40 protein-coding genes, 5 tRNA genes and 3 rRNA genes (2 of these 48 only partly in view) are annotated in these 57,671 nt (G+C 62.7%); 19 read left to right on the forward strand and 29 right to left on the reverse strand.

The annotated features are described in order from the left end of the window. The 6 genes from AC5WNI_RS15520 to prfB form a co-directional block, all read right to left on the reverse strand. On the reverse strand, nucleotides 1-230 hold the start of the coding sequence (locus tag AC5WNI_RS15520) for a GNAT family N-acetyltransferase (protein WP_175089701.1). 289 nt of this gene lie to the left of the window's left edge; the window shows 230 of its 519 coding nt (coding positions 1-230); it begins with the start codon at nucleotides 228-230; its stop codon lies beyond the left edge, outside the window. Then, on the reverse strand, nucleotides 227-1,195 hold the full coding sequence (locus tag AC5WNI_RS15525; RefSeq protein ID WP_175089702.1) for a hypothetical protein: 969 nt from the start codon (nucleotides 1,193-1,195) through the stop codon (nucleotides 227-229). The genes AC5WNI_RS15520 and AC5WNI_RS15525 overlap by 4 nt, the downstream gene beginning before the upstream one ends. Nucleotides 1,196-1,197: 2 nt before the next feature. Further along, on the reverse strand, nucleotides 1,198-1,509 hold the full coding sequence (locus AC5WNI_RS15530) for a BolA family protein (RefSeq protein ID WP_175089703.1): 312 nt from the start codon (nucleotides 1,507-1,509) through the stop codon (nucleotides 1,198-1,200). 229 nt (nucleotides 1,510-1,738) lie between these two features. Next, nucleotides 1,739-2,122, reverse strand: a complete 384-nt coding sequence (locus tag AC5WNI_RS15535) for a hypothetical protein (RefSeq protein ID WP_043336300.1) — start codon at nucleotides 2,120-2,122, stop codon at nucleotides 1,739-1,741. 367 nt (nucleotides 2,123-2,489) lie between these two features. Then, complete coding sequence (lysS, locus tag AC5WNI_RS15540) at nucleotides 2,490-4,028, reverse strand: lysine--tRNA ligase (RefSeq protein ID WP_175089704.1); 1,539 nt, start codon at nucleotides 4,026-4,028, stop codon at nucleotides 2,490-2,492. 164 nt (nucleotides 4,029-4,192) lie between these two features. Beyond that, nucleotides 4,193-5,291, reverse strand: a protein-coding gene (gene prfB / locus AC5WNI_RS15545) for a peptide chain release factor 2 (RefSeq protein ID WP_175089705.1) whose coding sequence is annotated in 2 segments (ribosomal slippage) — nucleotides 4,193-5,215 and nucleotides 5,217-5,291 — 1,098 coding nt in all. Because the reading frame shifts where the segments join, the coding sequence is not laid out codon by codon here. A gap of 419 nt (nucleotides 5,292-5,710) precedes the next feature. Here prfB and AC5WNI_RS15550 point away from each other — a divergent pair. The 6 genes from AC5WNI_RS15550 (at nucleotide 5,711) to AC5WNI_RS15575 (ending at nucleotide 14,201) form a co-directional block, all read left to right on the forward strand. After that, the gene (locus AC5WNI_RS15550) at nucleotides 5,711-7,336 is read left to right on the forward strand and encodes a peptide ABC transporter substrate-binding protein (protein ID WP_175089706.1); all 1,626 of its coding nucleotides are present in this window, start codon (nucleotides 5,711-5,713) and stop codon (nucleotides 7,334-7,336) included. A 150-nt stretch (nucleotides 7,337-7,486) separates the two neighbouring features. Beyond that, nucleotides 7,487-9,133, forward strand: a complete 1,647-nt coding sequence (locus tag AC5WNI_RS15555; RefSeq protein ID WP_254627088.1) for a peptide ABC transporter substrate-binding protein — start codon at nucleotides 7,487-7,489, stop codon at nucleotides 9,131-9,133. Between the two features lie 59 nt (nucleotides 9,134-9,192). Next, nucleotides 9,193-10,119 carry an oligopeptide ABC transporter permease OppB gene (gene oppB / locus AC5WNI_RS15560; protein WP_043337152.1) on the forward strand — a complete coding sequence of 309 codons (927 nt, stop codon included), beginning with the start codon at nucleotides 9,193-9,195 and terminating at the stop codon, nucleotides 10,117-10,119. 14 nt (nucleotides 10,120-10,133) lie between these two features. After that, nucleotides 10,134-11,057: an ABC transporter permease gene (locus AC5WNI_RS15565; RefSeq protein ID WP_175089707.1), complete on the forward strand. Its 924-nt coding sequence runs from the start codon at nucleotides 10,134-10,136 to the stop codon at nucleotides 11,055-11,057. Between the two features lie 147 nt (nucleotides 11,058-11,204). After that, nucleotides 11,205-12,800, forward strand: a complete 1,596-nt coding sequence (locus AC5WNI_RS15570) for an ABC transporter ATP-binding protein (RefSeq protein ID WP_487886291.1) — start codon at nucleotides 11,205-11,207, stop codon at nucleotides 12,798-12,800. Between the two features lie 318 nt (nucleotides 12,801-13,118). Beyond that, nucleotides 13,119-14,201 carry a porin gene (locus AC5WNI_RS15575; protein WP_175089709.1) on the forward strand — a complete coding sequence of 361 codons (1,083 nt, stop codon included), beginning with the start codon at nucleotides 13,119-13,121 and terminating at the stop codon, nucleotides 14,199-14,201. Nucleotides 14,202-14,370: 169 nt separating this feature from the next. Here AC5WNI_RS15575 and AC5WNI_RS15580 read toward each other — a convergent pair whose 3' ends face one another. Next, nucleotides 14,371-15,624, reverse strand: a complete 1,254-nt coding sequence (locus tag AC5WNI_RS15580) for an OmpP1/FadL family transporter (RefSeq protein WP_254627089.1) — start codon at nucleotides 15,622-15,624, stop codon at nucleotides 14,371-14,373. 443 nt (nucleotides 15,625-16,067) lie between these two features. Here AC5WNI_RS15580 and AC5WNI_RS15585 point away from each other — a divergent pair, with 443 nt between their 5' ends. Both AC5WNI_RS15585 and AC5WNI_RS15590 read left to right on the forward strand, forming a co-directional pair. After that, nucleotides 16,068-16,523 carry a MerR family DNA-binding protein gene (locus tag AC5WNI_RS15585; RefSeq protein ID WP_175089711.1) on the forward strand — a complete coding sequence of 152 codons (456 nt, stop codon included), beginning with the start codon at nucleotides 16,068-16,070 and terminating at the stop codon, nucleotides 16,521-16,523. Nucleotides 16,524-16,780: 257 nt separating this feature from the next. Further along, nucleotides 16,781-19,330, forward strand: coding sequence for a heavy metal translocating P-type ATPase (locus tag AC5WNI_RS15590; RefSeq protein WP_439648328.1), 2,550 nt, complete (start codon nucleotides 16,781-16,783; stop codon nucleotides 19,328-19,330). A 645-nt stretch (nucleotides 19,331-19,975) separates the two neighbouring features. Here AC5WNI_RS15590 and rrf read toward each other — a convergent pair. From rrf to ffh, 15 genes are all read right to left on the reverse strand, one after another. Continuing rightward, nucleotides 19,976-20,091, reverse strand: a 5S ribosomal RNA gene (rrf, locus tag AC5WNI_RS15595). 138 nt (nucleotides 20,092-20,229) lie between these two features. Beyond that, nucleotides 20,230-23,117, reverse strand: a 23S ribosomal RNA gene (locus AC5WNI_RS15600). A 231-nt stretch (nucleotides 23,118-23,348) separates the two neighbouring features. Beyond that, nucleotides 23,349-23,424 (reverse strand) — tRNA-Ala (locus tag AC5WNI_RS15605). 40 nt (nucleotides 23,425-23,464) lie between these two features. Beyond that, nucleotides 23,465-23,541: transfer RNA gene (locus AC5WNI_RS15610), tRNA-Ile, on the reverse strand. Between the two features lie 76 nt (nucleotides 23,542-23,617). Then, nucleotides 23,618-25,158: ribosomal RNA gene (locus tag AC5WNI_RS15615) — 16S ribosomal RNA — on the reverse strand. Together the 16S, 23S and 5S rRNA genes with 2 tRNA genes alongside form the textbook arrangement of a ribosomal RNA operon. Before the next feature lie 481 nt (nucleotides 25,159-25,639). Next, nucleotides 25,640-27,424 (reverse strand): single-stranded-DNA-specific exonuclease RecJ, encoded by a 1,785-nt coding sequence (locus tag AC5WNI_RS15620; protein WP_438940933.1) that lies wholly within the window; start codon nucleotides 27,422-27,424, stop codon nucleotides 25,640-25,642. Nucleotides 27,425-27,604: 180 nt separating this feature from the next. Beyond that, nucleotides 27,605-28,996 (reverse strand): threonine synthase, encoded by a 1,392-nt coding sequence (gene thrC / locus AC5WNI_RS15625; protein ID WP_175090718.1) that lies wholly within the window; start codon nucleotides 28,994-28,996, stop codon nucleotides 27,605-27,607. Between the two features lie 115 nt (nucleotides 28,997-29,111). Continuing rightward, the gene (locus AC5WNI_RS15630) at nucleotides 29,112-30,428 is read right to left on the reverse strand and encodes a homoserine dehydrogenase (protein ID WP_175090719.1); all 1,317 of its coding nucleotides are present in this window, start codon (nucleotides 30,426-30,428) and stop codon (nucleotides 29,112-29,114) included. Nucleotides 30,429-30,618: 190 nt separating this feature from the next. Next, the gene (locus tag AC5WNI_RS15635) at nucleotides 30,619-31,389 is read right to left on the reverse strand and encodes a DsbC family protein (protein ID WP_495928558.1); all 771 of its coding nucleotides are present in this window, start codon (nucleotides 31,387-31,389) and stop codon (nucleotides 30,619-30,621) included. A gap of 39 nt (nucleotides 31,390-31,428) precedes the next feature. After that, nucleotides 31,429-32,334, reverse strand: coding sequence for a site-specific tyrosine recombinase XerD (gene xerD, locus AC5WNI_RS15640; RefSeq protein ID WP_175090737.1), 906 nt, complete (start codon nucleotides 32,332-32,334; stop codon nucleotides 31,429-31,431). 267 nt (nucleotides 32,335-32,601) lie between these two features. Beyond that, complete coding sequence (rplS, locus tag AC5WNI_RS15645) at nucleotides 32,602-32,958, reverse strand: 50S ribosomal protein L19 (RefSeq protein WP_175090721.1); 357 nt, start codon at nucleotides 32,956-32,958, stop codon at nucleotides 32,602-32,604. Nucleotides 32,959-33,154: 196 nt separating this feature from the next. After that, complete coding sequence (gene trmD / locus AC5WNI_RS15650) at nucleotides 33,155-33,907, reverse strand: tRNA (guanosine(37)-N1)-methyltransferase TrmD (RefSeq protein WP_175090722.1); 753 nt, start codon at nucleotides 33,905-33,907, stop codon at nucleotides 33,155-33,157. A 25-nt stretch (nucleotides 33,908-33,932) separates the two neighbouring features. Continuing rightward, complete coding sequence (gene rimM / locus AC5WNI_RS15655) at nucleotides 33,933-34,499, reverse strand: ribosome maturation factor RimM (RefSeq protein ID WP_175090723.1); 567 nt, start codon at nucleotides 34,497-34,499, stop codon at nucleotides 33,933-33,935. 7 nt (nucleotides 34,500-34,506) lie between these two features. Beyond that, nucleotides 34,507-34,758 carry a 30S ribosomal protein S16 gene (gene rpsP / locus AC5WNI_RS15660; RefSeq protein ID WP_175090724.1) on the reverse strand — a complete coding sequence of 84 codons (252 nt, stop codon included), beginning with the start codon at nucleotides 34,756-34,758 and terminating at the stop codon, nucleotides 34,507-34,509. A gap of 223 nt (nucleotides 34,759-34,981) precedes the next feature. Next, a complete protein-coding gene (gene ffh / locus AC5WNI_RS15665) occupies nucleotides 34,982-36,400 on the reverse strand; it encodes a signal recognition particle protein (protein WP_495928559.1) in 1,419 nt (472 codons plus the stop codon). Between the two features lie 384 nt (nucleotides 36,401-36,784). Between ffh and AC5WNI_RS15670 the strand changes: the two genes are divergently transcribed. The 3 genes from AC5WNI_RS15670 (at nucleotide 36,785) to AC5WNI_RS15680 (ending at nucleotide 40,464) form a co-directional block, all read left to right on the forward strand. After that, entirely contained in the window at nucleotides 36,785-37,582 is a 798-nt protein-coding gene (locus tag AC5WNI_RS15670; RefSeq protein ID WP_175090726.1) for a cytochrome C assembly family protein, read from the forward strand. A 99-nt stretch (nucleotides 37,583-37,681) separates the two neighbouring features. Further along, the gene (locus tag AC5WNI_RS15675) at nucleotides 37,682-38,959 is read left to right on the forward strand and encodes an HlyC/CorC family transporter (protein WP_175090727.1); all 1,278 of its coding nucleotides are present in this window, start codon (nucleotides 37,682-37,684) and stop codon (nucleotides 38,957-38,959) included. A 248-nt stretch (nucleotides 38,960-39,207) separates the two neighbouring features. Then, nucleotides 39,208-40,464, forward strand: coding sequence for a multidrug effflux MFS transporter (locus tag AC5WNI_RS15680; RefSeq protein WP_175090728.1), 1,257 nt, complete (start codon nucleotides 39,208-39,210; stop codon nucleotides 40,462-40,464). Nucleotides 40,465-40,607: 143 nt separating this feature from the next. Here AC5WNI_RS15680 and AC5WNI_RS15685 read toward each other — a convergent pair whose 3' ends face one another. Together AC5WNI_RS15685 and AC5WNI_RS15690 are read right to left on the reverse strand one after the other, a co-directional pair. Then, the gene (locus AC5WNI_RS15685) at nucleotides 40,608-42,500 is read right to left on the reverse strand and encodes an MFS transporter (RefSeq protein ID WP_175090729.1); all 1,893 of its coding nucleotides are present in this window, start codon (nucleotides 42,498-42,500) and stop codon (nucleotides 40,608-40,610) included. Then, nucleotides 42,497-43,141: a TetR/AcrR family transcriptional regulator gene (locus AC5WNI_RS15690; protein ID WP_043336466.1), complete on the reverse strand. Its 645-nt coding sequence runs from the start codon at nucleotides 43,139-43,141 to the stop codon at nucleotides 42,497-42,499. The genes AC5WNI_RS15685 and AC5WNI_RS15690 overlap by 4 nt, the downstream gene beginning before the upstream one ends. Before the next feature lie 295 nt (nucleotides 43,142-43,436). Between AC5WNI_RS15690 and AC5WNI_RS15695 the strand changes: the two genes are divergently transcribed. Continuing rightward, nucleotides 43,437-44,147, forward strand: a complete 711-nt coding sequence (locus AC5WNI_RS15695; RefSeq protein ID WP_282627968.1) for an SOS response-associated peptidase — start codon at nucleotides 43,437-43,439, stop codon at nucleotides 44,145-44,147. Nucleotides 44,148-44,287: 140 nt separating this feature from the next. Then, nucleotides 44,288-47,272 carry an insulinase family protein gene (locus tag AC5WNI_RS15700; protein ID WP_175090731.1) on the forward strand — a complete coding sequence of 995 codons (2,985 nt, stop codon included), beginning with the start codon at nucleotides 44,288-44,290 and terminating at the stop codon, nucleotides 47,270-47,272. A gap of 164 nt (nucleotides 47,273-47,436) precedes the next feature. Here AC5WNI_RS15700 and sbcB read toward each other — a convergent pair whose 3' ends face one another. The 4 genes from sbcB to minC all read right to left on the reverse strand — a co-directional run bounded on the left by sbcB (nucleotide 47,437) and on the right by minC (nucleotide 50,995). Continuing rightward, entirely contained in the window at nucleotides 47,437-48,912 is a 1,476-nt protein-coding gene (gene sbcB / locus AC5WNI_RS15705; RefSeq protein WP_175090732.1) for an exodeoxyribonuclease I, read from the reverse strand. 166 nt (nucleotides 48,913-49,078) lie between these two features. Next, the gene (gene minE, locus AC5WNI_RS15710) at nucleotides 49,079-49,339 is read right to left on the reverse strand and encodes a cell division topological specificity factor MinE (protein ID WP_043336475.1); all 261 of its coding nucleotides are present in this window, start codon (nucleotides 49,337-49,339) and stop codon (nucleotides 49,079-49,081) included. Then, on the reverse strand, nucleotides 49,336-50,154 hold the full coding sequence (gene minD, locus AC5WNI_RS15715) for a septum site-determining protein MinD (protein WP_175090733.1): 819 nt from the start codon (nucleotides 50,152-50,154) through the stop codon (nucleotides 49,336-49,338). Before minD ends, minE begins: the two co-directional genes overlap by 4 nt. Nucleotides 50,155-50,236: 82 nt before the next feature. Continuing rightward, a complete protein-coding gene (gene minC / locus AC5WNI_RS15720; RefSeq protein ID WP_175090734.1) occupies nucleotides 50,237-50,995 on the reverse strand; it encodes a septum site-determining protein MinC in 759 nt (252 codons plus the stop codon). Between the two features lie 525 nt (nucleotides 50,996-51,520). Between minC and AC5WNI_RS15725 the strand changes: the two genes are divergently transcribed. Then, a complete protein-coding gene (locus AC5WNI_RS15725) occupies nucleotides 51,521-54,373 on the forward strand; it encodes a DUF349 domain-containing protein (protein ID WP_175090735.1) in 2,853 nt (950 codons plus the stop codon). A gap of 166 nt (nucleotides 54,374-54,539) precedes the next feature. Here AC5WNI_RS15725 and phbB read toward each other — a convergent pair whose 3' ends face one another. After that, nucleotides 54,540-55,286, reverse strand: a complete 747-nt coding sequence (gene phbB / locus AC5WNI_RS15730; protein ID WP_043336510.1) for an acetoacetyl-CoA reductase — start codon at nucleotides 55,284-55,286, stop codon at nucleotides 54,540-54,542. A 370-nt stretch (nucleotides 55,287-55,656) separates the two neighbouring features. Here phbB and AC5WNI_RS15735 point away from each other — a divergent pair. The 5 genes from AC5WNI_RS15735 to AC5WNI_RS15755 form a co-directional block, all read left to right on the forward strand. Next, nucleotides 55,657-55,733: transfer RNA gene (locus AC5WNI_RS15735), tRNA-Met, on the forward strand. A gap of 53 nt (nucleotides 55,734-55,786) precedes the next feature. Then, nucleotides 55,787-55,863: transfer RNA gene (locus tag AC5WNI_RS15740), tRNA-Met, on the forward strand. A 43-nt stretch (nucleotides 55,864-55,906) separates the two neighbouring features. After that, nucleotides 55,907-55,983 (forward strand) — tRNA-Met (locus AC5WNI_RS15745). A gap of 157 nt (nucleotides 55,984-56,140) precedes the next feature. Beyond that, nucleotides 56,141-56,620: an EVE domain-containing protein gene (locus AC5WNI_RS15750; RefSeq protein ID WP_175090752.1), complete on the forward strand. Its 480-nt coding sequence runs from the start codon at nucleotides 56,141-56,143 to the stop codon at nucleotides 56,618-56,620. Between the two features lie 134 nt (nucleotides 56,621-56,754). Beyond that, nucleotides 56,755-57,671, forward strand: the 5' portion of a protein-coding gene (locus AC5WNI_RS15755; protein WP_175090753.1) for a tetratricopeptide repeat protein. Its footprint extends 49 nt past the window's final position; only the first 917 of its 966 coding nucleotides appear in the window; its start codon is at nucleotides 56,755-56,757; the stop codon falls past the right edge of the window.

A 57,671-nucleotide genomic window follows, 5' to 3' on the forward strand; every position in this document is an offset into this window, starting at 1 on the left:
AACACCACGAAGCCGATCAACTCTGCAGTCGGCGTCTCACCGTCCGACGGCTCACAGGCCTGCCACCAGGCGCCCAGCACACAGCGCGCGTCATCGTTGAGCACATCGATCAGCTGTGACTGGCTCAGGCCGTGTGCCTGGCTGGCCTCGATGGCCTCCAGCGCCGTCAGGGTCGCTTGATCATCGGCCAGCTCACGCAGCTCGAGGCACCGAGAAACTGGCCCGCTCATGAGGCGTCCGTCTGCGGCGATGCCGACTGCCACTCGCGTCCCCAGCGGATCAACAGCGGCCACAGTTTGCGCTTGGCCTCACTGGAGCGCGCCAGCGCCGACAACGCAGGCCCCTGCCAGACCGGCAGGTTCAGCAGGCTGGTAGTCGCCTCGCCGCGCTCGGAGGTAGAGATACCGAGCACCTCGTGCAGCGTCTGGCTTGCCTCATCATTGCCGAAGATCAACAGCCGCTCCGGCTGCCAACCACGACGCGCCGGGCCACTCAGGAAGGCTTGCAATCCTTCGCGGGCTTCCTCGAGTGGCGCACTGGCCTTGAGATGGGGCAGCAGCGGCCAGCGGAAGTGGCTGAAGGTGAGCCCTGATGCCGTCTCGATACCGGCAGCGCGCCACAACGCCTTGAGCAAGGCCTCCCCTTCCAGGTGCGGTGCCTCGTCGCCGGGCAGCATGATCAACCAGCGTCCTTCCAGCGCCGCCAGCTGAACGCTGAAGCGCAGTGGCGGCTTGTCTGCCGCTGGCGGTGTCACTGCCTCATCTACTGCCGGCGCCTCGGCCGAGACCTGCGTCGGCGGCGTGCCCCACGAGGCGGTGCTGCTGGTCTCGGCAGCGCCGGACGTCGGCGAGGCCGCAGCGGGGGCTTCGACCGCCGCCGGCGCCATGCCCAGCAAGGCGCGTGCACTCGAGGCCGGAGAAGGCCCTGGCGGGCGTGGCACAGCGCTGCCGGCCATGCCGCCAGCCTGAGCGGAGGAGCCATGGCTGGCATCCGCCGTCTGGTGGGCAGCAGGCGGACGCGGCGCCTCATCGATCAGCGCGTGCAGGCGCGCCTGGGGCGCGACCGCCTCCGCCGCTTGCGGTTCGGGCCAGTCACACGCCTGGGTGGGCAAGGCATTGGGCAGCTGATAGCGACCGACCCAGGCGGTCAGTCCCATCGCGTCCAGATATTGCAGGCGTTGCGGTTCAGGGGTCATGGTCAGTGCTTGCCGCCGCCCAGACAGTTGGGGGAGTTTGGAATCTCGCCGCCGCGTGCCGCCCACTCCTGCGCGGTGTACAGGTGCAGTGCCAGTGCATGTACCGGGCCATCCAGCTCTTCGCTGAGCAAGGCATACAGCTGCTGGTGACGCTTGACCCGCGACAGGCCGCTGAAGCGATCGCTGACCAGGGTCACCTTGAAGTGGGTCTCGGAGTTGGCCGGCACGCTATGCATATGGCTCTCGTTGACGACTTCGACCATCAACGGGTCAAGCGTCGCGAGCTTGGTGTCTATCTGGGTCTGGATGCTCATGCGCAATCTCCTTGAAGGGGGGAAGCCGCACGACGGGCATGCGGAAAATTGAGGGTGACGATGCGATCGCCACAACGCAAATGGCCTCGGGCATTTTGCCCGAGGCCATTGTAGCGTCTGTCGCCATCACTGACAGTCATTGCTGACGGCGCTTGCTGACAGCTCTTGCGAAAAGTGCGGCGACGGCGCCCATCACGCGCCTGACGATCTGCACGAGCATGACAGAGGGTCAGTCCAGATCGGCCAGCAGCTCGTCATCGACTTCGCTGACTTCCAGCGGTGCCTCGTCGTCCAGGTCAACCGCCAGATAGCTGTGCTCGACGGTCAGGAAGCGCTCGAAGAGTGCCTTGTCCATCGGCTCCGGCCAATGGCGGGTGTCTTCTTCCCAGGCGCGCAGCTCGCTCTCCAGCACGTCCAGCCAGCGCTCGGAGACGAAGCCGTCCAGCGCCTCACGCGTGTCCATCTCGGGAATCAGGTAGACGGTGCTCTCCTGATTGACATCCTCCAGCGCCAGATCCTCACCTCCCTCGCCTTCGGATTCCAGCGAGTTGATCCAGTCGACAAACGCCTGGGTCGGCTTGACGCTCAGGGCGGAACGGTTAAGCAGCTTCATTCTGCACTCTCCAGGACATTCAGGGACAATTCCGAGACAGGACACACCGTGGATGGCAGCGCCGCTCAGAAAGCAGGCACGCGATGCGGGTGAGCCTCGAGGCGTCCAGCGCGTCACCCTGGCAGTGCCAGGGCGCCAGCAGACTGGACGCCGACCATTATGGCCGCTCGCGGGCAACAAAGCCAAGCGCCACCTTGCCTCATCGGCACCGATCATGCCCCGCGGGGCACTCGTCGTCCGTCATTCGTGTGAGCCAGAGACCACAACGCCCCCGATCAGGGATCGGAGGCGTTGTGGGTGCCACCAGCGTGGCCCATCACGATGGCGCATCACGCCGACACATCATGAGGGGCTGGCGGCCTGCTGCTCAGCCCTGCTGCGGACGCATGGCCGGGAACAGCAGCACGTCGCGGATGGAGGCGCTGTCGGTCAGCAGCATCACCAGACGGTCGATGCCGATGCCTTCACCGGCGGTCGGCGGCATGCCGTATTCCAGCGCGCGCACGTAGTCGGCGTCATAGAACATGGCTTCGTCATCACCGGCGTCCTTCTCGGCCACCTGGGCCTGGAAGCGTTCGGCCTGGTCTTCGGCGTCGTTGAGCTCCGAGAAGCCATTGGCGATCTCGCGGCCACCGACGAAGAACTCGAAGCGATCGGTCACGTGCGGGTTGGCATCGTTGCGGCGCGCCAGCGGGCTGACTTCGGCCGGATATTCGGTGATGAAGGTCGGCTGGTCGAGACGGTGCTCGGCGACGGCTTCGAAGATCTCGGTCTCGAGCTTGCCCAGCCCCCAGATCGGCTTGACCTGGATACCGAGACGCTCCGCCGTGGCGCGGGCGGCGTCGTAATCTGCCAGGTCAGCTTCGGTGATGCCATCGCCGTACTTGATGATCGACTCGCGCATGGTCATCTGGATGAACGGCTGGCTCAGGTCGTACTCGCTGCCCTGACAGGTGATCTGCGTGGTGCCGAGCACTTCCTGGGCGGCAGTGCGGATCATGTCTTCGGTGAGCGCGATCAGGTCACGGTAGTCCGCGTAGGCCCAGTAGAACTCGAGCATGGTGAACTCGGGGTTGTGACGCGTCGACAGCCCTTCGTTGCGGAAGTTGCGGTTGATCTCGAACACGCGCTCGAAGCCACCCACCACCAGACGCTTGAGGTACAGCTCCGGCGCGATGCGCAGGTACATTTCCATGTCCAGCGCATTGTGGTGCGTGATGAACGGACGTGCGGTCGCGCCACCCGGGATCTGCTGCAGCATCGGCGTCTCGACTTCCATGAAGCCGCGATCGCTGAGGAAGCGACGGATGGAGGCGACGATGCCGGCACGCAGCGCGAAGGTACGGCGTGACTGCTCGTTCATGATCAGGTCGACATAACGCTGGCGGTAGCGCATTTCCTGATCGGACAGACCGTGGAACTTGTCCGGCAGCGGACGCAGGTTCTTGGTCATCAGCTGGGCGCTTTCGATCATGACGTACAGATCGCCCTTGCCAGATTTGTGCACCGGGCCACTGGCACCGACGATGTCACCGATATCCCAGCTCTTGATGTCCTCGAGCAGCGCTTCCGGCAGGCCCTTCTTGTCGACGTAGAGCTGAATCTGGCCGGAGACTTCCTGCAGCACGATGAAGGGGCCACGTTTGCGCATGATACGCCCGGCGACGGCGGCCTTGCGGTCCAGCGTCTCCAGCTCGGCCTTGTCCTTCTCGCCCAGCTCTTCCATCAGGTCAGCGGCGAGGCTGTCACGACGGAAATCATTCGGGAAGGCACTCTTGCCTTCGGCGGCGGCCTGCTCGCGGCGGGCGTTCAGCTTGGCGCGACGTTCGGCGATCAGACGGTTCTCTTCCTGAGCCTGTTCGGCGGCCTGCTGCTCATCAATGGCGGGGGTCTGCTCTGTCGACATGGAGGGGCCTGTCTCGTGTCAAAGGGTCATGGCCTGGGCCACGACAGATCATGATCAGCCTGACGGTAGTGACCATCAGTGCTGACCGCGATACGGGGATTCGTGGCCTCCGCCGGCGATACCGACGGAGGCGAATAGGCACTGGGCCGCGAGGGTACTCGCGCTCAGAGCCCCATCTTGAGGCTGGCGACGATGAAGTCATCGAGGTCGCCGTCGAGCACCTTGTCACAGTTGCTCGACTGGACGCTGGTCCGCAGGTCCTTGATGCGCTGGTCATCGAGGACGTAGGAGCGGATCTGGCTGCCCCAGCCGATATCGGACTTGGAGTCCTCGAGTTCCTGCTTGGCGGCGTTGCGCTTCTGCATCTCGGCTTCGTAGATACGCGCCTTCAGCATCTTCATGGCGCGGTCACGGTTGGAATGCTGGCTACGCTCGGTCTGGCAGGCCGCCACGATGCCTGTCGGCACGTGGGTGATACGTACCGCGGAGTCGGTGGTGTTGACGTGCTGACCACCGGCGCCGGAGGAGCGGTAGGTATCGGTGCGCAGGTCGGCCGGGTTGATGTCGATCTCGATGTTGTCATCGATTTCCGGCGACACGAACACGGACGCGAACGAGGTGTGACGACGGCCGCCGGAGTCGAAGGGACTCTTGCGGACCAGACGGTGCACGCCAAGCTCGGTGCGCAGCCAACCGAAGGCGTAATCACCCTCGACGTGGATGGTCGCGGACTTGATGCCGGCGACTTCACCGGCGCTCGCCTCGACGATCTCGGTCTTGAAACCGTGATGCTCGGCCCAGCGCAGGTACATGCGCAGCAACATGTTGCCCCAATCCTGCGCTTCGGTACCGCCGGAGCCTGCCTGGATGTCGAGGTAGGCGTTGTTGGCGTCCATCTCACCCGAGAACATGCGGCGGAACTCGAGCTTCTCGAGACTGGCCTTGAGCTGGTCCAGCTCGCGGACGACTTCGTCCACGGTGCCTTCGTCCTCTTCCTCGACCGCCATTTCCAGCAGATCGGAGCAGTCGGACAGACCGTTGCTCATGTCGTCGAGGGTCTTGACGATCAGCTCCAGCGACGCACGCTCCTTGCCGAGCTTCTGCGCGTAGTCCGGGTCATTCCAGACATCCGGATTCTCGAGCTCGCGAGTGACTTCCTCTAGCCGATCCTGCTTTTCGGCATAGTCAAAGGTACCCCCTCAGGACTTCTGCCCTTTCGGACAGGTCCTTGATGAGGTTGGTGATCGGATTGATCTCTTGCATGGTCGTCCTGTCTTGAGGCGATGATGCGTGAATGGGTGCGCGGCGATCCTGTCGCAAGCGACGGGCTCCGCTACATGCCACCCGGAGGTGCATGTGCAGATCGACAGCGCGCAAAGCCCGATATTGTAGCCATTTCCCGGCGTGCCGACCATGCCCGGTTCATCATCCGTGGCCAGCTGGCCAGCGACGGTTCTCGGCTGCCAGACATGCCGCCCATCAGCGGGCAGGCGACGAATACGACCAAAGTCATTCAAACGTCCGTCAGCCTCGAATGGCCCGATTTTCCGCGCCTTGCATGACGTTTATCGAATGCATGCATAAGCCATCCATTTTTTAACATGGACAGCGGGCAGGAAAAGATTCGATGGTAGAAGGCGACACTGGTGTCACCCCTAACAACAATAGCGAGCCTCCCTATCATGGCACGACTGCACTCCCCCTCTCACACCCCCGCACTGCCCAGACGCTTCGCGCTCAAACGCCTGGCAGGTTCTCTGCTGCTGGCCGGGGGCATCGTCGCCTCCCAGGGCATCATGGCCGACACGCTCAAGCTGGCGATCATGGGCGAACCGGCCTCGCTGGACCCGCAGCAGATTTCCGGCACCTGGGAAAATGACGTGGTGGGCGACCTCTTCGAGGGGCTGGTCACTGAAGCCGCCGATGGCGAGCGCATCCCCGGTGCGGCCGAGTCATGGCAGATTTCCGACGATGGCAAGACCTACACCTTCACGCTGCGCCAGGACGGCAAGTGGTCAGACGGTGAGCCGGTGACCGCCGAGGACTTCGTGTACGCGCTCAAGCGCATCATGACGCCGGAAAATGCCTCGGATTACGCCTACATCCTGTATCCGATCAAGAATGCCAAGGCCATCAACAGCGGCGAGGCCGAGCCGGACACCCTCGGCGTGCGTGCCGTGGATGATCACACCCTCGAGATCACCCTCGAGCGTCCGACGCCCTACTTCCTGGATCAGCTGTCGCACTACACCGCCTACCCGCTGCCGAAACATGTGGTGGAGAAGTACGGCAAGGACTGGACCGACCCCGGCAAGATGGTTTCCAACGGTGCCTTCGAGCTGAGCGAGTGGCAGCCGCAGACCCGCATCGTCGCGCTCAAGAATCCTGAGTTCCACGATGCCAATGAGGTCGCGCTGGATGAGGTGATCTACTACCCCATCGAGGAGCGCAACAGCGCCCTGAAGCGCTTCCGCGCCGGCGAGATCGACATCGCGCGCGAATTCCCGACCCAGCAATACGGCTGGCTGAAGGACAACCTGCCGGACGCCACCCACGTCGCGCCCTACCTGGGCATCTACTACTACGTGCTCAACTCGCGCGATGGCCATGCCACGGCAGACCCGCGCGTGCGTGAGGCGCTCAACCTCTCCATCCGCCGCAACGTCATCACCGACAAGATCCTCGGCACCGGCGAAGTGCCGGCCTACAGCTTCGTGCCCACCGGCGTGAACCATTACGACATCCAGGAAATGGCCTTCAAGGACATGTCGATGGATGAGCGCATGCAGAAGGCCAGGTCCCTGATGGAAGACGCCGGCTATGGCCCGGACAACCCGCTGGAGCTGACCTTGCGCTACAACACCAGCGAAGACCACAAGAAGGTGGCCATCGCCGCCGCCGCGATGTGGAAGCCGCTGGGCGTGAAGGTCAATCTGCTGAACGCCGAAGTCGCGGTGCACTACGAGGACATGCGCCAGGGCAAGTTCGATGTCGGCCGCGCCGGCTGGATCGGCGACTACAACGACGCCCAGAACTTCCTCAACCTGCTGGAAAGCGGCGTGCCCAACAACTACGGCGCCTATTCCAACAGTGCGCTGGATGACGACATGCAAGAGGCTGCCAATACGCTCGACATGGAGGATCGCGAGGCACTGATGCAGGACGCCGAGCGCAAGGCGCTGGATGACTACGCAGTGCTGCCGATCTACTACTACGTGTCGCGCAATCTGGTGAACCCCAAGCTCAACGGCTGGCAGGACAACATCGAGGATACCCACCGCTCGCGCTGGGTCTCGTTCTCCGAGTGAGGCAAGCCCTGTGAGCCTCTGACCTGGCTCGCGGTTCTCTAGATCGTCATGGGTCCACGCTCGTGTCCGGCAGGGCAGGAGCGTGGCATCTGCCAAGGATGGCACCAGAAGATGACGTCGCGCCCCACGGGCGTGACAAGGAGTTCATGCATGTCCCCCACCTCACCGATGCAATGCGCGGCAAGCCTCAGCGCAGGCCTGCTGCTGTCCGTTCTTTCTCTCTCCATCGGCGCTTCCGGCAGCGCCATGGCCGCACAATCCACAAGCCCTGCAAGCCAAGGCGAACAGATCCTGCGTATCGCCAATGGCGCCGAGCCGGCGTCGCTGGACCCGCAGCAGACCAGCGGCACCTGGGAGACACGCATCACGCGTGATCTGTTCGAGCCGCTGATCGCCTACTCCGCCGACGGCGAGCTGATTCCCGGGCTGGCAGAGCGCTGGGAGTCGTCCGCCGATGGGCTGAGCTGGACCTTTCATCTGCGCGAGGGGCTCGAGTGGTCAGACGGCACGCCGTTGACCGCCCAGGATGCCGTCTTCGCGCTGCGCCGCCTGCTGACACCCGCCACCGCGGCCCACAACGCCACGCTCTACTACCCGATCGTCAATGCTCGCGCGGTGAATACCGGCGCGCTGGCACCGGAGCAACTCGGCGTGACCGCGCCCGATGCGCAGACGCTCACCATCACGCTCAGTCATCCCTCGGCGACGCTGGCGCAGACGCTGGCGATGAGCGAAGCCGCCCCGCTGCCACGCCATGTGATCGCGGCCAAGGGCGCTGACTGGACGCGGCCGGCCAACATGGTCACCTCGGGTGCCTTCGTGCTCAACGAATGGGCGCCACAGTCGCATATCACACTGTCACCCAATGCTCGCTATCACGCGGCAGACACGGTCGCGCTCGATGAGGTGGTCTACCTGCCCATCGAGGAGAGTCATGCCGCGCTCAATCGCTTTCGCGCCGGCGAAGTCGAGATCGCCTACGGCGTGCCCGCCAGCCACTACGCCTGGATTCAGGACAATCTGGCCGCTGCCCTGCACACCTACCCGATCCTCGGCGAGTACTTCTATGTCTTCAATCTGCGCGAGGGCTCACCCGTGGCCGACCAGCGCATTCGTCGCGCGCTGAATCTGGCCACGCGCCGTGAGGTGATTACCGAGCGCATTCTCGGCATGGGCCAGATTCCCTCCTGGCACTTCGTGCCGAAGGCATTGAGTGAACATCAGGGCGCGCGCTTCGACTTCGCTGACTGGTTGATGGACCGGAGGATGGCGAAGGCGCGTGAGCTGATGGCCGACGCGGGCTACGGCCCGGAAACCCCGCTTGAGCTGACCCTGCGCTACAACACCCTGGAAGACCACAAGAAGATCGCCGTGGCCCTCGGGGCGATGTGGAAACCGCTGGGCGTGAAGGTGACGCTGACCAACACCGAGGCCGCGGTGCATTACCGCGATCTGGCGCTGGGCGATTTCGAAGTCGGGCGTTACGGCATGATCGCCACCATCGCCGATGCATACGACTTCCTGAACTCCTTCAGCAGCGACAACACCTCCAACGCGCCCGGGCTCAGCTCGCCGACCTACGATGCGCTGATCGAGACGGCGGCGCGTGAAGGAGACACTGGCACCCGCCAGCGCCAGCTCCATGACGCCGAGCAGTATCTGCTCGACCACGATGTGGTGCTGCCGCTCTACGACTATGTCACCTCCAGTCTTGTCGACCCCGCCATCAGCGGCTGGGCGCCCAATGCGCTGGACGTGCACCCGAGTCGCTATCTGCAGATCGATACCTCGCGCTGACAGACGACAGTCACCAATAACAACGACACACCCGGGCAGCGGCTCGGACGGAGCACTGGATGCTGAGCTACACCCTCAAACGGTTGCTGCAGGCGATTCCCACCCTGCTGATCGTGATCACCCTATCGTTCTTCCTGATGCGGGTCGCTCCGGGCGGCCCCTTCGATGGCGAGCGCCGTCTCCCCCCGGAAATCGAGCAGAACCTGCGCGCGGCCTATCACCTGGATGAGCCATTGCCGATGCAGTATCTGCGCTATCTGGGTGATCTGGTGCAGGGCGATCTCGGCCCGTCCTTCAAGTACAAGGACTTCGATGTCAGCGAGCTGATCAGCCAGGGCTTCCCGGCCAGCCTGGAACTGGGCATGTGGGCGATTCTGGCCGCGCTGCTGATCGGGGTGCCGCTGGGGGTGATCGCGGCCATCCGGCGCAACTCGACGGCAGATTATGTGGTGATGAGTACTGCGCTGGCGGGGATCGCGGTGCCCAACTTCGTGATCGCCCCGCTGCTGGCGCTGGTGTTCGGCGTGCTGCTTGGCTGGCTGCCGGCCGGCGGCTGGAACGGCGGCGCCTGGCAGAACCTGCTGCTGCCGGTGGTGGCGCTCTCCATCCAGCAGATCGCCTACATCGCCCGCATGATGCGCGCCAGCATGATCGAGGTGCTCGGCAGCCACTACATCCGCACCGCCCGCGCCAAGGGCCTGAGCGAGTGGAAGGTGATTCTGCGCCATGCATTGCGACCGGCGATGCTGCCGGTGGTCTCGTACCTCGGCCCGGCCATCGCCGGCATCATCACCGGCTCGGTGGTGATCGAGCAGATCTTCGGCATTCCCGGCATCGGGCGCTATTTCGTGCAGGGTGCGCTCAATCGTGACTACACCCTGGTGATGGGCACGGTGGTCTTCTATGGCGCCTTGATCCTGCTGCTCAACCTGATCGTCGATCTGCTCTACAGCATGCTCGACCCGCAGATCCGCTACGACGACTGACCCGAGGCCCTGACATGTCACAGACAACTCCCGCCCCCCACGGCACCGGCGGTGCCAGTGCCTTCGACGGCCAGCCCCCTGCCGCGCCGGCAGGCGACAGCCTGACCCGCGACGCCTGGCGTCGCCTCAAGCAGAATCGCGCCGCCATGTGCAGCCTGGTGGTGATGGCCATCATCGTGCTGGCCTGCCTGATCGGCCCGTGGCTGACGCCCTTCGAACTCGATGAAGTCGACTGGAACGCCATCGGCACCGGCCCGGACCTGGCCTCCGGCCACGTCTTCGGCACCGACGTCAACGGCCGCGACCTGCTGACCCGCACCCTGCATGGCGGCCAGATCTCGCTGTCGGTGGCGCTGGTCGCCACCTTCGTCAGTCTGGTGATCGGCGTGCTCTACGGCGCCGTCTCCGGCTACTTCGGCGGACGCACCGACAACCTGATGATGCGCTTCGTCGACATCATGTATTCGCTGCCATTCATGTTCCTGGTGATCCTGCTGATGGTGGTGTTCGGTCGCAACATCTTCCTGATCTACGCCGCCATCGGTGCGGTGGAGTGGCTGGACATGTCGCGTATCGTGCGCGGCCAGGTGCTGGCGCTCAAGAAGCGCGAATTCGTCGAGGCGGCGCATGCGCTGGGGGTGCGCGACCTGCAGGTGGTCACCCGCCACCTGATCCCCAATGCGCTGGGCCCGGTGATCGTCTACGTCACGCTGACGGTGCCCAAGGTAATCCTGCTGGAAAGCTTCCTGTCGTTCCTCGGTCTCGGCGTGCAGGAACCGCTGACCTCGTGGGGCGTGTTGATCTCCGAAGGCAAGGACATGATGGAGACCGCGCCCTGGATGCTGCTGGTGCCCTCGGCCTTCCTCGCCGCGACCCTGTTCTGCCTCAACTTCCTCGGCGATGGGCTGCGTGATGCCCTCGACCCCAAGACTCGCTGAACCGGAGCGCTGATCATGACTTCTTCACCCTCTACCTCCGGCACCTCCTCCAGCCTGCCGCCAGCACGCAACGCCGCCGACCAGGCGCGCGCCGACACCCTGACTCGCCTGGGCCTGGCCGCCGAGGCGCCGGGCACGCCGCCGCTGATGGAGGTCGATGATCTCAAGGTCGACTTCCAGCTGCCGGACGGCGCGGTACCCGCCGTCAAGGGCGTCAGCTTCACCCTCAACAAGGGCGAGACGCTGGCGCTGGTCGGCGAGTCCGGCTCCGGCAAGTCGGTCACGTCCACCGCCATCCTGCGCCTGCTGCCGGAACTCGCCGAGATAAAGGGCGCCATCCGCCTGCGCGGCGAAGACCTGCTGAGTGCCTCGACGCGGCGTATGCGCGAGCTGCGCGGCAACCGCATCGCCACCGTCTTCCAGGAGCCGATGACCTCGCTCAATCCGCTGCACCGCATCGGACGCCAGATCATCGAGGTACTGGCGCTGCATCGTGACCTCAAGGGTCGCGCGGCTCGCCACAAGGCGCTGGAACTGCTTGAGCAGGTCGGCATTCCGGAGCCGGCGCGACGTATCGACAGCTATCCCCACGAGCTGTCCGGTGGCCAGCGTCAGCGCGTGATGATCGCCATCGCGCTGGCCTGCGAGCCGGACCTGCTGATCGCCGATGAACCGACTACCGCACTGGATGTCACGGTGCAGGCGCAGATCCTGCGGCTGCTCAAGTCGCTGCAGCAGCGCTACGGCATGGCGATCCTGTTCATCACCCACGACCTGAGCATCGTGCGCCACTTCGCGGACCGCGTCTGCGTGATGCGTCACGGCGAGCTGTTGGAAACCGGCGCCACCCACGACGTCTTCGAGCGCCCGCAGCACGCCTACACCCGCATGTTGATCGATGCCGAACCGGCCGGCGAGAAGGCCCCGGTGGCCGCGGATGCACCAGTGCTGCTGTCGGCGCGCGATGTGCGTGTCAGCTTCACCATCAAGCGTCCGCTGCTCGGCCCCAAGGTCGCCTTCGAGGCGGTGCGCGGCATCGATCTCGAGGTGCGACGCGGGCAGACCATCGGCATCGTCGGCGAGTCCGGCTCCGGCAAGTCGACGCTGGGTCGTGCCCTGCTGCGCCTGCTCAAGAGCCAGGGCAACATCGACTTCGATGGTGTGGACATCGCCGCGCTGGACAAGCCCGGCATGCGGCCGCTGCGCTCGCGCATGCAGGTCGTCTTCCAGGACCCCTTCGGCTCCCTGTCGCCGCGCCTGACCGTGGGCGAGATCATCAGCGAAGGCCTGCGTGTGCATCATCCCGAGCTCAATCGCGCCCAACGCGATGCGCGGGTCTGCGAAGCCCTGAGCGAGGTCAGCCTCGACCCCGGCATGCGCAATCGCTATCCGCATGAGTTCTCCGGCGGTCAGCGCCAACGCATCGCCATCGCGCGCGCCCTGGTGCTCAAGCCGGAATTCCTGCTGCTGGACGAGCCGACCTCGGCGCTGGACCGCTCGGTACAGGTCACGGTGATCGACCTGCTGCGCGACCTGCAGGCGCGTCATGGCCTGACCTATCTGTTCATCAGCCATGACCTGGCGGTCGTGCGTGCGTTGTCAGACCACCTCATCGTGATGAAGGAAGGCGAGGTAGTGGAAAGCGGCAGTACCCACGCCATCTTCGAGGCGCCCCGGGAGCGTTATACGCGTGAATTGATGCAGGCCGCCTTCGCCCCGGACCTGGGCCAGGCGCACCACTGACACCCTGAAAAGACGACATGCCTGATGGGCGCTGCGGCGCCCATCAAGACCCCACTTTGCCTGGGAAAAGGCGCAGGGCCTCATTACTGCCTGCCTGAAGGGTGGCGATGAGCGCCCGGCCTCGCCCCGGGCAAGGGCAGCCGGGTGCTTGCACCCGACCGAGGCCGGAGCAGGACGCTCCGGCATGACCCACGCCGATGGAAAGACATGCACAGGATGACGATGCAACCTACAACAACAGCCAGCATCCCCCTTCACACTCACTCACGACTGCGTCACGCGATTGGCGCAGCCCTGCTCGGCACGGGACTGCTGAGCATGAGCCCCATGGCCCAGGCCATCGAGGTCTACAAGACGGATACCGACCGCGTCGAGTTCAGTGGCCGCCTGGCGGCGTTTGCGGTGATCCAGGATGGCGCACACGACGAGATCTACAACGGCGGCTCACGGGTGCGCCTGATCCACGAGCATCAGTTCGAGCAGGGCTGGAGCTCCATCATCCGCGCCGAATGGGGCTTCGATCCCTGGTTCAAGGACGGCACCGATGCTCACTACAAGCGCATGCTCTACGCCGGAGCGGCCCACGAGAAATGGGGCAGCTTCACGGTCGGCAAGCAGTATGGCCCCTGGTACGACATGGTGGCCGTCAACACCGACTGGTTCTGGATCAATGGTGGCGAGGCGTCAGGGACATTCGAAGGCCGCAGCGGTGATGGTGGCCTGCATGGCACGGGGCGGCCGGACAACTCGCTGTACTGGAAGAAAGGCTTCGACGACGTCACTGTCGGCCTGCTCTACCAGCTCGGCCATGACGGCCAGCACAGCAACGAGACCTCACTCTTCGAGGATGGCGTCTTCACCACCGAGACCGAGTACTCGGGGTATGAGCGTGACTACAGCTATGAAGCCGCGCTCAACTGGCACCCGAACGAGGACTTCACGGTAGGCGGGGTCTTCCACCATACGGAGATGAGCGACTACGAGAGCGGCAACAGCGAGAACGGCGATATCGATGCCTGGCTGCTCGGTGGTCACTGGTCGCCGGGCAACTGGTACATCGCCCTCGTCGGCGGGGAATATCGCAATCACATCGCCGGCAGCACCCTGGACTCCTCGGAAAGCTTCGTCGACAAGGCGCGCGGCGCGGAATTCGTGGTCAACTACAAGTTCAAGGAGGTCATCTGGGGTGATGACAGTGTCGAGCTCTATGGCGGCCTGAACCACCTGGAAGACGCCGACAGCGAAGCACGCTACGCCTATCAGATTCTGGGCGCAGCCTGGCGGGTCAAGGACCTGACGCTGGCCACCGAGTATCGCTTCGACAACAGCCGCCAGTCAGACGGAAGCGAGTACAGCGCCGACCGCGACCAGTTGATGTTCCTGGCGCGTTACGACTTCTGATCGTCATGTCAGGCGCTGGTGACGGTTCGCCAATGCTCGCGCTGAGGCGATAGTTCCGCCCTTGCCTGATGAACCCGGCAGGACGACAAGAAAACGCCCGGTCATATGACCGGGCGTTCTTTGTATCGATTGTCCCGAAATCAGCTCAGCGTTTCAGCCGCTTACGTACTCAGAAGCGATAGGTCGCGCCGAGACCGAAGCCATGCGCTTCATTCTCATAATCGGCTTCATAGGTACCACGGTTGGGCTCGCTCAGGCTGACGGTGGCCGTCTCTTCCCACAGGTAGGTGTAGGCCATGTCGATGGTCAGCTCCGGCATCGGCGTCCAGCCGGCCCCCAGCGAGAAGATGGTGCGATCCCCGGACGGGATACGCGCGCTGCGATGCTCATCCACGGTCGGGCTGTCATCGAAGGCCATGCCGGTGCGCAGCACCCACTGCGGATTGAGCTGATAGCTCAGACCCACCGCGTACTGCCAGCTGTCCTCGTAGCCCTGCTCCTCGACGATGTCGCTCATGTTGTCGACTTCCACCGCGATCTCGTCAAAGCGGCTCCAGTGCACCCAGGTCACGCCTGCCATCAGCGTCCAGCGATCATCCAGCTTGTGCGTCACGGAGAAGTCGATGCTTTCCGGCAGGGTCACATCCAGCGACGCATCCTGCTCGGTATTAACGAAGCCCGTGCCAGTGAAGACATTGTTGTACTTGGCCTCGCCTTCCAGGCTGTAATCCACCTTGGAGCGATAGGACAGACCGAGGCGGGTACTTTCCACCGGCTGGAAGATGACCCCGACGTTGTAGCCCCAGGCGGCATCGTCGCCCTTGATCTTGACCTTGCCATCGCCTGCGCCGACATCGAGAGTATTCGACGTCAGCTCACCCTTGATGCTGTTGTAGGTCACACCGGCACCGATGGCCCACTTGTCATTGATGCGGTAGGAGATGGTCGGCTGGGCGGTGACCACCTCGACTTCACTGTAATTGGCGAAATAACGGCCGCGGAAATCAGAACCATAATCGGTGATCACGCCAAAGGGTGCGTAGACCCCGAAGCCCAGTGCTACCCGATCATTCATCGGCTGCACGTAATAGAAGGAAGGCACTGCCGCCCCCGGCACCATGTCGCCGTCATCTCCGCCAGAGACTGGCCGACCGAGTGCATCATTCGCGCTGGCGACATCAATATCGGTATTGACGTCAAGATAGGTCACACCGCCGGTGATCTGGGCACGATCCAGGAAGGACATGCCGGCGGGGTTGCCGAACACGGTGGAGGCATCATTGGCATTCGAGGCGCGCCCGGCGAAGGAGGTGCCCTGGGTACTGACACTCTGCTCGTTCAGCTGGAAGGCCCCCGCGTGAACGCCACCGGCATAAGCCGTGGCTACCGTTGCCAGAGCGACCCCGAGGGTGAGTTTGTTCATCTTGTTTTTCATTATGGATGGCGTCCCATTGCAGGTGGCTGGAGAGCCGCATGTTGTTGTTATCATTCGTTGATGCATAGCTCTGTCATCTACGTTTTGGGCGAGTCGTGCGTTCAAGTCAAGGGCGAACGTTTGTTTGAATAGGGAGATTTCTAGTATTCAGGGAACTTTCATTCATGTCTGCACTGTCACGTGCTGCTAAGCCCATGACCTGACGACGATTTCGTGCCTTGTCGCCAGCGTTTAAAACACGACAGCCCCCTCTTCTCCCCCCTCTAGCCTATTGGTCGAACATCAGATTTTTCGTATGTATCGGCTCGCTTGACCTATGTGCAACACATAAGTCTTACACTGATGATCAGTCACGGAACATTGGCTGCCGACAGACCTACAGGGCAGCCGAATGCTCTCTCCGCCACTCTCGATCACCAGGAGATGATGCAATGAAAGTCGCCGAACTGGCCCGCGCGGGGGGCGTCACCGCCGAAACCGTTCGCCATTACACGCGCCAGGGGCTGATCACGGCCCGACGTGATCCCGTCAACAACTATCAGCGCTTTGATGAGCAGGCGCTGGTACGACTCAAATTCATCAGTCAGGCACGCCAGCTGGGCTTCAGCCTTGCCGACATCAAACAGATTCTCGAGCAGGCGGATCAGCACGACTCGCCGTGCCCACTGGTTCGTGACCTGCTGCGGCAGCACCTGCCGAAAGTGCGCGAGCGAATTCGTGAGCTGGAAGCCCTGGCAGGGCGCATGGAGCATGCGCTGGATTGCTGGCAGGACCTGCCGGATGGCGTGCCGGACGGCAACAGCGTGTGCTGTCTGATCGAAGGCTTTCCGCAGGACATGCCCGACACCGCTTCCACTTCTCAACATCGCGACGGGGGGCAGTCATGATGACCCCGTCACTTCCCGAGACGCGACTTATGCAGGCACCAGGCATCCATTGTCAGGGCTGTGTCAGCAGGATTCGTCGTGCCTTGCAGGCGCAGGACCCGCAGGCCGAGTTGCTCGGCGCGCCTGACGCGGAGCTGTTGCTGATGCACAGCCAGCTATCATCCACGGCACTGCAGGAAGTCGCGGAAGACTGCGGCTACCCCCTCAAGGAGAAAGCCCTGCCGGAACGCGCCCATCATGATCTGTCGGTGTACGGCATGCACTGCCAGAAGTGCGTCGCCAGATTGCGCGAGGCCATCCAGCACTGGGATGACACCGCGCAAGTCAGTGGCACGCCGAAAGAAGACACTCTCGACGTGGTCGCCTGTCTGCCGCGCGGGCTGCTCGAGAGCATCATTCTCGAGACGGGCTATTCGCTTGAGGCCCCCGCCGAGGTGGATGAAGCTCAAGTCGCGCCGGCTGCTGATACCCCGGCCGTTGCAAACAAGGCAGCGACTGCGAGCCAGCCAGCCGATAGCGCAAGCACCGAGTTCTCACTGTCCGGCGTCACCTGTGCCAGCTGCGTGGCGACGATCCAGAAGGCACTGGATGGCCTGGATGGAGTTGAGCAGGCGCAGGTCAACTTCGCCTCACGCACCGCCCAGGTCACGAGCCGCCTCGCTCCCGACGAGATCGTCTCTGCCATCGAAGGTATCGGCTACGGGGCAAGCCTGGTGGAAGACGCGCAGGCCGGTGAGCAGCAACAGCAGGAAGACGCCGATCAGGAATATCGCTCTCGTGTCCGCGACAGCGTGCTGTCGCTGGGCATCGGTATCCCCCTGATGATCAGCATGTTCTTCCATCACCCCGGATTCGAGGGGCTCGAGCGCGGGGTGTGGCTGGCGATCGGCGTCGCCGTGCTAGGCGTGCTCGCCACGGCAGGACGCAGCTTCTTCACCAGCGCCTGGAAGGCCTTCACGCACCATCAGGCCAACATGGACACGCTGGTGGCGCTCGGTACCGGAGCGGCATGGATCTACTCCATGGGCGTGCTGCTGTTTCCCGACAGCGTGCCCCCGGCGGCGCGCGGACTCTACTTTGAAGCCTCGACCATGATCATCGGCTTGATCAGCCTGGGGCAGGCGCTGGAAGTCCGCGCCCGGGGCCGTACTCAGCAGGCGCTGCGCGCGCTACTTGATCTGCAGACTCGCACTGCCCGCGTGATCCGCGACGGTGAAGAGCACGAGGTCGATATCAACGAGGTCCGCAGCGGGGACCAGGTGCGCATTCGCCCCGGTGAGCGCATTCCGGTGGACGGCAGGGTCATCGAGGGCCAGAGCCATATCGATGAATCGATGCTCAGCGGTGAACCGCTGCCCGTGTCACGCGGTATCGGCGATGAAGTAGCCGCCGGCACGCTCAATACGCGTGGCAGCCTGGTCTTCGAGGTCGAGCGCGTCGGTAGCGAGACGCGCCTGGGACGCATCATCAGCCAGGTGCGTCAGGCGCAGAATTCGCGCCCGCCGATTGGCCGGCTGGCTGACACCATCTCCGGCGTGTTCGTGCCCAGCGTGATGATCATCGCCATCGTCGCGGCGCTGGTGTGGTTCAACTTCGGGCCTGCGCCGACCGGCGTCCATATGTTGGTGGTCGCGACGGCGGTACTCGTCATCGCTTGCCCGTGTGCACTGGGTCTGGCGACGCCGATCTCGACCATGATCGGGGTCGGCAAGGCAGCGGAGCATGGCGTGCTGGTACGCAGCGGTGAGGCACTGCAGACCGCCAGTCGCTTGACTGCGCTGGTGGTCGACAAGACCGGCACCCTGACGCGCGGCAAGCCGGAAGTCACCGAGGTCTCGCTCCTCGAAGGGGAAGACGAGGAAGCCGTGCTGGATGCAGCATATGCACTGGAGCGGGGCTCCGAGCACCCGCTGGCCGCGGCGCTGCTGGCACATATCGAAGCCAGACGCCCCGATGCCTCGCGCAGCAAGGCCTTCCATGACTACCAGACCATCAGCGGGCGCGGCATTCAGGCCCAGGACGATACAGGTCGCACCTGGCGCATGGGCAACGCTGCCATGCTGGAAGAGGCAGGCATCAGCCTTGCTCCTCTCAGCGAGCAGATCACGGCGCTGGAAGACAATGCGCGCACCTTGATCCTGATGGCTCGCGACGATGAATTGCTCGCCGTCTTCGGGCTGGCCGACCCGCTGCGTGACGATAGTCGCGATGCCATTGCTCGCCTGCATGCCATCGGCCTCAAGGTGATCATGCTGACCGGTGACAACCCTCACACGGCAGCGGCCGTGGCGCGCGAGACAGGTATCGATGATTACCGTGCTGGCGTCTCACCGGATGACAAGCATGATGAGATCGCGCGGCTGCAGCAGGAAGGTCATGTGGTGGGCATGGTCGGCGATGGCATCAATGATGCGCCGGCGCTGGCGCTGGCCGATGTCGGCTTCGCGATGGGCGAAGGTACTGACGTTGCCATCGAGACCGCCGGTATCACGTTGATGCATCCGTCGCTGGGCGGGGTCGCGGATGCGATCGCGATCAGCCAGGCCACCCTGCGCAACATCAAGCAGAACCTGGTGGGTGCCTTCGGCTACAACCTGATCGGCATCCCGATTGCCGCGGGCATCCTCTACCCCTTCACGGGCATGTTGCTGTCGCCGGTCATCGCGGGGCTGGCCATGTCCTTGTCATCGGTCACCGTCGTGACCAATGCCAATCGTCTGCGTCGATATACGCCCCCGAGCGCAGCTGGATCCGCAACGGGTAGCCCCGAGAATACCGCCACCACCTCACAAGGAGCGTCAGCATGATCTGCATGGCCATCAATCTGCTAGGACTCGGCCTGATTGCCGCCATTGTCTGGTGGTTCTGGCTCGCCAAGTCATGAAACACACTCCCAGCCTTGCTCTGTAGTCCTGCAGTTGCGCAAGGCGATCGCACAAAGGCAATCGCACAAGATTATCACCTCCAAGCCCTGTCACACGCTGTGTGGCAGGGCTTTTTTCGTGACCTCTTCCTGCCTAAAAGAGCACCAGACGGCTCTCGCAAGACTCGCAACGAGAGTGCTCATGGCATGCCGCCCGGCAACTCCGAGGCCTGGGCCCCCGGCAGCACACTGGAGGGAAAATAGCTGTCGCGAGTTCGTATGGATAGCTCCTGCACTGCCGAGTCTTGAGTTTTCCACAGCCGCTTTGCTCTACTTTACCCCGCGTGCCTCTTATTTATCCCGCTTGATCAAGGTGCCGTTAATGCAAAAACGCCCCTGCCACATCAGTGACAGGGGCGCTTCCTTTGGCCTTCTTTCTGCACAGCGGATCTGCTGACGTCTCTATGCATGCCTTTCCACACATGTCGCACATGGCTTCTCCCACGCATGACCTTCGCGCCTATGATTTTTCCTTAGCACAAAGAGAACCGCCCCTGCAGCAAGGCTACAGGGGCGGTTCAGTATAAGTGCCTGACGATGACCTACTCTCACATGGAGAAACTCCACACTACCATCGGCGCTAAGCGGTTTCACTTCCGAGTTCGGCATGGGATCGGGTGGTTCACGCTCGCTATGGTCGTCAGGCGAAACGGTGGCATCTTGCGATGCCTGAGTCTCGAGGCTTGTGGCCTCGGGACTCGCAATATGAATCATGCTGACCGATATGTCGTCGATCCTGTCGCAATCCCGGCGGTTTGCCGGAGCAAACCCCTTGGGTGTTATATGGTCAAGCCTCACGGGCAATTAGTACTGGTTAGCTCAACACATTGCTGTGCTTCCACACCCAGCCTATCAACCTTGTAGTCTTCAAGGGCCCTTCAGGAGGCGCAAGGCCTCAGGGAAGTCTCATCTTGAAGGGGGCTTCCCGCTTAGATGCCTTCAGCGGTTATCCCGTCCGAACGTAGCTACCGGGCAATGCCATTGGCATGACAACCCGAACACCAGAGGTTCGTCCACTCCGGTCCTCTCGTACTAGGAGCAGCTCTTCTCAAACTTCCGACGCCCACGGCAGATAGGGACCGAACTGTCTCACGACGTTCTAAACCCAGCTCGCGTACCACTTTAAATGGCGAACAGCCATACCCTTGGGACCGACTTCAGCCCCAGGATGTGATGAGCCGACATCGAGGTGCCAAACACCGCCGTCGATGTGAACTCTTGGGCGGTATCAGCCTGTTATCCCCGGAGTACCTTTTATCCGTTGAGCGATGGCCCTTCCATACAGAACCACCGGATCACTAGAACCTACTTTCGTACCTGCTCGACGTGTCTGTCTCGCAGTCAAGCACCCTTATGCTCTTGCACTCAATGCACGATTTCCAACCGTGCTGAGGGTACCTTCGTGCTCCTCCGTTACTCTTTAGGAGGAGACCGCCCCAGTCAAACTACCCACCATACACTGTCCTCGATCCGGATGACGGACCTGAGTTAGAACGCCAATGATGTCAGGCTGGTATTTCAAGGTTGGCTCCACCGCATCTGGCGACGCGGTTTCAAAGCCTCCCAGCTATCCTACACAGACAACATCAGCATCCAGTGTAAAGCTATAGTAAAGGTTCACGGGGTCTTTCCGTCTAGCCGCGGGTACACAGCATCTTCACTGCGATTTCAATTTCACTGAGTCTCGGGTGGAGACAGCGTGGCCATCATTACGCCATTCGTGCAGGTCGGAACTTACCCGACAAGGAATTTCGCTACCTTAGGACCGTTATAGTTACGGCCGCCGTTTACCGGGGCTTCGATCAAGAGCTTCGGACGAATCCTAACCCCATCAATTAACCTTCCGGCACCGGGCAGGCGTCACACCCTATACGTCCGCTTGCGCGTTTGCAGAGTGCTGTGTTTTTAATAAACAGTTGCAGCCACCTGGTATCTTCGACCGGTAGGAGCTTACGGAGCAAGTCCTTCACTCGAACCGGTGCACCTTCTCCCGAAGTTACGGTGCCATTTTGCCTAGTTCCTTCACCCGAGTTCTCTCAAGCGCCTTGGTATTCTCTACCTGACCACCTGTGTCGGTTTGGGGTACGGTCGCATGTGATCTGAAGCTTAGAGGCTTTTCCTGGAAGCGTGGCATCGATGACTTCCTGACCGTGGTCAGTTCGTCTCGCATCTCGACCTCGGAGGAACCGGATTTGCCTGATTCCTCGGCCTACATGCTTTCACCAGGACAACCAACGCCTGGCTCACCTAGCCTTCTTCGTCCCCCCATCGCAACCACATCCGGTACGGGAATATTAACCCGTTTCCCATCGACTACGCGTTTCCGCCTCGCCTTAGGGGCCGACTCACTCTGCTCCGATTAACGTAGAACAGAAAACCTTGGTCTTCCGGCGGGGGAGTTTTTCACTCCCCTTATCGTTACTCATGTCAGCATTCGCACTCGTGATACCTCCAGCAGACTTTTCAATCTACCTTCATTGGCTTACACGACGCTCCTCTACCGCTCATCCAGAGGATGAACCCGTAGCTTCGGTACCTGATTTAGCCCCGTTATATCTTCCGCGCAGGCCGACTCGACTAGTGAGCTATTACGCTTTCTTTAAAGGATGGCTGCTTCTAAGCCAACCTCCTAGCTGTCTGAGCCTTCCCACATCGTTTCCCACTTAATCAGGATTTTGGGACCTTAGCTGACGGTCTGGGTTGTTTCCCTTTTCACAACGGACGTTAGCACCCGCTGTGTGTCTCCCACGCTGCACTCACTGGTATTCGGAGTTTGCCTCGGGTTGGTAAGTCGGGATGACCCCCTAGCCGAAACAGTGCTCTACCCCCAGCGGTGATACGTGAGGCGCTACCTAAATAGCTTTCGAGGAGAACCAGCTATCTCCGGGCTTGATTAGCCTTTCACTCCGATCCACAGCTCATCCCAGCATTTTTCAACATACTTGGGTTCGGGCCTCCAATTGATGTTACTCAATCTTCACCCTGGCCATGGATAGATCGCCCGGTTTCGGGTCTATACCCTGCGACTGGTCGCCCAGTTAAGACTCGGTTTCCCTACGCCTCCCCTATACGGTTAAGCTCGCCACAGAATATAAGTCGCTGACCCATTATACAAAAGGTACGCGGTCACACCACGAAGGTGCTCCCACTGCTTGTACGCATACGGTTTCAGGATCTATTTCACTCCCCTCGCCGGGGTTCTTTTCGCCTTTCCCTCACGGTACTGGTTCACTATCGGTCAGCCAGGAGTATTTAGCCTTGGAGGATGGTCCCCCCATGTTCAGTCAGGGTTTCTCGTGCCCCGACCTACTCGATTTCACGTGGCTCAGACTTCGACTACGGGACTATCACCCTGTATCGTCAAGCTTCCCAGCTTGTTCGCCTGTCAGTTGTCACGCTTAAGGGCTGGTCCCCGTTCGCTCGCCGCTACTTGGGGAATCTCGGTTGATTTCTTTTCCTCCGGGTACTTAGATGTTTCAGTTCCCCGGGTTTGCCTCTATAGGTTATGTATTGGCCTATAGATACTCACCTGATGGTGAGTGGGTTTCCCCATTCGGAAATCGTTGGGTCGCAGGGTATTTGCCACCTCGCCAACGCTTATCGCAGGCTATCACGTCCTTCATCGCCTCTGGCTGCCAAGGCATCCACCGTATGCGCTTAATCGCTTGACCATATAACCCCAAGGGGTCTGTCAAGGATTACGAATCTGTCGGACCTCTCCGACATATCGTTTGATGGAGATGTGCTTGGCGCACATTCCATCGTCAGCATGATTCACATTGTTAAAGAGCGGCTGTTCAGAGAACAGTGAGAAGTCACACAACCTTCACGAGGAAGGCGATATGCTTGTCACTGTGGACTGTGCAGCGTTATCAGGTAGTAGAAGCTGAACCGGACTTTCATGGTGGAGCCAAGCGGGATCGAACCGCTGACCTCCTGCGTGCAAGGCAGGCGCTCTCCCAGCTGAGCTATGGCCCCAAAAGTCGGCAAAACCGTGTCGACAAAAGCACGAAGCTTTTGGTGGGTCTGGGCAGATTTGAACTGCCGACCTCACCCTTATCAGGGGTGCGCTCTAACCAACTGAGCTACAGACCCGACACTACTACTCGATAAACTAACTTGATCAGGTAATTCGTTGTGAGCACTTGCCGCGAGCAGTAGACAGTGTCGATAAGGAGGTGATCCAGCCCCAGGTTCCCCTAGGGCTACCTTGTTACGACTTCACCCCAGTCATGAACCACACCGTGGTGATCGCCCTCCCGAAGGTTAGGCTAACCACTTCTGGTGCAGTCCACTCCCATGGTGTGACGGGCGGTGTGTACAAGGCCCGGGAACGTATTCACCGTGGCATTCTGATCCACGATTACTAGCGATTCCGACTTCATGGAGTCGAGTTGCAGACTCCAATCCGGACTGAGGCAAGCTTTATGGGATTGGCTCCACGTCGCCGTATTGCAACCCTTTGTACTTGCCATTGTAGCACGTGTGTAGCCCTACCCGTAAGGGCCATGATGACTTGACGTCGTCCCCACCTTCCTCCGGTTTGTCACCGGCAGTCTCCTTAGAGTTCCCGACATTACTCGCTGGCAAATAAGGATAGGGGTTGCGCTCGTTACGGGACTTAACCCAACATTTCACAACACGAGCTGACGACAGCCATGCAGCACCTGTCTCAGAGTTCCCGAAGGCACCAATCCATCTCTGGAAAGTCCTCTGGATGTCAAGGGTAGGTAAGGTTCTTCGCGTTGCATCGAATTAAACCACATGCTCCACCGCTTGTGCGGGCCCCCGTCAATTCATTTGAGTTTTAACCTTGCGGCCGTACTCCCCAGGCGGTCAACTTATTGCGTTAGCTGCGCCACTAAGTCCTCAAGGGACCCAACGGCTAGTTGACATCGTTTACGGCGTGGACTACCAGGGTATCTAATCCTGTTTGCTACCCACGCTTTCGCACCTCAGTGTCAGTGTCAGTCCAGAAGGCCGCCTTCGCCACTGGTATTCCTCCCGATCTCTACGCATTTCACCGCTACACCGGGAATTCTACCTTCCTCTCCTGCACTCTAGCCAAGCAGTTCCAGATGCCGTTCCCAGGTTGAGCCCGGGGCTTTCACACCTGGCTGACTTAGCCACCTACGCGCGCTTTACGCCCAGTAATTCCGATTAACGCTTGCACCCTCCGTATTACCGCGGCTGCTGGCACGGAGTTAGCCGGTGCTTCTTCTGCGAGTGATGTCTTTCCTCGGAAGTATTAATCCCGAGGCGTTCTTCCTCGCTGAAAGTGCTTTACAACCCGAAGGCCTTCTTCACACACGCGGCATGGCTGGATCAGGCTTTCGCCCATTGTCCAATATTCCCCACTGCTGCCTCCCGTAGGAGTCTGGGCCGTGTCTCAGTCCCAGTGTGGCTGATCATCCTCTCAGACCAGCTACGGATCGTCGCCTTGGTGAGCCGTTACCTCACCAACAAGCTAATCCGACATGGGCTCATCCGATAGCGCAAGGTCCGAAGATCCCCTGCTTTCTCCCGTAGGACGTATGCGGTATTAGCCTGAGTTTCCCCAGGTTGTCCCCCACTATCGGGCAGATCCCCATGCATTACTCACCCGTCCGCCGCTCGACGCCTTCTAGCAAGCTAGAATCGTTTCCGCTCGACTTGCATGTGTTAAGCCTGCCGCCAGCGTTCAATCTGAGCCATGATCAAACTCTTCAGTTGAAAGCTTGATAGTCTGTTAAGCAGACCAAACTTGGTTCAGAGTCAAACTTCTCGTGAGAGGCTTGCTCCGATATTTGGTGACCTTGTCACCACTCATCGGCAAGCGCTCACACGAATTACCTGATCAAATTTTTAAAGAGCGTCACTGTGAAGCGAGGAGGCATATTCTACCCGGAACGCTTGATAAGTCAAGCACTTGATGATGAGTCAATCGACTGCCTCTAAGCATCATCAAGCGGTGAGGAGCATTGCTCGATCACCTGTTCCACAAGGAGTGCGGCGTATTCTAGCCAATCGCCCGGGATTGTCAATCGATGATTTTCGAAGCGGGCTTCAAAAACATCAAGCAAAACAATCACCTGCAAACCTCTTTCACCGCTGGTAACGCCATGCGTCCCCGGCAGCGGATGCGTACTTTACGCAGAAATCGGTTTGATGGCAAGGGTTTTTGGGCCTGGAATTTCAATTCATCCAAACAAGCTCATGCAGGCACTGCGTGCTCCAGCATCAACTGCAGTGACTCTCTCCCCCGCCAGCGATTGCGCGACAGCTTGTAAGCACACTTCACAGAGGAACCCACACCGAATGCCGGCGATTCCCCCGGCGACAGCGCACGGAACCAGATCGCCTTGAGGCGCGTACGCCCGAGCGAGAGTTCCAATGACAGGTGCGTGCCATCGGCGCCTACCGGCCTGAGACTCTCGACCAGGAAGCTGCCCTCGAAGAGAGGCGCCTCGAACTCACGTCCGAAGGGCGCCAGACGCTCGAGCTCATCCAGCGTTTCCAGACTCAGCTGCCCTTCCACCAGCTCACCATCGCTGAGAATCAAGGGATTGAGCGCCCTCTCCCCCAACTGCTCCGCGGCTGCCTGTTGCAGAGCACGAGTGAAGGTATCCTTTTCCGCCAGCGGCAAGCCCACCCCAGCGGCGCCGCGATGTCCACCGAAGCGCGGCAGGCAGTGCGGCACGAGATCATGGGCGCGCTGCAGCGCATTCCGCAGGTGCAATCCTTCGATGGAGCGCCCGGAGCCCGTCAACATGCCGGGCACTGCGGCTGGTGTCAGCACGACGGTCGGGCGCCCGAACTGCTGCACCAGGCGCGAAGCGACAATGCCCTGCACCCCGGGATGACCATCCTCCAGGTGGACCACGATCACCTGATGACCTTCCCGCAAGGAGGTGAGCGCCAGGGCACGCGCCGACTCCACCATCTCGGCCTCGATCGCCTTGCGTGACTGGTTGTCCTGATCGAGCACTTCCAGTGCACGCTGGGCAGCATCATCTTCACGCGCCAACATGAAATGCAGCGCGGCGTACGGGTCATCCAGACGCGAGCGGGCATTGATACGCGGCCCCATCTGGAAGGCCAGCGTCTCGGCATTGAAGGGCACGCTATCCGCCCCGAGCCGTTCTGCCATCGCGCGCCAGCAGGGTTCCTGCATGCGGTTGATCAGCGTGAGGCCCAGATTGACGACCGCACGATTGATCGCACTCCCCCCCAATGACACACAGTCCGCCACTGTCCCCAGTGCCACATACGACAACCACGGCGACAGCTTGGGGGCGTCGCTCGCCAACCTGCCCTGTTCGATCAAGATGTTGCGCGTCAAGGACATGGTCAGCCAGGCGACCATGCAACCGGCAATGGTCGCGTCGGGGTAGGCGCAGTCATCGCGTGTCGGATTGACGGTCGCGTAGGCGGAAGCCGGCGGCCCTTCCTGAGGCAGTGCATGGTGATCCGTCACCACGACATCTATCCCCGCTTCCTTGAGCAACGCCAGACGCGCCTCATCACTGGAGCCGCAGTCCGCGGTCACGATCAATGACGGGCGCGGCGACAGCGTCATGATGCGCTCGACCAGCGGCAGACTGATCCCATAACCATCATGGATGCGATGGCCGATAAGGCTATGCACGCGGTCGTAAGGCACATCGAACAGCTCGGTCAGCGTGCGCAGCATCACCACATGCGAGGTGATGCCGTCCACGTCATAGTCCGTGAGGATGCCGATATGCTCCCCCTCGGCGACGGCGCGCGCGATGCGCTCTGCCGCGCGCCGGCCATCGGCCAGCCGTTCGGGATGCTCGATATGCCGGAGCGCCGGTGTGACCAGCGCCTCCAGGGGGGCCTTGCAGCTCTCCAGCGTCAGGCGCCCTGCCAGCACACGCGCCTGCAATTCACTGAGCCCGGTCGCGATGCCCTGTTGATAGAGACGCTCGTCCCGCACGCGCGGCTGAATGACTCGCGCAATGCTGGCCGCGAGCATGCGCTCATCCGGTCGACTCATGGAATCTTGCGAGAATGGGGGCGACACGGGGGAAGTGACAGACATGAAGAGCTCCTGACAAACGACATGGCCGTCATCTCGGCAGCGGACTGCAGACATGACGGCCATGAAAAGATGACTGCCGATCACCCCGAGCGGGCAAACCGGCAGTTGTTGCAATCACCCGCGGCGATTTTCGCGCACGAAGTCCTGCACTGCCGCCAACTCCGCCGGCAGTACGCTATAGCGCTCCTCGCGCTCCAGCAGGTCATGCAGGTGCGGCGGCAGGTCGACGCCAGCAAAGCCGGCACGCGCCACGGCTTCGGCAAACTTGGCCGGATGCGCCGTCGACAGCGTGATCATCGGCGTCGCGCTATCGGTACGGCAGACCTCAGCCGCACGATAGCCGGTTGCCGTATGCGGATCGAGAATCTCACCGGTGCGATGGTGGGCCTCACGGATGACTTCGAGGATCGTCTCGTCATCGACACTGTGACTGGAGAACAGCTCACGCAGCTTCGCCAGCGGGACATCCGCCAGTGCTGCCGGTTCACGCGAGAAGTGCTCGAGCAGCTCACGGATCGCCTGACCATCGCGGCCATAGGCCTCGAACAGCAGGCGCTCGAAGTTGGAGGACACCACGATATCCATCGACGGTGCCAGCGTCGCCTTCAGCTCCTGACGCGAGAAGTCATTGGAGGAGATGGTGCGATGCAGAATGTCGTTGGCGTTGGTGGCGATCACCAGCTGGCGCACCGGCAGCCCCATGCGCGAGGCCAGATAGCCGGCAAAGATGTTGCCGAAGTTGGCCGACGGCACCGTGAAACTGACCTGGCGCGCCGGAGCACCCAGCGCCACACCGGCGGCCACGTAGTAGACGGTCTGAGCCATGATACGCGCCCAGTTGATCGAGTTGACCGCAACCAGACGCGTGCCGTTCAGGAAGTCCTGATCGGCAAAGCTGGCCTTCACCATCGCCTGGGCATCATCGAAGTTGCCTTCGATGGCGATGTTGAAGACGTTGGGCGCCAGCACGGAGGTCATCTGGCGACGCTGCACTTCGGAGACACGGTTGTGCGGATGCAGAATGAAGATATCCACATGATCGCAGGCACGGCAGCCTTCGATGGCGGCAGAACCGGTATCGCCGGAGGTCGCGCCCATGATCACCGCACGCTCGCCGCGCTTGGCGAGGAAGTGATCCAGCAGGCGACCCAGCAGCTGCAGCGCGACATCCTTGAAGGCCAGCGTCGGGCCGTGGAACAGCTCCAGCAGGTAATGGTTGCTGTCGAGCTGATTGAGCGGCGCGACGGCATCGTGACTAAAGGTCGCGTAGGTCTCGCGCACGATGTCACGGAAGGTCTCGTCATCGATGGCGCCATCGACGAAGGGCTTCATGACACGGAAGGCGATTTCCGCGTAGGACTCACCGGCCATCGCCGTCAGTTCTTCGGCGCTGAACTGCGGCAGGGTTTCCGGCACGTACAGGCCACCATCGCTGGCAAGCCCCGTGAGAACCACATCTTCAAAACCGAGCGCCGGCGCCTGGCCGCGCGTGGAGATATAACGCATGTCGTGTCTTCCCGTGGCTCTTGCCACCGTTATGATTCTTGCTCTTCCGGCCTGCGCCGGCTGCCCAGCGGGGCGGTGCCATCAGCGTCGATAGCCCCACCCCGTTTGCCCGCGATCAGGCGTTGTCGTCGAGATCCTCGACACGAATGCGCACCACGGACCCGGCGACATCCACCAGCGCTTCCAGCTGACGAATCGCTTCGTTCATGTGCAGTTCGCGCGCACGGTGCGTGAGCAGAATGATCGGCACCAGCTCCCCTTCGGTGGCTTCCTTCTGGATGATCGCCTCGATGGAGATGCCCTGATCGGAGAGTATCGACGCGACACGTGCCAACACGCCCGGGCGGTCCACTGCGTGCAGACGCAGATAGCAGGCCGTCTCGATCTCTTCCATCGGCAGGATCGGCAGAGTGTCGCCGTGCTGATTAATCTCGGAGAAGGCCAGATACGGCACGCGGTAGCGGTGGTCGGTGGCGATATCGCGCGCCACGTCGAGCAGGTCCGCGACCACGGCAGAGGCCGTCGGCTCGGCACCGGCGCCAGCGCCGTAATAAAGGGTCGGGCCGACAGCGTCGCCCATCACCTCGATGGCATTCTTGACGCCATGCACATTGGCCAGCAGACGCTCCTTGGGAATCAGCGTCGGATGCACGCGCAGCTCGAGGCCCTTGGCCGTGGCGCGAGTGATGCCCAGATGCTTGATGATGTAGCCCAGGTTATCGGCCTGCTCGATGTCCTCGGCCGTGATGCGCGAGATGCCTTCGGTGTAGGCCTTGTCGAACTGCAGCGGCACGCCGAAGGCGATCGAGGCCAGGATGGTCAGCTTGTGCGCGGCATCGATGCCTTCGACATCGAAGGTCGGATCGGCTTCGGCATAGCCCAGCGCCTGAGCCTCGGCCAGCACGTCCTCGAAGCTGCGACCTTCATCACGCATCGCGCTGAGGATGAAGTTGCCGGTGCCGTTGATGATGCCGGCCAGCCACTGGATGCGGTTGGCACCCAGACCTTCACGCAGCGACTTGATGACGGGAATGCCACCGGCCACTGCGGCTTCGAAGGCTACCATCACGCCTTTCTCGGCCGCGGCACGGAAGATCTCATTGCCGTGGACGGCGATCAGCGCCTTGTTGGCGGTCACGACATGCTTGCCGTTGGCGATGGCTTCCATCACCAGCTCATAGGCGACATCGTAGCCGCCGATCAGCTCGACCAGCACGTCGACCTCGGGATTACGCGCGACCTCGAAGATGTCATGCGTGCGGCTGACGCCGGTGATGTCGCAGTCAGGATTGTCGCGTCGTGCGCCGACCTGTTCGACGATGATCGGGCGTCCAGCACGACGCGCAATCTCATCGGCATTGCGAATCAGCACGTTATAAGTGCCGCCGCCTACGGTCCCTAGACCACAGATTCCTACTTTCACCGGTTTCAACGTCGCTTTCCTCTCTTGTTACGGTATCCAGCCTTGAGGGCCGCGCCACTGTCAGCGACGGCCTTGCCGATCTCACGTCGGTCTATTATCCAGACATCCTGCACGTACGTCTGTCGTGACCACGGTAGCAAGGCAGGACGCCCTGTCAACGCGCAGTCTTGTCGCCTGTGGTTCATGTGATTCGTGTGGCTCAGTCATCGATGCCCAGCATGGTGGCAAGACGCTCCACCGGCAGGTAGCCCGGCACCATCTGGCCATCCGGCATCACGATGGCCGGGGTGCCCTGCACTCCCATGCGCGTGCCCAGCTGATACTGGCTTTGCACCGGCGCATCGCAGCTGGCCGCCTGCCTGGGCACTTCGCCTTCATTCTTGATCTGGTTCATCGCCTCGGTGCGATTCTCGGCGCACCACACCTGCGCCAGTTCACGTGCGCCCTGCGAGCGCATGCCACCGCGCGGGAAGGCCAGATAGCGCACTTCGATGCCGCGTGCATTGAGCTCCGGCACTTCCTGGTGCAGCTTGCGGCAATACGGGCAGGTGGTGTCGGTGAAGACACTGATCACCGCCTTGACCTCACCCGCCGGGCGGAAGATGACCATATCATCTTCACTGACCTCGGCCAGCAGCTTGAGACGCTCGCCATTGGCCTTCTGCTCGCTGAGATTGACCAGCCCCTTGTCGCCATCATTGCGGTACATCTCACCCACGATCAGATGCTTGCCGTCGATATCGGTAAAGAAGCTCTCGCCACTGGTCAGGCGCACCTCATAGAGGCCATCGATGGGGCTTGAGGCCAGTGATTCGACCGGCAGCGGCTGGCCATTGACGACGAGCTTGTCACGCAGATCATCCAGGGTATCAGCCTGGGCCAATGGCGCCACCAGCGTCAGCACGGCGCCGGCACTCAAGAGGCGAATCGCACGGGACAGGGCCTGCGGACGACGGAAAGACTTGCTCATCAAACACTCCTTGGCGTCCGCGCGCAGAGGAAAGGACACTCAGCCACGCGGATGATGTTCGGCATGCAGACGCTCCAGACGCGCCTGGGCCACATGGGTATAGATCTGGGTCGTGGAAAGATCACGATGTCCCAGCAACAGCTGCACGACACGCAGGTTGGCACCGTGATTGAGAAGGTGCGTGGCGAAGGCATGGCGCAGCGTATGCGGTGACAGAGGCTTGCTGATGGCCGCAGTCACGGCGTGACGCCGGATGCGATGCCAGAAGGTCTGTCGCGTCATGGCCTTGTCGTGTCGGCCGGGAAACAGTGCCGGACGCGTCTGGTCGGCCATCATCGCAGGTCGGCCAACGGACAGCCAGCGTGACAACCAGTCACAGGCCTCCTCGCCCAGCGGCACCAGCCGCTCACGATCGCCCTTGCCGGTGACACGCACGACGCCCTGGCGCAGATTGAGCGCATCGACACTCAGGTTGACCAGCTCGCTGATACGCAGCCCCGCCCCATAGAGCACTTCGAGCATGGTGCGGTCACGCAGCCCGATGGGCGTCTCGAGATCCGGCGCCTCCAGCAGGCGCTCGACCTCTTCCTCATCCAGCGTGCCCGGCAGGCTGGGAATCACGCGCGGCAGGCGCACCTCATGCAGCGGGTCCGCCTCGATCATGCCTTCGGCCAGCGCCCAGCGATAGAAGCGCCGCAATGCCGACAGCAGGCGCGCCGTGGAGCGCAGCGCATGCGACTCACGCCGCGAGTCACAGAAGACCTGCACCTTCTGCGGTGCCACGCTCAGCAAGGGCACCGTGTCAGCACCCGCCTCCGCCTGATCGGCCAACCAGCGCCGCCAGGCCGTGAGATCACTGCGATAGGCACCGAGCGTATTGTCACTGGCGCCCCGCTCTAGCCACAACGTATCGAGAAAGGCCTCGACCAACGCATCGTCGTCCATCATTCCCGCTCCCCCATCCTGAATGACGCGCCATCCACGCTCGCGTGGCCGTCATGTACCGCGGCACCGGGCCTGCGTGAGCCTCGATTCTACCGTGATGCCCTGACGATGAAATGAACCCGCTGCAAGTCACACCGGATTTCCCTGGCGCACACACGAAGACCCCGCCATGCGATGCATGGCGGGGTCTTCGTGTGGCGGAGGAGCAAGTGGCAATTCGCTCCCCCGCAGTACTGCCGAGTTCTGCAGTCAGGGAATGCGGAGCGCTTAGCCCAGCTTTTCCTTGATGCGTGCAGACTTGCCGCTACGCTCACGGAGGTAGTACAGCTTGGCCTGACGGACGTCACCACGACGCTTGACGTCGATAGCGGCAACCTGCGGGCTGTAAGTCTGGAAGGTACGCTCGACGCCCACACCGTGGGAGATCTTGCGGACGGTGAAGGCGGAGTTCAGACCGCGGTTACGCTTGCCGATCACCACGCCTTCGAAGGCCTGCAGACGCTCACGAGTACCTTCGACAACCTTGACCTGGACGACGATGGTGTCGCCCGGTGCAAAGGCCGGGACTTCCTTGGCCATCTGCTCGTTTTCGATCGCCTGGATCAGTTTATTCTTGCTGCTCATCGCTAGCTCCAAATTCGTTAGCATCAATCCCGAGATTGATGTTCGTCATGACCCCGGCACCGCAAACGGCCTTGAACACGGGGATCGACCTTGTGTGTGACGCGCCACGGAACTCCCGCAAGATGACTCCGGGCCGTGCCGCACCTCCGCCACGGTGGTGGCCTTCTCCTGACAGCGAACCTTCGGTTCGCAGCGGTCAGGCCTTGCCTTTCCGGGCGTGCTGCGCGATGAACTCGTCGAGCAGCTTGCGCTCCTCACGAGTCAACGTGCGACTCTCCAGCAAATCCGGACGCCTGAGCCAGGTACGTCCCAGAGACTGCTGCAACCGCCAGCGCTTGATCAGGGCATGATTGCCACTGAGCAGAACATCCGGCACCCGCTTGCCGTCGATGACTTCAGGGCGGGTATAGTGCGGACAATCGAGCAGGCCATCAGTGAAGGAATCCTCCTCCGCGCTGGCTTCATGCCCGAGTACGCCCGGCACCAGGCGCGCAACCGTATCGATCAGGACCATGGCCGGCAGTTCCCCGCCAGACAGGACGTAATCGCCGATCGACCACTCCTCATCGATCTCCTCTTCCACCACGCGTTCGTCAATGCCTTCATAGCGTCCGGCCACCACGATCAGGCGCTCATTCGTCGCCAGTTCACGGGCACCGGCCTGATCCAGCTTGCGGCCTTGCGGGGAGAGATAGATCACGCGGGCGTCGTCACCACCAGCGGCACGGGCGTCACGAATGGCACCTCGCAGGGTCTCGACCTTCATCAACATGCCGGGACCACCGCCGTAGGGACGATCATCGACCGTACGGTGCCTGTCGGTGGCGTAGTCGCGAGGATTCCAGAAATCAACCTCGAGCAGGCCCTTGTCGACCGCTCGGCCGGTCACGCCACTGGCGGTAATCGCCGTGAACATTTCCGGAAACAGGCTCACTACACCAATCCACACAGGCGTCAGCTCTCTGTGCTTAACATCAGAATTCGGGATCCCAGTCGACGCTCATGCGCCCAGAGGTGAGATCCACATCGCGAACCACCTGATCGGGAAGGTACGGCACGAGCCGTTCCTTCTCATCGATGCTGTCGTCGTTCGGCTTTATCACCAGAACGTCGTTGGCACCGGTCTCCATCAGGGTGCTCACTTTCCCGAGGCGCTGGCCATCCAGCGTTACCACCTCGAGACCTTCCAGTTGATGCCAGTAGTACTCACCGACTTCCAGCTGCGGCAGGTGCTGCTTGGGCAGGAGAATCTCCGCCCCGGCCAGCTCCTGTGCTGCTTCGCGACTGTCGATACCTTCGAGCTGTGCCACCAGGCCCTTGCCATGGCGACGTGCCTGAGCGAGGCGGGCGGGAATCTGCTTCCCGTCCAGCTTCAGCATCCAGCCAGCGTAATCGAAGATGCCGTCAATCGGGCTGGTGTAGGAATACACCTTGAGCCAGCCTTTGACGCCATAGGGGCTGGTAAGCTTCCCCATTACCACCACATCATCGTCATGCGATGACGCTGCGGTCGGCTGCGGATTGTTCGGTTGAGTAGGCATCCTGGAATCAAGCCTGCTGCTTGCCAGCTTCCTTGATCAGCTGAGCGACACGGTCAGAGACCTGTGCGCCCTGCTGCTGCCAGTGAGCGATGCGCTCGAGATCGACGCGCAGACGCTCTTCCTGGCCGCGAGCGACCGGGTTGAAGAAGCCGACGCGCTCGATGAAGCGGCCATCACGGGCTGTGCGGGAGTCAGCTACAGCCAGGTGGTAGAAGGGACGCTTCTTGGCGCCACCACGTGCCAGACGAATGGTAACCATTGCGTAATCTGTCCTTCGTGTTGAAGTGAAAATCGTGCCACAGAACTCGTCTTCGCATGGAGGGTCCACACGAAGAGGCGACATTCTACGGAAATTGGCAAGCCTTGGAAACCTTTTTCCAAGGCCATACACACGCTCCGCGACACGGGACGTGCCACGGAGCGCTATTCCAGGTGTCAGCGCCCATGTCTCATCAGCGCTGCATCGGGCATCGGGTCAGCAATCAGCGACGCGGGAAGCGTCCGCCACCCATACCGCCCATGCCCCCCATACCGCCGGGGCCGCCAGGACCACCGCCACCGCCCATCATGCCGGACATGCCACGCATCATCTTCTGCATGCCACCTTTCTTGCCGGCCTTCTTCATCATCTTGGCCATCTGCTTGTGCTGCTTGAGCAAACGGTTGAGGTCCGGCACCTGAGTACCGGAGCCCATGCAGATGCGGCGCTTGCGCGACCCATTGATGAGGGCTGGGTTGCGGCGCTCCTTGGGCGTCATGGAGTTGATCATCGCCTCCAGCTTGCCCAGCTCCTTCTCGCTGGCCTGGCTCTGGGCGACTTCCGCCAGCTGCCCCATGCCCGGCAGCTTGGACATCAGGCTGCCCATGCCCCCCATGTTCTTGAGCTGCTGCAACTGGTCACGGAAGTCCTCGAGATCGAAGCCTTCGCCTTTCTTGACCTTGCTGGCCAGCTGCTCGGCCTTGCTCTTGTCGACGGTGCGCTCGGCTTCCTCGATCAGCGACAGCATGTCGCCCATGCCGAGGATGCGCGAGGCGATGCGGTCCGGGTGGAAGGGTTCGAGGGCGTCGACCTTCTCCCCCATGCCCATGAACTTGATCGGCTTGCCGGTGATGTGACGTACGGACAGGGCCGCACCGCCACGCGCATCACCGTCGGCCTTGGTCAGCACGACACCGGTCAGTGGCAAGGCTTCATGGAAGGCCTTGGCGGTGTTGGCGGCATCCTGACCGGTCATCGCATCGACGACGAACAGCGTCTCGTCGGGATTGACGCTGCGGTGCAGGGCGGCAATCTCGTCCATCATGTCGGCATCGACATGCAGGCGACCGGCGGTATCGACCAGCACCACGTCGTGGAACTGGATACGCGCGTGCTTCATCGCCGCTTCGGCGATGGCCACCGGCTGCTGGGAGGAGTCGGAGGGGAAGAAATCGACCCCGACTTCCTTGGCCAGCGTTTCCAGCTGGTCGATGGCGGCCGGACGATAGACGTCCGCCGAGACCACCAGCACCTTCTTCTTCTCGCGCTCACGCAGGTAGCGTGCCAGCTTGGCGACGGTGGTGGTCTTGCCCGCGCCCTGCAGGCCTGCCATCAGAATGACGGCCGGACTGCCCTTGAGCGTCAGACCTTCATTGGCTTCGCCCATGATCGCTTCCAGCTCCTGCTGGACGATCTTGACGAACTGCTGGCCCGGCGACAGGCTCTTGGACACTTCCTGACCGACGGCACGTTCGCGCACTCGCTCGATGAAGGCCTTGACCACCGGCAGCGCGACATCGGCTTCAAGCAACGCCTTGCGCACTTCGCGCAGGGTGTCCTTGATGTTGTCTTCCGTCAGCTTGGCCTGGCCGGTAATCGACTTCAGCGTATGCGACAGGCGATCACTCAAACTTTGAAACATGGGCCTCTCCGGCTAGGGACGTCTGGGGTCCGCGCTGCGGGGACGAGGGCGTAAGCCACCTCGTGACCGGCGCACGGCATGACGCCCCAGCGCGTGAATGGTTATCCTGTCGCGCATTATACGCACAGGGCGGCCGTGTCTCCATGCATGCAAGACTTGCAAGTCGCCATCCTGGCGATGACATGCATGAAGGAAGCAGCGCCGACAATCGTCATGCAATGCGGAGTCTGTTGCCGCGCGGGCCTCATCGCCCGTCAGAGCACGCGACAGGACACCGCGAGTGGATGCAATCCCGGCGGCGCATTCGGTATAGTCTCTGCAGATAGACAGTGTCTCATGCGAGGCCTGATCTCCCGCTACCCTCCGGCACCTGGACAACAGCACATGCAGGCTCTGCCTTTTGCCTTTCTGGCCATCATCTTCTATCTCGGCGCCGGCCTCTGGCAGGGCCTTACCCTGACACGCCGCGTCCCGGCACGCACGCGTCTGGTGCGCAGCCTGGCGCTGATCGCCGTCGCCTGCCATTCCGTCATCGTCTGGGTCACGCTCAACCACGGTGGCGCGCTGCACCTCGGACTGTTCGAGAGCGCTTCGCTGGTCAGCTGGGCCATCTGCCTGCTGCTGGTCATCGCCAGCCTGTTCAAGCCGGTGATCGCCGGGGGCGCGGCGCTGTTCCCGGTCGCCGCCGCCTGCGTGCTCGGCGTGATGAACCTGCCGAGCGCCACCACCGAGAACCCGCTCTCCCCCGGCCTGGTCGCCCACATCTTCACCTCGGTGGCGGCGTTGGCCTTCTTCAGCATCGCGGCCATGCAGGCCGGGCTGCTGTCACTGCAACAGCATGCGCTCAAGAAGCGACATACCCGCGGTATCGTCCAGGTGCTGCCGGCACTGACCAGCATGGAGCGCGCGCTGTTCGAGCTGATCTGGGCCGGCATGATCCTGCTCAGCGTATCGATCATCAGCGGCACCATCTATCTGGACAACATGTTCGCCCAGCATCTGGCTCACAAGACCGTGCTCAGCCTTGGCGCCTGGATCATCTTCGCCGTACTGCTGTTCGGGCATCACGTGCTGGGCTGGCGCGGCCAGCGTGCCGCACGCTGGACACTGGGCGGCTGCCTGGTACTGGCACTGGCCTTCTTCGGCACCAAGTTCGTGCTGCAAGTGATATTTTCCCACTAAGTCCTGCCATCCCGACAGAGATCGCTCGCTGCGCCTGATGCATTGCAGCGAGCGTGTCAGTATCATGCGCCTAAATCCGCCACCGAGGACCCTTCACTCTTGAGCGACGACACCCCGTTGGGGCTGCTGTTCGGCCTACTGGTCATCCTGATCATCCTGTCTGCCTTCTTCTCGAGTTCCGAGACCGGCATGATGTCGATCAACCGCTACCGTCTCAGTCACCGCGCCAAGGGCGGTGAGCGCGGCGCCAAGCGTGTTACCCGCCTGCTTTCCCGCCCGGACCGCCTGATCGGCGTCATCCTGATCGGCAACAACTTCGTCAACAACCTGGCCGCCTCGCTGGCGACCATCATCGCGATCCATTACTTCGGTGATGTCTCAGGCCCGGCCGTCTCGACCGCCGTGTTGACCATCGTGGTGCTGATCTTTGCCGAAGTGACGCCCAAGACCATGGCCGCCGTGAACCCGGAGCGCATCGCCTATCCGGCCTCTCTGGTACTGGAGCCGTTGCTCAAGCTGCTCTACCCGCTGGTATGGCTGGTCAATGGCATCTCCAATAGCCTGCTGCGTCTCTTCGGCGTGCGCGATGTCAGCGGCGGCGCCGACAGCCTGACTCGTGACGAGCTGCGCACCGTGGTCCATGAGGCTGGCAGCATGATTCCGCGTCGCCACCAGGGCATGCTGCTGTCGATCCTCGATCTCGAGAACGTCACCGTCGATGACATCATGGTGCCTCGTCAGGAGATCTTCGGCATCGACCTGGACGATGACCTCGACATCATCCTCAGCCATATCCGCGCCAGTCAGCACACGCGGGTGCCGGTCTACAAGGGGGACATCAACAACATCATAGGCATCCTGCACCTGCGCAACGCGGCGCGCTTCCTGTCACTGGACGAGGTCACCAAGGCCTCCATCATCCAGGAAGCCCGCGAGCCCTACTTCATCCCGGAGTCCACGCCGCTGCATACCCAGCTGCTCAACTTCCAGAAGCAGAAACGCCGCATCGGCATCGTGGTCGACGAGTATGGCGATGTGCAGGGGCTGGCGACATTGGAGGACATCCTCGAGGAGATCGTCGGCGAGTTCACCACCGATGTCGCCGGTACGCATCAGGAGATCCACCCGCAGGACAACGGCAGTTACGTGATCGAAGGCACCGCCAACATCCGCGAGATCAACAAGGCCATCGGCTGGCAGCTGCCGACTGACGGTCCCAAGACACTCAACGGCCTGATTCTGGAACACCTGGAATCCTTCCCGGATGCTCCGGCCAGTCTCGCCATCGGCACTACGCGCATCGAGATCCAGCAGGTGAAGGACAACCAGATCACCTCGGCACGCTGCTGGCAGGCAGCCCGCACCACACGCACCTGATGTCGCCATTGCCCCTCGGCATCACGTCGTGATGCCAAAAAGAGCCCGCCACCCGGCGGGCTCTTCACGTTCCAGCTCGTTGCAATGCCGTGTTGCATGCCGTGAAGCGGCCAATGGCGAAGACACGCGTTATCCTCTGCCTGCGCCACGACGAGCACGGTGACATCCGGCCTGTTGACTCACGATCACCGCCACCGAATCCGCCGACCGTCTTTCCGCCACGCCCACCACCTGCACAAAGGGCCGACATGACCTCAGCCTCCCCTTCGAAGATTGCACTGCAGCACCACCCCGCCCGCTTCACGCTGATGCTGGCGTTGATGGTCGCCCTCGCCCCTCTGGCCACTGACGCCTATCTGCCTGCCATGCCGTCCATGGCAGGCGACTTCGGCGTGGACGAGCATCGTATCGGCCTGACCATCACCATGTTCTTCTTCGGCTACGCGATGGGGCAGCTGGGCGGCGGTCCGCTGTCCGACAGCCTGGGGCGTCGCCCGGTGGCCCTGAGCGGCTTCGTGCTGTTTCTCGTCGCCGGTCTGGGCTGCGCACTGACCCGCGACTTCCATTGGCTGCTGTTCTGGCGAGTGCTGCAGGGCATCGCCACCGGCATGACAGGTGGTGTCTCACGCACCGTGGTAAGGGATGTCGCGACCGGCAAGGACGCCGCTCGCCTGATGACCAACGTCACCATGGTGCTGATGACCGCGCCGTTGATCGCCCCGTCCCTCGGGGCCTTGGTGATCTCGCTGAGCCACTGGACGACAATCTTCTTCGCGCTGGGGGTCTACGGACTGCTGGTCGGCCTGATCATCCATCGCTGGCTGCCGGAAACCCACCCGCCCAGCGAGCGCACGCCCTTCAAGCCCCGCAATGTGCTGCGTAGCTATCGTGACATCCTCTCCACGCGCGGTGTACCCGGCCATCTGATGCTGATCCTGTGCGGCCCCGGCATCATGTTCACCTTCATCACCAATGCCAGCTATCTGTATCAGGGGCTGCTCGGGATGACACCGCCTCAGTTCGCGCTGGCTTTCGGTGCCAACGTGGTGGCGATGTTCGTCGGCAATCGTCTCAATCATGTCGGCCTCAAGCACCTGCGCATGCGCACCCTGGTCAAGCTGGCACTGGGTGTCCAGCTGACAGGCATCTGCTGGCTGCTGGGGCTGGGCCTGAGCGGCATGATCAGCGCCGCTACCATGATTCCCGGCATGCTGGTGGTACTTGGCGCAGGCGCCATGATCACCCCCAACGTGATGGCAGACTACCAGTCGCTCTTCGCCCGCGGTCACGGTGTCGCCAATGCCATCTCGGGCACCACGCTCTTCCTGGGCGGCGGGCTCTATGGTGCCATTGCCAGTCTGTGGCTGAACGGCACTGACATGCTGCCGGTGCCCCTGGTGATGCTGACAGCCTGCCTGATCGGCAGCATCGGCTTCTGGATCACGCGCCATACCGCCCCGTCCAATCAGCCCAGTGCCCGCAGTGGCGCCACCACGTCTGCTTGAGTGAGCCCACCGGCCGCCCTGGATGAGGCACACGCAAAAAGACGCCGCCCGCGAGATCACGGGCGGCGTCTTGTCTTCAGGGGCAGGGCTGGCTCTCACCAACCGGGGTGACGGCTGAACACGAGCGAGGCCGCTTCATCCTGTCACCGATTGCCTGCCAGGCGTGTCGCCTTGCGATGCAGATCACGCACCGCTTCTTCGAGCTCCACCGCCTTGGTGCCGACAGGGTCGAAGGTACGTCCTACACACAGCTCTACCCGCCCGCGCAGACGCCGCGGGAACTTGGCGAAAGCAGGCCCGCCGCCGTGGGAGAACCAGGACCCCCATAGTCCGCCCAGCGCCATCGGAATCACCGGCACCGGGTCACGCGCCAGAATCAACTCCAGCCCGCGCCGGAAGCGGCCGACCTCACCATCACGCGTCAGCTTGCCCTCGGGGAAGATCATCACGACTTCTCCCTCGCGCAGCGCCTTGCCGACTTCCTCCAGCGAACGGCGCACCCCTGCCGGGTCCTTGCGTGAGGAATCCACCGGAATCGCCCCGGCAATGCGGAAGAACCACTTGAGCCACGGCGAGTGATAGATCTCGGCATCCATCAGGAAACGCAGCGGACGCGGACTGGCCCCGCCCAGAATCAGCGCATCCATGAAGCTGACGTGATTGCACACCACCAGCGCCGCCCCTTCCGCCGGTATCCGCCAGCGCCCCTTGAGGTGCAGGCGATACATCAGGTGGATGAGGATGAAGATATTGAGGCGCAGGAAGGGGCGCGGGTCGCGCAGCATGCAGACCACTGCGATCAGTCCGCTGATCAGGGACAGCAACAGCAGGAAATCCGGAATATCGCGCCCCATCACGCCCAGCACCAGAATGCCGGCACCGGCCGACAGCACCATCAGCAGGGCATTGAGCACGTTGTTGGCGGCGATCATGCGTGCGCGGTGATCTTCAGGACTGCGGATCTGCAACAGGGTATAGAGCGGCACGATATAGAGGCCACCACCGAACCCGATGACGCCGAGATCCAGCCACATGCGCCAGAAACCGGCGATGCCCAGCAGCTCGATCAAGGGCATGGCCATCTGCGCCTCAGCCAGTGCCGGGCGCAGGGCAAGATCCAGCCCGCCAGCGAAGATGATCAGCGCGCCGAAGGGGACCAGTCCCGTCTCGAGGCGCCCGCGCGAGACACGTTCACAGGCCAGCGACCCCAACCCGATACCGATGGCAAAGGCCGCCAGCAAGGCAGAGGTCGCCCCTTCGGCCCCATGCACGATATCGCGCGCATAGGCCGGCAATTGCGTCAGATAGCTGGCGCCGAGGAACCAGAAGGCACTGATGCCCAGCAGCGCCCAGCGTAGCCGGCGGTTGCTCAGCCCTTCACGCATCACCGCGATGCTGCCGGAGAGCGGCCGCCACGGCACGGGGCCGGGCGAAGCGGAGGGTGCCGGCGGAATCTTGCCGGCCGCCATCACGCCCAGCAGGGACAAGGAAACCAGCGACGCGGAGAGCGCCCAGCGTGCCAGCTCGCCGCCCAGTGCCATCAAGGCCGCGGCAGCAAGGGTACCGATCAGGATGGCCAGAAAGGTGCCCAGCTCGACCCAGGCATTGCCGCTGACCAGCTCATCCGGCTTGAGATGCTGGGGCAGGATGGCGTACTTGACCGGGCCGAAGAGCGCCGACTGGGTGCCCATCATGAACAGCAGCGCCAGCAGCAACTCCCAGGCTTCGAAGATCAAGGCGCCGGCCGCCACGCTCATGGTAGCCAGCTCCAGCCACTTGAGTCGCACGATCAGGCGCTGCTTGTCGAGGCGGTCAGCCAACAGGCCGCCCCAGGCGGAGAACAGCAGAAAAGGCAGGATGAAAAGACCGGCCGCCAGGTTGTTGACGATGCCGGTGTCCCAGCCCCGCTGCTCGATGACCACGAAGGTCATCAGCAGCAGCAAGGCGTTCTTGAACAGATTGTCATTGAAGGCCCCGAGGGCCTGGGTCCAGAAGAAGGGCGCAAAACGGGGTCGCCGGAGCAGTTCTCGACTCATTTTCCAGCTTCCGTGGCATCCCCCGCACACGCAGCCTCGCTGCGTACCTTGAGCCCTGCCAACATGGTGTCCAGCAACTGATCGAGAAGCTCCGTCACTTCCAGTGGCTGCCCCTGCCAGAGCCCCAGACGCTCGTTCATGCCCAGCTGCACCAGACCATGCACGCTACCCCACAGCGTGCGCGCCATGCGCTTGGCCTCGACGGACTCGACGCGTGGGGCGTACTCGACCAAAGCCCCCTCCACACGCTCGAACAGCCCTTCGATCATCGCGTTCTGACGCTGGTCCAGCTCCCCTTCCTGGGCGAGCGGGAAGTCGAACAGCAGCTGCCAGCGATAAGGGTCGCGCTGGGCGAAGCCCCAGTAGGCGCGCGCCAAGGCCTTGAGGCGCTCCGAAGGACTCGGCGTCTCCTGTCCGGCTATCGCATCGCGCAGCCTGTCCAGCGTCGCCAGATTGACGTGCTGGAGCAGGTTGCCGAAGCTGCCATAGAGCTTGAGCAGGGTGCTGGGCGCACAACCGACTTCGCGAGCCAGGTTGCGCAGAGACAGGGCGTGAACGGGCTGCTCTTTGAGCCATTCATCGCAGGTCTCCATTACCCGCGCATGCAGCGCTTCCGGTGCATGCTGACGTGGACGGGCCATCGAATTCCTCTGATGCTTGAGATGCGTTACCGCGTAGCGAGTCTGACGCGGCGTGTGTTCGGACAGCACGGGTGGGCAAAGGGTTGCGACGCCTTGCGGGCACCTCTTGGAGCACCCCGTATCAGTCATTGAATCGAACAGTGTTTCCGTCCAGCATATCGAGACTGAGCACAAACGCAAGCATCACCAAGGTGTGGCATGCTGGCATGCGTGACGTGCAGCGCGATCCACACCCCATCTCAGGCAGCAGCTGCCGCTGCATGTTCCCTTCGCCTCATCGCCTCAAAGGATTCTCGTGGCCGGTCGTCTGTATATCCCCCCCTACCCCGCTGACCTGCCCCCCGACGAACTGTTCGGGTCGCTGGCGACTCCCGCGCTCGAACGCCAGTTGCGCAGCGAACTGCTGGTCAGTGCCAATCGCGCCCCGCGCATGCCCGCCTCGATGCTGCGTCTGGAAGGCCCCAGCCTGCGGCTGGTGCCGGCACTCTGGGGCCTGACACCCAGCTGGCTGGAGATCATGGACCACGCCCCGCACGTGGCGCGTGCAGAGTCGCTGGAAACGCGACGCATGTTCCGCGAGTCGTTCATCAGCCAACGGGCACTGATCCCCGTCGGCGGTGTCTATGTGTGGAAGGAACAACCGCGCATGAAGCAGCCGTTTCTGGTCACGCACCCGACCCGCGCTCCGCTGTTGCTGGCCGCCCTCTGGACGCGCCACTTCAGCGCTCCCCTGATGGAGGGGCTCCCCCCCGAGGGTCGCGACAGCTTCGCGCTGATCAGTGTCGAGTGCGCCGGGGTCACGTCACGCCTGACCGATCGCATGCCCGCCGTGATCGCGCCGCATCAGGTACGCGACTGGCTGAATGCCGAGACGCCGCTGGAGACAGCCCGCAGCATGCTGACACCGAACGTCAGCCTGGCCGCCTTTCCGGTCGCACGCCTCGTCAACGACCCCGAGCATCAGGAGTGGAGCGTCGCCCACCCCACCGGCCCGATGCTGACCTGAATCCGCCTGCGTCGACGGCACGTATTGACGATGGTGGCACTGCATCGCTCTATCGCCTCGCGCACATGTTCGCCCAATGAGAACCATCACCGAGTCAGCGCCACCTGCCCGAGCAGCGGTGGCATGAATCAGGAGAGAAGATGTCACTGCCTTCAGGATTTCGCCCTCTTGCACTGAGCACGGCCATTGCAGCCATCGTCATGGGTGGTCTGGCGCCGGCCATCAGCCATGCCGATACCCGCCCGGCTTCTGCGCCCGCATCGTCACTCGCGCCGGCCGCCAACTCCGCCTCAAGCACGGCGTCCGCCAGGGGCGAGCAGGCCAGTCCGGTCATCAAGAGCGAGAACGACCAGCGACTTTATCGCAGCCTGACCCTCGACAACGGCCTCAAGGTCCTGCTGGTCAGTGATGCCAAGGCCGACAAGGCCGCCGCCGCCGTCGATGTCGAAGTCGGCAGCGCCCAGGACCCCGACGATGTCCCGGGGCTGGCGCACTTCCTGGAGCACATGCTGTTCCTCGGCACCGATCGCTACCCGAAGCCGGACGCCTACCAGGACTTCATCACCAGGCATGGCGGCCAGCACAACGCCTTCACCGCCAGCCAGGACACCAACTACTTCTTCGACATCGACCCGGATGCCTTCGATGAAGCGCTGCCGCGCTTTGCGCGCTTCTTCGTCGCACCGCAGTTCAACGCCGACTACGTGGATCGCGAGCGCCATGCGGTCAATTCCGAGTATCAGGCGCGCCTGCAGGACGATGGCCGGCGCATCTACGAGGCTGTCGAAGCGGCCCTCAATCCAAAACACCCCTTCAACCGCTTCAGCGTCGGCAGTCTCGAGACCCTCAAGGACACCGAGGCCGGTAGCCTGCGCCAGCGTCTGGTCGATTTCTATCAGGCCCACTACGGCGCCAACGTGATGCGCCTGTCATTGGTCGGACCGCAGTCGCTGGAAACGCTCGAGCAGCTGGCCCGTGACAACTTCAGTGATGTGCCAGATCGCGGGTTGTCGCGTCCCGAGATCAACACGCCCCTGGCCAGCGGTGACGAACTGCCGGCACGCCTTGAGGTCAAGTCACTCAAGCAGGAGCGCAAGCTGTCATTCATGTTCCCTATCGACGACCCGATCGCCCACTACCAATCGCAGCCGGTCAGCTACCTGGCCAACCTGATCGGTCATGAAGGTGAAGGCAGTCTGCTGGCGGTGCTCAAGGAAAAGGGCTGGGCTGATGGCCTCTCGGCCGGCGGTGGCCTCAGTGATGGCGAGCATGCCCTGCTCAGCGTCGACATCAGCCTGACCCCGGAAGGCGCGCAGCATCAGGCGGCGATCCGTGCCGCGCTGTTCGACTACCTGGCCCTGATCCGCGATGAGGGCATCAACGACTGGCGCTATACCGAACAGGCACAGCTGGGTGAGCAGAGCTTCCGCTTCCAGCAGCGCAGCTCACCGGTCAATCTGGCCAGCAATCTGGCGATGATGATGACGCGCTACCCGATCGAGGATGTGCTGGCGGCGCCCTACCTGATGCAGGACTTCGATCCGGACCTGATAAAGGACACCCTCGCTCGCCTGACACCCGACAACCTGCTGGAGGTCTACTCCGGCCCGCAGGTGGAGGGGGATCAACAGGGCGAGTGGTTCAAGGCGCCCTATACCCTGACGCGCCTGACGGCGGATGCCGCTGCTCAGACAGCCGGCGACGACACCCTGGCCAGCCAGCTGGCGTTGCCCAAGCCCAACCCCTATCTGGCCAAGGACTTCCGCGTACTCGACCTGGCCGACGCCAAGCCGAGCCAGTTGATCGATGAGCCCGGTGCCGAACTCTGGTATCAGGGTGATGCGAGCTTCGGTGTGCCGAAGGCCGAATGGCGTTTTGGTCTGCTCAATCCCGACGTCAGTCGCTCGGTGGATGACCAGGCCATGAGTCAGGTGCTGGCGGCGTGGCTGAATGACAGTCTCAACGCGCGTCTGTATCCGGCGCGTCTGGCAGGGCAGGATGCGCTGGTCTACGCCCATGGGCGTGGCATCACGCTGCAGTTCAGTGGCTGGCGTGATGGTCAGCAGCCGGAAATGCGCGAAGTGCTCGACCAGCTGGTGAATGGCGAGATGGCCCCCGCCACCCTGGAGCGCATCACTCAACGCCTGCGTCGCAGCCTGCAGAATCGCGTTCAGGCACCGCTCTACACGCGCCTGGGCCGCAGCCTCAGTGAAGCGCTGGTCGGTCTGCCGAGCACCGCCGAGCAACAACTGGCCGCCCTGGACAAGATCGACGCCCAGTCACTGGACAGCTTCCGCAAGCGCTTCCTTGCCAAGCTGCACGTGCAGGCGATGGTGACCGGCAACCTGACCGCCGACCAGGCCCGCGAGACCGGACAGCTGGTGATCAACGGGCTGGCGCCGCGTATCACTCGTGATGCGGTGCCAGACCTGGAAGTGCGTCAGGCCACCCACCACACGGTACTGCGTCCGGACAGCACACGCGGCGATGCCGGCGCCCTGCGCTACCTGCAGGGCAAGGACCGTACGCTGCAGACCCAGGCACGCATCGCGGTGCTGGGCCAGCTGCTCGAAGCCCCCTTCTACAGCCAGCTGCGCACTGAGGAGCAACTCGGCTATATCGTCTCCGCACGCTATTCGCCCATGCTCGATGCGCCGGGGCTGAGCCTGCTGGTGCAGTCGCCGTCCAGGGACAGCAAGACGCTGTTTTCGCGCATGGATGCCTTCCTCACCCGCTTCGACAGCCGCGTGCAGTCATTGGATGAGGCCACGCTTGCCAGCTACCGCGACGCCGTCGTCGACAGCCTGACCCAGAAGCCCCGCAAGCTGTCCGAGCTGGCAGCGCGCAACTGGAGCGAGCTGAGCTTCGGCTGGACAGGCTTTGACCGCCGCCAGCAACTGGTCGCGGCCGTCGAGCAGGTCAGCGCACAGGATATCCGCGCCATCTGGCAGCAGCTGAATGCCTCCAGCGCGCTGGAACTGGCCTTCGACCCCGGCACGCCCAGCGACTTCGACCAGCGCCTTACCGAACTGGACCTGCCGCCGCTGCCCGAGGCGCCGCGCGCCGAGACAGGCGCGACCCTGGCGGCACCCTCAGCCAAGGCCAGTGGCAATGCTCAGCATTGAGCATCGACGGCCCGCCAGTGGCTTGACGGGCAAACCAGACGCTGCCCCTCACCGGACGAGCGCCTGAAATGACAAGACCCCGACGAGGTGCAGTTCAATGACCGCGTCGGGGTCTTGTTCATTCATGCCTTGCCGGCAAGCACAGCGGGCCGGCTAGCCCGTCATCAGCCGAAGGCCTGCGGCGGCATGATGCCTTCCACGTACATCGCCAGTTCTTCGAGAATCTGCACGCGGTCCGGGTCCTGTTCGCTCTGGGCCAGCCGCTGGATCTCGCTGACGAAGCCCTTCACGGTCAGGCTCGCGACCTGCTCATCGTTCATGCGCTCCCAGCGCCACTGCTCCCAGCGTTCGCGCTCGGCGGAGTTGAGCGTGTAGCCGTAGCTGCGCGCACGATAGCGGAACAGCATCTCCTCGAGGCGGCCATCCTGGAAGGCGAACGGCGTATCATCCAGCGCCTCGGGATGGGTGGCACGTACCCGCTCCATCTCCTTGCGGTCCGCGGGCGAGAAGAAGCCGCCGGAATAGAGCATCAAGTCCGGATCAGCCGGCCCGGCCGGCGGCACCTCGGCGAATACCTGCGCCACCTTCACGCCGATACCGGCGTTGTCCTTCAGCCATTTCCAGTGCACGCGACACTGGGCGGGGTCGATCTTGAAGCGCGCCGCGATCTCGCCGTATTCGCCCTCATGCGGCCCGGATACATCCTTGAGCGCATTGGCCGGCAGCAGCACCGGACTCTTGTTGAGATGGATGACCTTGAGCGGAATCCGCTCCTCGCCTTCCGCGAGGTCATCGGCACTGGCGAAGACACGGGCACGTATCTCTTCCGGTGACAGCTCCATCAACGGCGCCGGGTCTACCGAGAGGTCATAGACGATCACGCCATTGGCATTCGAAGGATGCTCCGCCAACGGCACCACCAGCGCGCCACAGGCCCGCGAGGCCGGATAGCGACGCGAGATGTGCAGCATCGGCTTGCGTGCGCCGATATCCAGCAGGCTGGCGACATGGCGCTTGTTGCGCAGCTTGAGCAGGTAATCGAACAGTCGCGCATTGCGCGACTTGAGCAGGCGTGCCAGCGCGATGGTGGCGCGCACATCCACCAGCGCGTCATGCGCGCCGGCGTGTTCGATGCCATTGGCCGCCGTCAGATGCTCCAGACGGAAGCTGGGCGCCCCATCTTCACGCTTGGGCCATTCGATGCCCTCCGGGCGCAGGGCATGGAAGGCGCGCACGACATCGATCAGGTCCCAGCGCGAATTGCCGTTCTGCCACTCACGCCCGTAGGGGTCGAGGAAGTTGCGGTAGAACAGATGACGGCTGACTTCATCATCGAAGCGCAGGCTGTTGTAGCCCAGCGTGCAGGTCCCCGGCACGCTCATCTCGTCATTGATGCGCCCGGCGAACTCGGCCTCGGGGATGCCGCGGCGCTCGGCCTGCTGCGGGGTGATGCCGGTGATCAGACACGCCATCGGCTGGGGCAGGAAGTCATCGGCCGGCTTGCAATAGAGGGTCAGCGGCTCGCCGATCTCATTGAAGTCAGCATCGGTACGGATGGCCGCGAACTGCGAAGGACGGTCACGGCGCGGGTCGGCGCCGAAGGTCTCGTAGTCGTGCCACAGGAAGGTGGGCTCTGCCACAGGATGTCTCCACGCGGGCGGTCGAAAAATGAACGTGCCAGAGCACCGTCTCCAGCGAGGCTGGCACGGTGCTCTGGCAGGCAATGGGCATGGGCTGGGTCGGGACGTCGCAGGCGCTGCCCGCTCGGCAACGCCTCAGGTGGCAAGCACCCGACGCCCCGCGAACTCAGGCCTCGCCGGGGCGCGGCAGAGTGACGTTGAGTTCCAGCACCGAGCAGTCGTCTTCGCGGTCCAGCGAGATGTTGATGGCATCCTGGTCGACCTGCACATACTTGCGAATCACCTCGAGCAGCTCACGCTCCAGCATCGGCATGTAATCCGGCTGGTCACGCTGGCTACGCTGGTGCGCGACGATGATCTGCAGCCGCTCCTTGGCGACATTGGCGGTCTTCTTGCGCTCTCGCTTCAGAAAATCCAGTAATTTCACTTGCGCCCCCCTCCAAACATTCTGGCCAGCAGACCGCGCTTCTCGACTTCGTGGAAACGCAACTGCACTTCCTCGCCCAACAGGCGGGACACGCAATCCACGTACGCCTGGCCGGCATCGCTCTTCTGGTCATGCGTGACCGGCACACCCTGGTTGGACGCGCGCAGCACGGCGTCGGACTCCGGAATCAGGCCGATCAGCGGGATCGACAGGATTTCCTGGATATCGGTCAGGTTGAGCATGTCTCCGCCGGTGACGCGTGCCGGATGGTAACGGGTGATCAGCAGGTGTTCACGCACCGGGGTGTCGCCATTCTCGGCACGACGCGTCTTGGAAGACAGCAGGCCGATGATGCGGTCGGAGTCACGTACCGAACTGACTTCCGGGTTGGTCACCACCACGGCCTCGTCAGCGAAGTACATCGCCAGCTGGGCACCGCGCTCGATACCGGCCGGCGAGTCACAGATGACGTAATCGAACTCCTCGCGCAGCGCGTCGAGCACCTTCTCGACGCCTTCCAGCGTCAGCGCATCCTTGTCACGGGTCTGGGAAGCCGGAAGGATGTGCAGATTGTCGATGCGCTTGTCGCGGATCAGAGCCTGCTTGAGATTGGCTTCGCCCTGGATGACGTTGACCAGGTCATAGACCACACGGCGCTCACAGCCCATGACCAGGTCCAGGTTACGCAGGCCCACATCGAAATCGATCACTACGGTCTTGTTGCCGCGCAAAGCCAGTCCGGTGGCAATGGCGGCGGCGCTGGTCGTCTTGCCGACGCCGCCCTTGCCTGACGTCACTACGATAATCTTGGCCAAAGGTATCTTCCTTGCTGAGAGTCCCTCGCCGAGCGAGGATCACCTGTAAATATTGGATATCGTTCAGAACACAGTGCTGAGATCAGCCGAGTCGTGCGATACAGAGTTGATCGTGTTCAAGCACGACTTCGACATTGGCACCCAGCAGGCGATTGTCGATGTCATCGAGCCGCTTGTAGGTTCCGGCCACCGAGAGCAGCTCGGCGTGCAGTTCCTTGCAATAGATGCTGGCGTTGCGATCGCCATGGATACCCGCCAGCGCGCGGCCCCGCAGAGCGCCATAGATATGCACGCTGCCGGCGGCCAGGATCTCGGCACCGGCATTGACCGCGCCGATGATGACCAGATCGCCCTCCGGTGCGCTGACCTGCTGGCCCGAGCGCACCGTGCCGCGATACACCTTGCTGGCGTGGGCCGGCTCCGCTTTCTCGGCCGCGCTGTCCGTGACTGTCTCGGCAGGTTCGGCGATCGGCTCAGCGGCCACCGGCGGCACGGACTCGAGGGAGCGCCCGCGATTCTCCTGCGGCGGGAACCACCCCAGCCCCAGCGCCCAGGCGGACTGGCGCACCGGGTCTCCACCGCCACGCACCGCGACCGGCAACAGCTTGTGGCCACGGCAGACGGCACAGATGCGCTCCAGCGCCAGATGCGGCTCGTCGAGCTTCTCGACGCTCAGCACCACCGGCGTATGTTGAAAGAAGGCCGGCGACTGGCTGAGCTTGCTCGCCAGCTGAGCACGGATCTGCTCCGGATCACCGCTGACCAGCTCCATGACCGTCATCGGCAGCATGCCGCCCTTGAAGGTGAAGGCCTGAGGGGCCCTGTCCGTACTGAGACTCATGACCTGACTCCGGTTGCGTAAGGAGTGTCGAAGCCCTCCGACACTCTTGATGATGCACGTACTGTTCACGGCATCCTCAAGGCGGCCCTCGAATAAAAAGGCCACCTGAATAACATAGCTCGCCGTCGCACACGGCACAGCGACTGCTTGATAGGCGCCGAGCATGAATGACAGACACTGAATGGCATAGCGGTAACGTACAAAACTATGTGAGCGAACACAGTGCTGCAACTGATGATACGGCCAGCAGCAGGCACTGTCAGGTGTCGCGTGCCTACGACGTGGCTCCCTTGCCGACCTGTCACCCGCCGCCGCTCGCCCCGCACGCCGCCGCGCGCATGCAATAAGGCACATCGATCGACATGCGATACCACACAACGGGGGGTTGTGACTGGTAAGATAGCGGGGTGACGAAATTCATGCGCCGTCACTCCGCCCACTCCGTCGTGCCCACCCGATGGCACCCGCCGAGTGTGCGGCCAATTGTTGCGCCCCTCTATTTTTTGCCTGGATAACCGCTCTCACATGACCGGACTGCTCTCCCGCCTCACTGGCCGCCTGTTCACTCCTCGCTGGCAACACGCCAACCCTGCCATTCGCTCCGCTGCCACTGACCAGCTTGATCCGGAGATTCCAGACCAGCGCAAGATCCTGGAGACCCTGATTCTCGAAGATGACGCCCTGGAGGTGCGCCATGCCGCCCTGACGCGCATGCAATCTCCCGAACGTCTGCTGCCGCTGCTCGACCGCGCCGATGGTCTGGTACGCGAGCGCCTGATCGAACTGTTGAGCGGCGGCCAGGATGCGCCCTCACTGTTGAGCCGTGAACAGCTGGTCGCGCGCCTGGAAGATCGCGAACTGCTCTCCGCCGTGGCGTCCCGTGGCGACAACCAGCAACTGCGTCTGACCGCACTGAGCCGACTGGAAGATGAAGAGACGCTGATCCATCAGGCCTGCCACAACACCATCGCCGCCGTGCGCCATGCTGCTGCCGCCCGCATTACCAGCCAGGCCGGCCTCGAGCGTCTGGTGCGTGATGCCAAGCGGGACCGTCACGTGCAGCGTCAGGCGCGCGACACCCTCGCCCAGCGCCGTGCCGATGCCCAGCAGGCCGACGCGCTGGCCGCCAGCCGCGACAACCTGCTGCGCCAGATGGAGAAGCTGCCGCGTCAGGCCTGGGAAGACAGCGTGCCCTCGCGCTACCGCTCGCTGCTGCGCGAGTGGGAGCGTCTGCCGGCCGCGGACTACGAGATTCAACAGCGCTTCGAAGAGGCACGCCAGCAGGCGCACAAGGTCATCAGCGACCATGAGGCCCGCGAGGAAGCCATTCGTGCCCATGAACGCCTGAGCGCCAACCTCAACACGCACCTGGAAGAGATTCTCAGCGCCGTGGACCAGGCGCGGGCAGACCTCTACAGCCGCGACTGCGTCAATGATCACGACTTCGCCAGCCTGCAGGCCCAACGCCGACTGCAGGGAGAGCGCTGGCGCGAGCTGACCGACCAGTTCTCGGCCCCGGCCGAACTGCTCGAACGTCAGCAGCGCCTGCAACAGCAGCTGCAGGATGCCCTCGATGCCTGGCATCGCCATCAGCTGTGCCAGGGCGAGTTGGATGCCGCGCTGGTCGACAATGACATCGACCAGCTGCGTCGTCTGGAAAGCGAGGTGGCCTGGCCTGCGGGTCTGCCGCAGACCGCCAGCCTGAGCGCGGTGCGTCAGGCGATCAACGCGGCGCAGCCGGAAGAACCGGCAGAGGCAGCGCAAGAGCAGGACGCGCTCGATGAAAGCCCTGCACAAGACACAGAGTCAGCTGACGCCTCCCGCGAGGGCGACGGCACTGCGCGCAAGGCGAGCCTGGATCTGGACGCACTGGATGCCGAACTGGCACGCCTGGAAGCGGATCTCGATGCCGGCAAGCTAAAGCCGGCCAGTCGCCTGCATCGCTCACTGCGCGATCGCACCGAAGGCCAGCTCGACAATGCCCGCCAGACACGCCTGCGCCAGCTCGGCGCGCGTGTCGCCGAACTCCGTGACTGGCAGAACTTCGTCGCGGCGCCCAAGCGCGAGCAGCTTCTCGAGGCCATCACCACCCTGAGCGAGCGCGATGACATCAGCGATGAGCAGCGCGACCGCCAGCACCAGCAGCTGATTCAGCAATGGCGCGAGCTAGGTGATGCGGCCGCCAGCCGCGATGCCAGCCAGGCGTTCCGCACCGCCTCTGACGCCATCAAGCTGCGCCTGCGGGATTACCGCGAATCGCGCAAGCAGCTGCGTGAACTCAACCTGGCCATGCGTGAAGCGCTCTGCGAGCAGCTTGAATCGCTCAACGGTAACGCCATGGACGATGCCGACCCCGACTCCCTGCGCCAGATTCGCGATCGCGCCCGTGAGGAATGGCGTCGCCACACGCCGGTGCCCGCAGGCCCCGGTCGCCAGCTGTCACACCGCTTCGGCGAGGCGCTGACGGCACTGCAGGGGCTGATCGACAGCCGCGCGGGTCAGATCGCCGCCGCCAAGCAGGCTCTGGTCGAGGCCGTCGAGGCGCTGGCCAATGAGGACACGCCGGCACGTGCCCGCGCCGAACAGGCCAAGGCCCTGCAGAGTCGCTGGCGCGAGATGGGCCGCGCGCCAAAGGGCGAAGAACAACGCCTGTGGGCCGCCTTCCGCGCGGCGTGCGACCGTATCTTCGCCGCACGCGATCAGGACCGCGAAGACCGCGACAGCCGCGAGCAGGCACGCCTGGATCAGTGGCAGGCGTTGATCGAGCGCCTCGACAGCTGGGAGCCGGAGACGCTGGAAGACGCCGCCCTGCTTGATGACGCCCTGAAGGAAGCCGACACCCTCGGCCCGCTACCGCGCGGCAAGCGGGGCGACGGCATGCGTCGTCGCTGGACCGGCATTCTCAAGCGTCGCGAGCAGCGTCTGGACGAACTGCACGCTCTGCAATTGCGCGAGGAATGGCAGCAATGGCGTGACCTGCTCGAACAGCACGCCGTGGCGGATGCCAGCGCGCGTAACGGCGACGTGCAGGATGTCGAGCTGCCGAACACCTCGGCCTTCGACGACAACAGCCGCCAGGCCAATGCGGCGCGCAACCAGATGCGTCAGGCCCTGCCGAGCAACTGCAGCGCCGCCAACGAGCGCCTGGCCGAGCTGCGTGTTCACCTGGCCATTCTGTTCGAGGCCCCGCTGGGCAGCGAAGATGAGTCACGCCGCCTGACCGTGCAGGTCGCGCGCATCAACCAGCAGCTGGGTGAGCGCATGGAGCGTGAAGAAGAGCTGGATGAGGTGCTGGATGCGCTGCTCGCCAACGGGCCGCTGGACTGGGACGCCTGGCAGACCGAACTGCCGCGCTTCGATGCGCTGTTCAATCACTGAGTCAGCACGCCTGAAGCGCTGACGTCTGAACCTGTGATGATGCACTCGCAAGACTGAAACCATGGCAACGGAAAGCCCCCGCCTCTGTCGAGACGGGGGCTTTTTCATTCTCTCGCCAGGCGGAGCCGAGTGCCGACCCTGCACTGGCTCACTCCAGCGCAGAGCATCAGCCCATGAACTGGCCGCCATTGATATCCAGGTTGGCACCGGTGATGAAGCCGGATTTCTCGTCGGCCAGGAAGGCGACCGCACGCGCGATCTCATCCGGCTGACCATAACGCTTGACCGGGATGGTCTCGCGGATTGATTCACGGATCTCTTCGGGGATCTTCATGATCATGTCGGTGGCGATGTAGCCCGGCGACAGGGTGTTGACGGTAATGCCCTTGGTCGCGGTTTCCTGCGCCAGCGCCATGGTCAGACCATGCATGCCCGCCTTGGCGGCCGAGTAGTTGACCTGGCCGAACTGGCCCTTGCGGCCATTGATGGAGGAGATGTTCACGATGCGGCCGTACTTGTGCTCCAGCATGTCATTGATGACGGCACGGCAGGTGTTGAAGACGCTGTCGAGGTTGCAGTTGATGACTTCGCGCCACTGCTCATAGCTCATCTTGCGCATGGAGGTATCACGCGTGATGCCAGCGCAGTTGACCAGAACCGCGATCGGACCGAAGCGCTCGCGGATTTCGTTGACGCCTGCCTGACAGGCTTCGAAGTTGTCCAGCTCGATGCCGGACAGTGCGATGTTCTCGAACCCGGCAGCGCGCTGCTCCGATAGCCACCCCTCTGCCTTTTCCTTGTTCCTGTAACCCGCAATTACCTGATACCCCTGGTTCGCCAGCTCGCGGCAGATGGCGGAACCAATGCCACCGGTACCACCGGTAACCCATGCGACGGGTGCTGTTTGTGTCATCTTATTGTGTCTCCCTAATCCTGGAACGTCCTGTGTCCTTGGCTTGGGCACAGCTTGACAAATCTGCGGACACCCCCGCCCTGAGAAAACGAGAATGCCTGCAACGACAACAATGACCCGTGTCTCTAACAGCCTGATGACAATCGTGCACTCTGTGACGCCTGCCATCCGCCTGTGCGAGGCGCGTCACTCTCAGTATGGACAGGATGCAGCGGGAATGTATGTAGCAGATCTCTCACACGAGATGCCGATAATCGCTCGAGATGCGTAGACGGGTTGGTGACGACTCACCGGGCACGAGAAGTTTGCGTCAATTACGGGATAACGGTTGACGCAGCACTGTATATCCTTATACTACGCCCCACGTTGATGCGGGGTGGAGCAGTCTGGTAGCTCGTCGGGCTCATAACCCGAAGGTCATCGGTTCAAATCCGGTCCCCGCTACCACTGACAAGTCGTTGCCTATCAAGGTGATTGCCAGTCAGACACCAACGTGATGTTGCGGGATGGAGCAGTCTGGTAGCTCGTCGGGCTCATAACCCGAAGGTCATCGGTTCAAATCCGGTTCCCGCTACCAACTTCTGATGCGTCAGAGTTGGAGCAAAGGCAGTACCCAGTGTTGCGGGGTGGAGCAGTCTGGTAGCTCGTCGGGCTCATAACCCGAAGGTCATCGGTTCAAATCCGGTCCCCGCTACCAAGAATTCGAAAGGCCTGATGCCATGCATCAGGCCTTTTTCGTATGCGTGAAATTCCTGTGCGAGGATATCGCTGAGGCCAGCGCCCGGACCTCGCCTGTCCCTTTCTCAACGCCCATCGCCTTCACACTCATCACGTAAGCCCCAAGGGAGTGCCGCATGCGCCACTGGCTGATCAAGACCGAACCCGATGCCTTCTCGCTGGATGACCTGCGCCGCGAATCACCGGCGCTATGGGATGGCGTTCGCAACTATCAGGCGCGCAACTTCCTGCGCGAGATGCAGCTCGGTGATGTCGTGCTCATCCAGCACTCCAGCTGCAAGGTACCTGCAGTGGTCGGGCTTGCCATCGTCAGCGAACTCGCCCTGCCCGACCCGACGGCCAGTGACCCCGAGCACAAGGGCTTCGACCCACGTCAGGTGGCGGATATCGATGCCGGCAAGCCTCCGCGCTGGGTCGCCCCGCGCCTGAGCTACCTTCGCCCGCTGCGCAACTCCCTGCCCATCGCGCGCCTGAAGGCCCGGCCCGAGCTGGCGGATAGCCACCTGGTGCGCCGCGCACGCCTGTCCGTGATGCCGCTCAGCGAGAGCGAAGCCGCCTGCATCGCCAGCCTGGCCGGCGACACCCTGCTGCCGTGAACCGACGCGCCCGAGGCGATCGCGCGAGGAAGTGTCCGGCAGCGCCTTGAACTCCACTGCGACGGGCCGCATCATCAGGCCAACCGGCTCGCGCGCGAGCCTTGAATCGCAGACAGAATTTCGGGGCATGCACCATGATCATCGATCCCAATACCGGCCAGCCACTGACCGGCAATGACACCACCGCCACCCAGCCACAAGGGGTAGTCGGCGGCGGTGCCGCCAGTGCACCGCGCCAGGCAGAAGACGCCAATACCTACATCATCGATGTGGACATGAGCAATCTTCAGCAGGTGCTGGAAGCCTCACAGCAAGTGCCGGTACTGCTGGATTGCTGGTCGCCGCAGAGCGAGCACTGCCTCGTTTTGACGCCGATCCTCGAGAAGCTGGCGCGTGAATATGCGGGCGGCTTCATCCTTGCCAAGCTGAACGCCGAGGAGCAACAGGACATCGCCGCCCAGCTGGGTGTGCGTTCGGTGCCGGATGTCAAGCTGGTCATCCAGGGCGGCCTGGCAGGTAACTTCACCGGCGCACGTCCGGAAGCCGAGATTCGCCAGTTCCTCGAGCAGCACAAGGTCCAGCCGGCGGCCGGGGCAGGCCCCAGCCTCGCGGAGCAGGCGGCCACTGCACTGGAAAACGGCGACCTCGTCACCGCCAAGACGCTGTATCAACAGCTGGCGCAGGAATCTCCCGAGACACCGGAATACCGCATCCATCTCGCCTCGGTGCTGGTTGCCGAGGGCAATGGTGAAGAGGCCCGCCAACTGCTGGACTCCCTCAAGCCGGAAGACCGTGATGGCGCCCAGGCGCGTGGCGTACGTGCGCGCATCGACTTCATCGCCGAGGCGCCGTCTCCCGAAGAGGTGCAGGCCATGATCGAGCGGGACGACAGTGAAGCCCGCTACCAACGCGCCATGCGCGATCTGGCGGATGGCCACTACGAGCTGGCTCTGGATACCCTGATCAGCCTGGTGAAGACCGACCGCCAGTACGGCGATGATCTGGCACGCAAGACGCTGCTGCGCGTCTTCGACGCCCTTGGGGCGACCCA

Source organism: Cobetia sp. PDI-12MA, from assembly GCF_059507695.1.

What these genes read in the sequence shown, in the direction of transcription:
- AC5WNI_RS15525 (WP_175089702.1), bottom strand. Translation starts at nt 1,195, where the DNA reads ATGACCCCTGAACCGCAACGCCTGCAATATCTGGACGCGATGGGACTG.
- AC5WNI_RS15530 (WP_175089703.1), bottom strand. Translation starts at nt 1,509, where the DNA reads ATGAGCATCCAGACCCAGATAGACACCAAGCTCGCGACGCTTGACCCG.
- AC5WNI_RS15535 (WP_043336300.1), bottom strand. Translation starts at nt 2,122, where the DNA reads ATGAAGCTGCTTAACCGTTCCGCCCTGAGCGTCAAGCCGACCCAGGCG.
- lysS (WP_175089704.1), bottom strand. Translation starts at nt 4,028, where the DNA reads ATGTCGACAGAGCAGACCCCCGCCATTGATGAGCAGCAGGCCGCCGAA.
- AC5WNI_RS15550 (WP_175089706.1), top strand. Translation starts at nt 5,711, where the DNA reads ATGGCACGACTGCACTCCCCCTCTCACACCCCCGCACTGCCCAGACGC.
- AC5WNI_RS15555 (WP_254627088.1), top strand. Translation starts at nt 7,487, where the DNA reads ATGTCCCCCACCTCACCGATGCAATGCGCGGCAAGCCTCAGCGCAGGC.
- oppB (WP_043337152.1), top strand. Translation starts at nt 9,193, where the DNA reads ATGCTGAGCTACACCCTCAAACGGTTGCTGCAGGCGATTCCCACCCTG.
- AC5WNI_RS15565 (WP_175089707.1), top strand. Translation starts at nt 10,134, where the DNA reads ATGTCACAGACAACTCCCGCCCCCCACGGCACCGGCGGTGCCAGTGCC.
- AC5WNI_RS15570 (WP_487886291.1), top strand. Translation starts at nt 11,205, where the DNA reads ATGGAGGTCGATGATCTCAAGGTCGACTTCCAGCTGCCGGACGGCGCG.
- AC5WNI_RS15575 (WP_175089709.1), top strand. Translation starts at nt 13,119, where the DNA reads ATGAGCCCCATGGCCCAGGCCATCGAGGTCTACAAGACGGATACCGAC.
- AC5WNI_RS15580 (WP_254627089.1), bottom strand. Translation starts at nt 15,624, where the DNA reads ATGAACAAACTCACCCTCGGGGTCGCTCTGGCAACGGTAGCCACGGCT.
- AC5WNI_RS15585 (WP_175089711.1), top strand. Translation starts at nt 16,068, where the DNA reads ATGAAAGTCGCCGAACTGGCCCGCGCGGGGGGCGTCACCGCCGAAACC.
- AC5WNI_RS15590 (WP_439648328.1), top strand. Translation starts at nt 16,781, where the DNA reads ATGCACTGCCAGAAGTGCGTCGCCAGATTGCGCGAGGCCATCCAGCAC.
- AC5WNI_RS15620 (WP_438940933.1), bottom strand. Translation starts at nt 27,424, where the DNA reads ATGCTCGCGGCCAGCATTGCGCGAGTCATTCAGCCGCGCGTGCGGGAC.
- thrC (WP_175090718.1), bottom strand. Translation starts at nt 28,996, where the DNA reads ATGCGTTATATCTCCACGCGCGGCCAGGCGCCGGCGCTCGGTTTTGAA.
- AC5WNI_RS15635 (WP_495928558.1), bottom strand. Translation starts at nt 31,389, where the DNA reads ATGAGCAAGTCTTTCCGTCGTCCGCAGGCCCTGTCCCGTGCGATTCGC.
- xerD (WP_175090737.1), bottom strand. Translation starts at nt 32,334, where the DNA reads ATGGACGACGATGCGTTGGTCGAGGCCTTTCTCGATACGTTGTGGCTA.
- rplS (WP_175090721.1), bottom strand. Translation starts at nt 32,958, where the DNA reads ATGAGCAGCAAGAATAAACTGATCCAGGCGATCGAAAACGAGCAGATG.
- rimM (WP_175090723.1), bottom strand. Translation starts at nt 34,499, where the DNA reads ATGCCTACTCAACCGAACAATCCGCAGCCGACCGCAGCGTCATCGCAT.
- rpsP (WP_175090724.1), bottom strand. Translation starts at nt 34,758, where the DNA reads ATGGTTACCATTCGTCTGGCACGTGGTGGCGCCAAGAAGCGTCCCTTC.
- ffh (WP_495928559.1), bottom strand. Translation starts at nt 36,400, where the DNA reads ATGTTTCAAAGTTTGAGTGATCGCCTGTCGCATACGCTGAAGTCGATT.
- AC5WNI_RS15670 (WP_175090726.1), top strand. Translation starts at nt 36,785, where the DNA reads ATGCAGGCTCTGCCTTTTGCCTTTCTGGCCATCATCTTCTATCTCGGC.
- AC5WNI_RS15680 (WP_175090728.1), top strand. Translation starts at nt 39,208, where the DNA reads ATGACCTCAGCCTCCCCTTCGAAGATTGCACTGCAGCACCACCCCGCC.
- AC5WNI_RS15685 (WP_175090729.1), bottom strand. Translation starts at nt 42,500, where the DNA reads ATGAGTCGAGAACTGCTCCGGCGACCCCGTTTTGCGCCCTTCTTCTGG.
- AC5WNI_RS15690 (WP_043336466.1), bottom strand. Translation starts at nt 43,141, where the DNA reads ATGGCCCGTCCACGTCAGCATGCACCGGAAGCGCTGCATGCGCGGGTA.
- AC5WNI_RS15700 (WP_175090731.1), top strand. Translation starts at nt 44,288, where the DNA reads ATGTCACTGCCTTCAGGATTTCGCCCTCTTGCACTGAGCACGGCCATT.
- minC (WP_175090734.1), bottom strand. Translation starts at nt 50,995, where the DNA reads ATGAGTCTCAGTACGGACAGGGCCCCTCAGGCCTTCACCTTCAAGGGC.
- AC5WNI_RS15725 (WP_175090735.1), top strand. Translation starts at nt 51,521, where the DNA reads ATGACCGGACTGCTCTCCCGCCTCACTGGCCGCCTGTTCACTCCTCGC.
- phbB (WP_043336510.1), bottom strand. Translation starts at nt 55,286, where the DNA reads ATGACACAAACAGCACCCGTCGCATGGGTTACCGGTGGTACCGGTGGC.
- AC5WNI_RS15750 (WP_175090752.1), top strand. Translation starts at nt 56,141, where the DNA reads ATGCGCCACTGGCTGATCAAGACCGAACCCGATGCCTTCTCGCTGGAT.